This window comes from Oceanobacillus sp. B139/18 (assembly GCF_055524595.1).
In genome coordinates this window covers 576,713-631,691 of record NZ_JBVFXI010000002.1, presented here as the reverse complement: position 1 = coordinate 631,691, position 54,979 = coordinate 576,713, and the positions used below count along the sequence as shown (strand labels likewise).

Annotated in this window: 50 protein-coding genes and 2 tRNA genes (1 of these 52 only partly in view); 37 read left to right on the top strand and 15 right to left on the bottom strand. The window is 38.9% G+C overall.

Annotation, left to right across the window (positions count from 1 at the left end; all coding sequences use genetic code 11):
- Positions 1-181 precede the first annotated feature (181 nt).
- Positions 182-739, bottom strand: coding sequence for a DUF1697 domain-containing protein (locus tag ACZSMY_RS10440; RefSeq protein WP_368901714.1), 558 nt, complete (start codon positions 737-739; stop codon positions 182-184).
- A 195-nt stretch (positions 740-934) separates the two neighbouring features.
- Here ACZSMY_RS10440 and ACZSMY_RS10435 point away from each other — a divergent pair, with 195 nt between their 5' ends.
- Entirely contained in the window at positions 935-1,309 is a 375-nt protein-coding gene (locus tag ACZSMY_RS10435; protein ID WP_042532511.1) for a hypothetical protein, read from the top strand.
- Positions 1,255-2,037, top strand: coding sequence for a membrane protein insertase YidC (yidC, locus tag ACZSMY_RS10430; RefSeq protein ID WP_042532513.1), 783 nt, complete (start codon positions 1,255-1,257; stop codon positions 2,035-2,037). The genes ACZSMY_RS10435 and yidC overlap by 55 nt, the downstream gene beginning before the upstream one ends.
- 163 nt (positions 2,038-2,200) lie before the next feature.
- On the opposite strand, the gene ACZSMY_RS10425 is transcribed toward yidC, so the two are convergent.
- Positions 2,201-2,977: a hypothetical protein gene (locus ACZSMY_RS10425; RefSeq protein ID WP_465147762.1), complete on the bottom strand. Its 777-nt coding sequence runs from the start codon at positions 2,975-2,977 to the stop codon at positions 2,201-2,203.
- A gap of 315 nt (positions 2,978-3,292) precedes the next feature.
- Between ACZSMY_RS10425 and ACZSMY_RS10420 the strand changes: the two genes are divergently transcribed.
- The 8 genes from ACZSMY_RS10420 to ACZSMY_RS10385 all read left to right on the top strand — a co-directional run bounded on the left by ACZSMY_RS10420 (position 3,293) and on the right by ACZSMY_RS10385 (position 8,636).
- Positions 3,293-3,369, top strand: a tRNA-Met gene (locus ACZSMY_RS10420).
- A 53-nt stretch (positions 3,370-3,422) separates the two neighbouring features.
- Positions 3,423-3,499 (top strand) — tRNA-Asp (locus ACZSMY_RS10415).
- Positions 3,500-3,715: 216 nt separating this feature from the next.
- A complete protein-coding gene (thiL, locus tag ACZSMY_RS10410; protein ID WP_465147761.1) occupies positions 3,716-4,675 on the top strand; it encodes a thiamine-phosphate kinase in 960 nt (319 codons plus the stop codon).
- 12 nt (positions 4,676-4,687) lie between these two features.
- Positions 4,688-5,134 (top strand): tRNA (adenosine(37)-N6)-threonylcarbamoyltransferase complex ATPase subunit type 1 TsaE, encoded by a 447-nt coding sequence (gene tsaE / locus ACZSMY_RS10405; protein ID WP_465147760.1) that lies wholly within the window; start codon positions 4,688-4,690, stop codon positions 5,132-5,134.
- Between the two features lie 10 nt (positions 5,135-5,144).
- The gene (gene tsaB, locus ACZSMY_RS10400; RefSeq protein ID WP_042532520.1) at positions 5,145-5,849 is read left to right on the top strand and encodes a tRNA (adenosine(37)-N6)-threonylcarbamoyltransferase complex dimerization subunit type 1 TsaB; all 705 of its coding nucleotides are present in this window, start codon (positions 5,145-5,147) and stop codon (positions 5,847-5,849) included.
- Positions 5,813-6,295: a ribosomal protein S18-alanine N-acetyltransferase gene (gene rimI, locus ACZSMY_RS10395; protein WP_306432763.1), complete on the top strand. Its 483-nt coding sequence runs from the start codon at positions 5,813-5,815 to the stop codon at positions 6,293-6,295. The genes tsaB and rimI overlap by 37 nt, the downstream gene beginning before the upstream one ends.
- Positions 6,292-7,302 carry a tRNA (adenosine(37)-N6)-threonylcarbamoyltransferase complex transferase subunit TsaD gene (tsaD, locus tag ACZSMY_RS10390; RefSeq protein ID WP_465147759.1) on the top strand — a complete coding sequence of 337 codons (1,011 nt, stop codon included), beginning with the start codon at positions 6,292-6,294 and terminating at the stop codon, positions 7,300-7,302. Before rimI ends, tsaD begins: the two co-directional genes overlap by 4 nt.
- A 161-nt stretch (positions 7,303-7,463) precedes the next feature.
- Complete coding sequence (locus ACZSMY_RS10385; protein ID WP_042532526.1) at positions 7,464-8,636, top strand: FtsW/RodA/SpoVE family cell cycle protein; 1,173 nt, start codon at positions 7,464-7,466, stop codon at positions 8,634-8,636.
- Between the two features lie 97 nt (positions 8,637-8,733).
- On the opposite strand, the gene ACZSMY_RS10380 is transcribed toward ACZSMY_RS10385, so the two are convergent.
- The gene (locus ACZSMY_RS10380; protein WP_465147758.1) at positions 8,734-9,894 is read right to left on the bottom strand and encodes a CBS domain-containing protein; all 1,161 of its coding nucleotides are present in this window, start codon (positions 9,892-9,894) and stop codon (positions 8,734-8,736) included.
- A gap of 117 nt (positions 9,895-10,011) precedes the next feature.
- Positions 10,012-11,946 carry an ABC-F family ATP-binding cassette domain-containing protein gene (locus ACZSMY_RS10375; RefSeq protein WP_042532528.1) on the bottom strand — a complete coding sequence of 645 codons (1,935 nt, stop codon included), beginning with the start codon at positions 11,944-11,946 and terminating at the stop codon, positions 10,012-10,014.
- Between the two features lie 357 nt (positions 11,947-12,303).
- Between ACZSMY_RS10375 and ACZSMY_RS10370 the strand changes: the two genes are divergently transcribed.
- Positions 12,304-12,939: a redox-sensing transcriptional repressor Rex gene (locus ACZSMY_RS10370; protein ID WP_042532530.1), complete on the top strand. Its 636-nt coding sequence runs from the start codon at positions 12,304-12,306 to the stop codon at positions 12,937-12,939.
- Positions 12,940-13,057: 118 nt separating this feature from the next.
- Here ACZSMY_RS10370 and ACZSMY_RS10365 read toward each other — a convergent pair whose 3' ends face one another.
- Both ACZSMY_RS10365 and ACZSMY_RS10360 read right to left on the bottom strand, forming a co-directional pair.
- Complete coding sequence (locus ACZSMY_RS10365; RefSeq protein ID WP_042532532.1) at positions 13,058-13,252, bottom strand: DUF4305 domain-containing protein; 195 nt, start codon at positions 13,250-13,252, stop codon at positions 13,058-13,060.
- A 1-nt stretch (position 13,253) separates the two neighbouring features.
- Entirely contained in the window at positions 13,254-13,958 is a 705-nt protein-coding gene (locus ACZSMY_RS10360; RefSeq protein WP_042532533.1) for a CPBP family intramembrane glutamic endopeptidase, read from the bottom strand.
- Between the two features lie 382 nt (positions 13,959-14,340).
- Between ACZSMY_RS10360 and groES the strand changes: the two genes are divergently transcribed.
- The 20 genes from groES to ACZSMY_RS10260 all read left to right on the top strand — a co-directional run bounded on the left by groES (position 14,341) and on the right by ACZSMY_RS10260 (position 40,094).
- On the top strand, positions 14,341-14,622 hold the full coding sequence (gene groES, locus ACZSMY_RS10355) for a co-chaperone GroES (protein WP_042532535.1): 282 nt from the start codon (positions 14,341-14,343) through the stop codon (positions 14,620-14,622).
- Between the two features lie 61 nt (positions 14,623-14,683).
- Positions 14,684-16,315, top strand: coding sequence for a chaperonin GroEL (groL, locus tag ACZSMY_RS10350; RefSeq protein WP_042532537.1), 1,632 nt, complete (start codon positions 14,684-14,686; stop codon positions 16,313-16,315).
- An 802-nt stretch (positions 16,316-17,117) separates the two neighbouring features.
- Complete coding sequence (locus ACZSMY_RS10345) at positions 17,118-19,169, top strand: BglG family transcription antiterminator (RefSeq protein ID WP_042532539.1); 2,052 nt, start codon at positions 17,118-17,120, stop codon at positions 19,167-19,169.
- Entirely contained in the window at positions 19,166-19,447 is a 282-nt protein-coding gene (locus tag ACZSMY_RS10340) for a PTS sugar transporter subunit IIB (RefSeq protein WP_042532541.1), read from the top strand. The genes ACZSMY_RS10345 and ACZSMY_RS10340 overlap by 4 nt, the downstream gene beginning before the upstream one ends.
- Before the next feature lie 32 nt (positions 19,448-19,479).
- Positions 19,480-20,838 carry a PTS ascorbate transporter subunit IIC gene (locus ACZSMY_RS10335; protein ID WP_042532542.1) on the top strand — a complete coding sequence of 453 codons (1,359 nt, stop codon included), beginning with the start codon at positions 19,480-19,482 and terminating at the stop codon, positions 20,836-20,838.
- 104 nt (positions 20,839-20,942) lie between these two features.
- Positions 20,943-22,937 (top strand): transketolase, encoded by a 1,995-nt coding sequence (tkt, locus tag ACZSMY_RS10330; protein WP_042532544.1) that lies wholly within the window; start codon positions 20,943-20,945, stop codon positions 22,935-22,937.
- A 644-nt stretch (positions 22,938-23,581) separates the two neighbouring features.
- Complete coding sequence (locus ACZSMY_RS10325) at positions 23,582-24,490, top strand: DMT family transporter (protein WP_042532546.1); 909 nt, start codon at positions 23,582-23,584, stop codon at positions 24,488-24,490.
- A 124-nt stretch (positions 24,491-24,614) separates the two neighbouring features.
- Complete coding sequence (locus ACZSMY_RS10320) at positions 24,615-25,343, top strand: YqjF family protein (protein ID WP_052484990.1); 729 nt, start codon at positions 24,615-24,617, stop codon at positions 25,341-25,343.
- 97 nt (positions 25,344-25,440) lie between these two features.
- Positions 25,441-26,187, top strand: a complete 747-nt coding sequence (locus ACZSMY_RS10315; protein WP_465147757.1) for a hypothetical protein — start codon at positions 25,441-25,443, stop codon at positions 26,185-26,187.
- Positions 26,188-26,593: 406 nt separating this feature from the next.
- Positions 26,594-28,471 carry a family 20 glycosylhydrolase gene (locus ACZSMY_RS10310; protein ID WP_465147756.1) on the top strand — a complete coding sequence of 626 codons (1,878 nt, stop codon included), beginning with the start codon at positions 26,594-26,596 and terminating at the stop codon, positions 28,469-28,471.
- Between the two features lie 32 nt (positions 28,472-28,503).
- On the top strand, positions 28,504-30,093 hold the full coding sequence (nagZ, locus tag ACZSMY_RS10305; RefSeq protein WP_289585289.1) for a beta-N-acetylhexosaminidase: 1,590 nt from the start codon (positions 28,504-28,506) through the stop codon (positions 30,091-30,093).
- Between the two features lie 301 nt (positions 30,094-30,394).
- Positions 30,395-32,008, top strand: a complete 1,614-nt coding sequence (locus tag ACZSMY_RS10300) for an extracellular solute-binding protein (RefSeq protein ID WP_193063033.1) — start codon at positions 30,395-30,397, stop codon at positions 32,006-32,008.
- A 196-nt stretch (positions 32,009-32,204) separates the two neighbouring features.
- Positions 32,205-33,818: an extracellular solute-binding protein gene (locus ACZSMY_RS10295; protein ID WP_193063194.1), complete on the top strand. Its 1,614-nt coding sequence runs from the start codon at positions 32,205-32,207 to the stop codon at positions 33,816-33,818.
- A gap of 80 nt (positions 33,819-33,898) precedes the next feature.
- A complete protein-coding gene (locus ACZSMY_RS10290; RefSeq protein ID WP_042532558.1) occupies positions 33,899-34,846 on the top strand; it encodes an ABC transporter permease in 948 nt (315 codons plus the stop codon).
- 13 nt (positions 34,847-34,859) lie between these two features.
- Positions 34,860-35,747, top strand: a complete 888-nt coding sequence (locus ACZSMY_RS10285) for a carbohydrate ABC transporter permease (RefSeq protein WP_042532559.1) — start codon at positions 34,860-34,862, stop codon at positions 35,745-35,747.
- 20 nt (positions 35,748-35,767) lie between these two features.
- Positions 35,768-36,385 (top strand): YesL family protein, encoded by a 618-nt coding sequence (locus ACZSMY_RS10280; protein ID WP_193063035.1) that lies wholly within the window; start codon positions 35,768-35,770, stop codon positions 36,383-36,385.
- 22 nt (positions 36,386-36,407) lie between these two features.
- On the top strand, positions 36,408-37,559 hold the full coding sequence (locus ACZSMY_RS10275) for an exo-beta-N-acetylmuramidase NamZ family protein (protein WP_226894778.1): 1,152 nt from the start codon (positions 36,408-36,410) through the stop codon (positions 37,557-37,559).
- Between the two features lie 111 nt (positions 37,560-37,670).
- A complete protein-coding gene (locus ACZSMY_RS10270) occupies positions 37,671-38,546 on the top strand; it encodes a MurR/RpiR family transcriptional regulator (protein ID WP_084613031.1) in 876 nt (291 codons plus the stop codon).
- A gap of 97 nt (positions 38,547-38,643) precedes the next feature.
- Positions 38,644-39,597 (top strand): GNAT family N-acetyltransferase, encoded by a 954-nt coding sequence (locus tag ACZSMY_RS10265; RefSeq protein WP_465147755.1) that lies wholly within the window; start codon positions 38,644-38,646, stop codon positions 39,595-39,597.
- Between the two features lie 89 nt (positions 39,598-39,686).
- Positions 39,687-40,094 carry a cytidine deaminase gene (locus tag ACZSMY_RS10260; protein ID WP_465147754.1) on the top strand — a complete coding sequence of 136 codons (408 nt, stop codon included), beginning with the start codon at positions 39,687-39,689 and terminating at the stop codon, positions 40,092-40,094.
- 73 nt (positions 40,095-40,167) lie between these two features.
- On the opposite strand, the gene ACZSMY_RS10255 is transcribed toward ACZSMY_RS10260, so the two are convergent.
- Entirely contained in the window at positions 40,168-41,361 is a 1,194-nt protein-coding gene (locus ACZSMY_RS10255) for an MFS transporter (RefSeq protein WP_193063041.1), read from the bottom strand.
- Between the two features lie 247 nt (positions 41,362-41,608).
- Between ACZSMY_RS10255 and ACZSMY_RS10250 the strand changes: the two genes are divergently transcribed.
- Both ACZSMY_RS10250 and ACZSMY_RS10245 read left to right on the top strand, forming a co-directional pair.
- Positions 41,609-42,529, top strand: coding sequence for a VOC family protein (locus ACZSMY_RS10250; protein WP_465147753.1), 921 nt, complete (start codon positions 41,609-41,611; stop codon positions 42,527-42,529).
- Positions 42,530-42,952 carry a DUF1801 domain-containing protein gene (locus tag ACZSMY_RS10245; RefSeq protein WP_465147752.1) on the top strand — a complete coding sequence of 141 codons (423 nt, stop codon included), beginning with the start codon at positions 42,530-42,532 and terminating at the stop codon, positions 42,950-42,952.
- A gap of 108 nt (positions 42,953-43,060) precedes the next feature.
- Here ACZSMY_RS10245 and ACZSMY_RS10240 read toward each other — a convergent pair whose 3' ends face one another.
- On the bottom strand, positions 43,061-45,088 hold the full coding sequence (locus ACZSMY_RS10240) for a helix-turn-helix domain-containing protein (protein WP_193063047.1): 2,028 nt from the start codon (positions 45,086-45,088) through the stop codon (positions 43,061-43,063).
- Positions 45,089-45,222: 134 nt separating this feature from the next.
- On the opposite strand from ACZSMY_RS10240, the gene ACZSMY_RS10235 reads away from it, so the two are divergent.
- From ACZSMY_RS10235 to ACZSMY_RS10220, 4 genes are all read left to right on the top strand, one after another.
- On the top strand, positions 45,223-46,674 hold the full coding sequence (locus tag ACZSMY_RS10235) for a M20 family metallopeptidase (protein WP_465147751.1): 1,452 nt from the start codon (positions 45,223-45,225) through the stop codon (positions 46,672-46,674).
- Positions 46,675-46,702: 28 nt separating this feature from the next.
- Positions 46,703-47,524, top strand: coding sequence for a DUF3100 domain-containing protein (locus ACZSMY_RS10230; RefSeq protein WP_042532579.1), 822 nt, complete (start codon positions 46,703-46,705; stop codon positions 47,522-47,524).
- On the top strand, positions 47,521-47,976 hold the full coding sequence (locus tag ACZSMY_RS10225) for a hypothetical protein (protein WP_289585292.1): 456 nt from the start codon (positions 47,521-47,523) through the stop codon (positions 47,974-47,976). Before ACZSMY_RS10230 ends, ACZSMY_RS10225 begins: the two co-directional genes overlap by 4 nt.
- Before the next feature lie 110 nt (positions 47,977-48,086).
- A complete protein-coding gene (locus ACZSMY_RS10220; protein ID WP_465147750.1) occupies positions 48,087-49,529 on the top strand; it encodes a M20 family metallopeptidase in 1,443 nt (480 codons plus the stop codon).
- Positions 49,530-49,633: 104 nt separating this feature from the next.
- Here the strand turns inward: ACZSMY_RS10220 and ACZSMY_RS10215 are convergent, their stop codons facing one another.
- The 7 genes from ACZSMY_RS10215 to ACZSMY_RS10185 form a co-directional block, all read right to left on the bottom strand.
- Positions 49,634-50,182, bottom strand: coding sequence for a CBO0543 family protein (locus tag ACZSMY_RS10215; RefSeq protein ID WP_465147749.1), 549 nt, complete (start codon positions 50,180-50,182; stop codon positions 49,634-49,636).
- 55 nt (positions 50,183-50,237) lie between these two features.
- Entirely contained in the window at positions 50,238-50,696 is a 459-nt protein-coding gene (locus ACZSMY_RS10210) for a hypothetical protein (RefSeq protein ID WP_368901715.1), read from the bottom strand.
- A gap of 2 nt (positions 50,697-50,698) precedes the next feature.
- Complete coding sequence (locus tag ACZSMY_RS10205; protein WP_379542293.1) at positions 50,699-51,490, bottom strand: hypothetical protein; 792 nt, start codon at positions 51,488-51,490, stop codon at positions 50,699-50,701.
- A 187-nt stretch (positions 51,491-51,677) separates the two neighbouring features.
- Positions 51,678-52,223 (bottom strand): CBO0543 family protein, encoded by a 546-nt coding sequence (locus ACZSMY_RS10200; protein ID WP_379542294.1) that lies wholly within the window; start codon positions 52,221-52,223, stop codon positions 51,678-51,680.
- 352 nt (positions 52,224-52,575) lie between these two features.
- Positions 52,576-53,583: a DUF3231 family protein gene (locus ACZSMY_RS10195; protein WP_465147748.1), complete on the bottom strand. Its 1,008-nt coding sequence runs from the start codon at positions 53,581-53,583 to the stop codon at positions 52,576-52,578.
- 280 nt (positions 53,584-53,863) lie between these two features.
- Complete coding sequence (locus tag ACZSMY_RS10190) at positions 53,864-54,364, bottom strand: hypothetical protein (RefSeq protein ID WP_379542296.1); 501 nt, start codon at positions 54,362-54,364, stop codon at positions 53,864-53,866.
- A gap of 289 nt (positions 54,365-54,653) precedes the next feature.
- On the bottom strand, positions 54,654-54,979 hold the 3' end of the coding sequence (locus ACZSMY_RS10185) for a DUF3231 family protein (protein ID WP_465147747.1). It continues 694 nt past the right edge of the window; the window shows 326 of its 1,020 coding nt (coding positions 695-1,020); its start codon lies beyond the right edge, outside the window; its stop codon occupies positions 54,654-54,656.

Sequence of the window (54,979 nt, the reverse complement as noted above, 5' to 3'; positions counted from 1 at the left end):
TATTGAAAAAGAGTTAAGCATCATGCTTAGCTCTTTTTTGCATAAGTAAACATTAATTAATACACTAAAGACAAGCTCAGTATATATATGAGCTTGTCTGACTGGCTAAAAGTGTTGCAATTACTCGTATAATCAATATTTCGAAGTTTATCAAGTTTAAATGCTTTTACCTTAGCCTTTTTTATTCCGTTATTTTGGACATTGTTGCTAATTTATTAACTGTTTTCCAATTACGAGTTGTAGATTGGGTATCTAGTTTCTGAAGTTGATTTGCCAGTTTAGAGTTATGGATACTATCATAAAATAGAAGATAGATTTCTTTGTTTTGAATATGATATTTTTCTTTTTCATTTTGGAATTTCCGTAAACTTACTAAATTAGCTTTAGACGGATTGCTTGGAAAAAATGCTACATAGAGACTCTCTCCTGTAGAATCTGCTTCAGCTTTTGTAATCTCTTCTGCAGAGAAGGGGCAAGCTTTCATTATTTGTTCCCATTCTTCGGAGGTTCTCAAAATCACAGGAATGGAAAGTTGATAATCTTGCATTATTTTATATTCTATTTCCTCTTTAATAATTTTTTCCTGCTTATTGGATTGAAATAAGATATTTCCACTCTGTATATATGTTCGAACGTTTTTTAAACCTATTGCTGTAAGGGATTCTCGCAATTCCGCCATCTTAATCTTATTTTTTCCGCCTACATTAATACCTCGTAACAATGCAATATATCCTGTCATAGCCCGTCAACTCCTTTTGTATCAGTGTAGTCCAGTATTCTTTTTATTATTTTACTCTATTGACTGAAGCAATACAAAAAAGAAACCAATAATAAACTCTCTAGTTCTGAAAGCAGATGCAGATAGGAAATCGTTTGTTTTTTTGATATAATTATAATCAGCTTAAACATTAATATGTGAAGGAGGTGAGTAAGTATGTTATTGGAATTGTTTAATAATGCTTTCATAGATTCTTCCATCTTTTATATGTATTTTGGTGTTATTTTGATGACGATGGGAATTATGTATTTTGTTAATCTGCATCATAATACTCCGGTTATCTATGAATACTCTTTTGGCAGTAAACACCAAAATATTAAAATTAATATGAATCAAATGAGAAAGACCTTAATTATTAATGAACCCTTTCTGATTTGGCTCATCATCACATTTAAAAGAGTCGACCAAAAAGATGATAAAATGGACAATGTATCCTCTTATTTTAAAAATGAGTTTAAAATAAGAGGAGGAGAATTATGGGAAAACATGGCTTACTCACAGCCTTTAAAAAATACAGGTTTTTCTTTTTAGTAATATTGTTAGTCTTTGTACTTGCAGGGTGTGGAGGTAATAACACACCTATTGACAGTTCATCAACAGGGTTCTTTGATCATTATTTTGTATATACCTTTTCTCTGCTAATAAAAAAGATTGCTTCTTTATTTCAGGGTAACTATGGAATTGCTATTGTATTGATTACAATTATTATCCGATTTGTGTTAATGCCGTTCTTTATTCGCCAGTCAAAGAATAGTAAAGACTCGCAAAAGAAAATGGCAGTTATGAAGCCTGAGATGGATGAGATTCAAAAGAAATATAAAGGAAAGAGCAGTACAGAAGATCAGCTAAGCATGCAGAGAGAGCTTAGTGAAGTTTATAAAAAGCATGATTTTAATCCGGTAAAGATGGCTGTGGGGTGTTTGCCGCTAATCATTCAGATGCCTATTCTTCTGGGGTTTTATTATGCTATTATGCGGACTCCGGAAATAGCTGAGCACTCATTTCTATGGTTTAGTTTAGGAGAAACAGATATTTTATTTGTTGTTTTTGCTGTACTCATATACTATCTTCAAGCAAGAGTGAGTCTGATTGGTATGGATGAAACGCAGCGAAAGCAAATGGCTGTTATGAGCTTTATATCCCCGATTATGATTGGAGTGGTCTCTTTAAATGCACCTGCGGCTTTGCCTTTGTATTGGGCTGTCGGCGGAATGTTTATGATTGTACAGACACTGATTATAAAAAAATATGTGCATTAGTAAAAGAGACTGATAAAGGAATATAAAAAATATCAATTTCTTTTCCATACTGAAGTCAAGTTGATAACATGCTCTGAAAAACGCTTATTTTGTCTAATCTAATAGATGAAATAAGCGTTTTATTAATGTCTATTCATCTTTCAGGCATTATCAGATAAACGATTTATTTGCCTGATATCAACGCCTCAAAGGTTTCAACCTTTTGCTTTGTAGTAAAAGACTGCTCGTTCCACTCACTGGCCTGAAACGAATTTTTTCTTGTTTCGATAAGGAGCTGTTCAGAATTTGAACCAACGGTTACATCTTTAAACAATTTTACATCGGTAGTCTCATTATCTTCATTAAACAGTGTTAAGTAAATATTTCCGTTATATGGAGTGCTTCCGTTATTTCTTATGTGAAAATAATTATCATATGTTCTGCCGGTACGCGGCCGCGTTAATGGATCGTATGATGAGTCAATGAGTGCTACCATCATATTCTTATCTTCATCTGTCACTACACTTTTTTCATTTGGGTTTGCAAATAATTCCTCTTTTGTATCCAGCCTGTTCACATATAAATATTTATGTCCTAAAGGAATTATCCAAGTGAGAAAGAGTAATATGATGAGAAAGAAAACAGCGACCGCTTGAATAGATACTTTTTTTGTTTTTTTTAATCTGCTGGAGATACTGTTAAAAATATAGAGGATGATCGTTACGCCTAATAGGATAAAAATCATCGTATTTAAATTTTTAGTATTTGGTAAAACATTCAAATTATAAACGTAATAATAATACATATGACCAATCGTTGTGAGCAATAAAATAGTAATAGCTTCCATTAAGTAATAAGAAAGTAATCTAAGCTTTTTTTCTTTATAGACTGAGAAAAAAACATATGCAATAAGTGGAAGTATGATTAGCAAAATCAGGATAAAAAGGGTTAAAAAAGTCAATTCAATATTCTCCTTATTTCTTATTTAATAATTTTTGAAGCTAGAAATGTATATAAGATAAATGTCACTTATTAACAAATTGTATCAGATGCTGTTTTAAATGATAATAACTGTTTTAAAGAAAACATATAACTGCTTGTAAACAATCTTTCATCATTCTCCAAAACAGTTATAAATAACGCTTCTACTGGATAAACTTATAGATAAGCAAATAAAAATGAAAAAGTTTTAAAAAGGTATTGCATTATTCTCTAAAAAGAGATATAATAAATCTTGTCCTTAAATAAGGCATTGAAAAAAATTGATTATTCACATCGCGGGGTGGAGCAGTCTGGCAGCTCGTTGGGCTCATAACCCAAAGGTCGCAGGTTCAAATCCTGCCCCCGCAACCAAATAAGATCCAGATTCACCATCGAAGTACTGGATAAGAGAGAATACATACTTAGGTCCGGTAGTTCAGTTGGTTAGAATGCCTGCCTGTCACGCAGGAGGTCGCGGGTTCGAGTCCCGTCCGGACCGCCATGATTTTTAAAAATAATAGTAATCAGCGACACATGGTTTCCGATGAGAAACATGTGTTTTTTTAATGCAATAAATGAAGCAAGCATGCTTAGGTGTGTGAAAATAAGAAAAACAGGCCGTCGGAATAATTTATATTGATTTGCATGACATAAATTTTTATTTTTTGCCGTTGATTTGCTATGATAAATAGTAGAAAATAAAGGAATTGGTGATAGCATGGATGAATTTTCATTTATTAAAGCCATTAAACCCAATACATATAATCAACCTGCATTGATTAAAGGAATCGGGGACGATGCTGCTGTTTTCCGCAGCACATCTGATATTGTCACCACAGTAGATACGTTTGTGGAAGATATCCATTTTTCCTTAGAAACAATGGCTCCCTTTCATATTGGGTATCGTATACTGGCTGCCAATATTAGTGATTTAGCAGCTATGGGAGCAGAGCCCGCCTTTTATTTGGTGTCGATGTGTGTCCCAAAAAAATGGAAACAATCAGCGTTAGAGGAGATTTATCAAGGAATGCATGAATTGGCATCGATGTATCAAATGGACTTGATTGGCGGAGATACGGTATCGAGTGAACGGTTGATGATCTCGATTACAGCAATGGGTTACGTGCCAGAGAATAAAGCAAGATACAGAAGCCATGCAGAGCCAAATGATATTGTTTTTGCGACTGGAACCTTAGGAGATTCCAGAGCAGGATTAGAGATATTGCTGCAAGGACAGGAATGTAAAGATAAAGACTACTATATAGAACGTCATCGCCTGCCGAATCCGAGAGTGGCATTGGCATCAGGATTATGTGAGATAGACCGTGTGGCTTTAAATGACATCAGTGATGGTATCTCAAGTGAAGCAAATGAAATAGCAGAGGCTTCCAATGTGGAGCTTACAATTATAGAAGAAAAAATTCCTGTTTCTAACAGTTTTCAACAGTTTTCCAAAGAGCAGCAGTATGACTGGAAGCTGTCAGGAGGAGAAGACTTTGAGCTCCTGGGGACTGTGTCAGAGGTGCATTGGCCGCGAGTACAGGAAATTGCTGTCCAGACAGATACGCCTATCCAGCAGATTGGCTATGTCCGTGAAGCAGAAGAGCCATGTGTTCTCATTCAGACGCATGGAGAGACGAAAAAATTAATGAAAAGTGGATATACACATTTAAAGTAGGTGAATGCGTTGATGCAGAGGCTATTAAAAACAGAAAAAGATACACAGGATTTTGCCTGCCGGCTGGCTGAAAAATTACAGCCGAACGATGTTTTGACGCTTGAAGGTCAATTAGGTGTCGGGAAAACGACGTTTACAAAAGGTCTGGCACAGGGATTAGATATCAAGCGGAATATCAGCAGTCCGACTTTTACAATTGTAAAGGAATACCGTGGGCGTTTGCCGCTTTATCATATGGATGTGTATCGTTTGGAAAATTCGATGGAGGATATCGGCTTTGATGACTATTTCTTTGGAGATGGTGTCACTGTGATTGAATGGGCAAGCTTTATTGAAGATTTTCTTCCAAGGGAACGGCTGGATATCAAACTGCATTATACAGAAGATGCGGATCAGCGTAAAATAACACTTACTCCTTTCGGGGAGCATTTTGAACAAGTTGTCAAAGCATTAAGTTAGGAGTTTTTTTATGAAAATACTTGCGATGGATACTTCCAATCAGGTTTTAAGTGTGGCATTATTAGAAGATAAACAATTAATCGGTGAAATCACTACGAATATTGCTAAGAACCATTCCGTACGTTTAATGCCGGCGGTGGAAAAGCTGATGCAGGATGTACATATCACTCCATCTGAATTAGACCGTATTGTCGTTGCGAAAGGCCCCGGTTCTTTTACAGGTGTTCGAATTGGTCTGGCTACAGCCAAAACAATGGCCTGGGCGTTAAACATACCGGTTATCGGTGTATCGAGCTTGGAAGCATTCGCTTACCAGGGGATTTTATTTGATGGAATCATTTGTCCGTTTTTTGATGCCAGACGCGGTTTAGTTTATACAGGGGCGTATCGATGGAAAAATGGAGAGCTTGAAACGGTAATGGAAGAAGAAAATATTTTAATGACAGAATGGCTGGCAAAACTGAAAGAAACGGGAGAAAACGTTTTGTTCTTAAGCCAGGATATCGAGGCATTTAAAGAAGTTATTAAAGAGCATTTACAGGATAAGGCTGTGATTGCTGATTCATCATTCCAGCTCCCGAGAGCAGCCCACTTGGCTTTGCTGGGAAGAGAAAGAGAAGCTGATTCTGTGCATGCGCTCGTTCCGAACTATCTTCGTTTGGCAGAGGCAGAAGCAAATTGGCAAAAACAGCAGAAGGAACAAGCAGATTCATGAGTGAGCTTGTTATTCGTCAGATGAATCTGGAGGATGTTCCGGGAGTAATGGAAGTGGAAGAAGCTGCTTTTACAGGACCGTGGGATGCAGAGATTTTTCATAAAGAGCTATGTGAAAATGATCATGCTTATTATTTTGTAGCCTGCCTAAGGGACAGAATTGTCGGCTATATTGGTTCATGGGTTGTATTTGAAGATGGGCAGATTACAAATTTTGCTGTTCATCCCGATATGCGCGGGCGCAAAATCGGGGAAAAGCTGTTTGGATATGTTACGACATTTATGACCGGTAACGGGGTGGAGCGTCTCTCCTTGGAGGTTCGTGTTTCAAATACCGTTGCACAATCTCTATACAAAAAATTCGGGCTTGTACCTGGCGGGATTAGAAAGCATTATTACACGGATAATTTTGAAGATGCTATTGTAATGTGGGTGAATTTAAAATGAAAAAAGATACAATGATATTAGGTATAGAAACAAGCTGTGATGAGACGGCTGCATCGATTGTAAAGAACGGACGTGAAATACTTTCAAATGTGGTTGCCTCACAAATTGAAAGCCATAAGCGATTCGGCGGTGTGGTTCCTGAAATAGCTTCCAGACATCATGTCGAACAAATGACGATGGTTTTAGAGGAAGCAGTGAATCAGGCGGACGTAACCTGGGAGGATATCGATGCAATTGCAGTCACAGAAGGCCCGGGCTTAGTAGGCGCCCTTCTTGTCGGGGTCAATGCTGCGAAAGCTCTTGCCTTTGCAAAAAATAAACCGCTTATTGGTGTTCATCATATTGCCGGGCATATTTATGCAAACCGTTTAGAAAATGAATTTGCTTTTCCGTTATTGGCCCTGATTGTTTCTGGAGGGCATACAGAGCTGGTTATTATGAAAGATCATTATGATTATGAATTAATTGGTGAAACAAGAGATGATGCGGCTGGAGAAGCCTATGATAAAGTAGCAAGAATGCTGAAGCTTCCTTACCCGGGAGGGCCGCAAATTGACCGTTTAAGTGCAGAAGGGAAGGATACGATTGATTTCCCGCGTGCGTGGCTGGAAGAAGGAAGCTATGACTTTAGCTTCAGCGGCTTAAAGTCAGCAGTTATCAATACGCTCCATAACGCTGAACAGCGCAGGGAAACCCTGAATCCCGCAGATGTTGCTGCGAGCTTTCAACAAAGTGTAATTGACGTATTGACTGAAAAAACATACCGGGCAGCACAGGAGTATAAGGTGAAACAGGTCATTGTTGCGGGCGGTGTTGCAGCGAATAAAGGCTTGCGGCAAAGCTTGAAAAATCGTTTTAATCATACAGATACGGAATTGTACATTCCACCGATTCAATTATGTACAGATAACGCCGCTATGATTGCGGCGGCCGGAACGATTTTGTATGAAAAAGAAAAATTTAAAGCACTTGATTTAAACGCAAATCCTTCTTTAATGTTAGAATAGAAATAGTAAATAATGAAAGCTTGTGATTTGCAAGAATGCAGATTGATTTTTATGTAACATAATGGATTATGTTGAATTTATCATTAATGATAACAGCTTATCTTGTGAGGTTGGCTCATGAAAATCAAGGGTAGCGACAGGAGAAATTTGGTGGGAATCCGATGAATAAAAAACAAAATTATTATTTTCAAACCGATTTAATCTTATTATTGATTGCTTTCGCAATAATAAGCTTTCTGGCCGTGTACAATGCACAGCAGCTGGAACAATATAGTACAAACTTTCTGATACGGCAAATGCTCTTTTACGCAATTGGAGTCGGTATGATTGCTGCTATTCAGTTTTTAGACTTAGAGCAGTTATATAAAACAAGCCTCTACATTTATATAGGCGGGGTTGTGCTGCTGGCGCTTATCCCTATCAGTCCAGACTTTATTGCGAGAGAAATAAACGGTGCGAAAAGCTGGTATACCTTTATACCAGGATTGACGCTGCAGCCGGCAGAGTTCGTTAAGATATCAACTATATTATTTTTATCGGCAGTCATCAGCAGACATAAAGAAAAATTTGAAGTAAGTACGTTAAAGACTGATATACAGCTTCTTGGTAAGCTATTACTGTATACAGCTATTCCGGTATTTTTAATTATGCTGCAGCCGGATTTCGGTACGGCCATGGTATATTTATTTATTGCCGGCATGCTGATTATTTTATCCGGGATTAATTGGAGAATCATCTTTTCTCTAATTATTGTAGGAGTTGCTGTTATAGCCAGTGCTTTATTCGTTATCATTGAATTTCCGGAATTTGCGGAAGAGACAATTGGAGTAGCGCCCTATCAAATTGATCGTGTAATGACATGGTTTGACCCGTCACAGCAGTCACCAGATGCTAATTATCACTTTGAACGCTCACATATGGCGCTCGGGTCAGGGCAATTATTTGGTAAGGGAATAGGAAGCGTGGAAGTAAATTATCCGGAAGCCCAGACTGATTTTATCTTCTCTGTTATTGGAGAAAGTTTTGGTTTTGTCGGCAGCGCTTTTGTTGTTCTGCTTTATTTTATGCTTTTATATAAACTGGTAACGCTCGGCTTAAATATTTATAAGCACTCGCCATTTGGCGCTTATTTCTGTTTTGGGTTTTTGAGCATGATGCTTGTTCACGTCTTTCAAAACATTGGCATGACAGTAGGAATCATGCCAGTTACCGGGATTCCTTTGCTTCTGATAAGCTACGGAGGAAGTTCGGTGATGTCGACCATGCTGGGTATGGCGGTCGTTTATCGCGTTGCTGTGGAAGAAACGATACAGAATGACTATTTATTTAAATAAAAGGATCGCATCAGGAACAAAATTTGAACATGTAATTAAAATAGAAAGAAGTGCTTGGAATACCATATCCAAGCACTTCTTTCTATTTTATATAAAATCAGCCGGTAAATTGCTGTCCCATCAAATCCTCATCATATACTGTAACAACCACAGATTCAATAGGATTGTCCTTTGCAGAATGTACAGTAAATAATAAATGCTTATAGTGTATCGTGTTTGGATTGTCAGGCTGCTGTTTCATTAATTCCGATAAAAAGCTGTCCAACGTCTGATGCGGTGTATCGATTGGAAAAGTGATTCCAAGTGTTCCCTCTAATATAAACAGGCTGACCGACCCGTTAATCAGATAACGATTACCGGAAAGCGGCAGGATGTCCTTTGACTCTGTTGCCATTGACTTCTGTTCTCCTAACAAGTCTTTCGTTATGTCTCTGATAATATCTTCCAAAGTAATTAACCCAAATGTTCCTCCAAATTCATCGAGAACAATGGCGATGCTGTAATCTCTTTCCCTCATATCCTTAAAAACTTCATCCATTTCTTGATTCATTCTGATGTATACAGCAGGGCGAATAATATGATGAAGAGTAAAGAAAGCAGGAGATCCACCTGATTTCATACTTCGAAAGAAATCTTTTACATGTAATATCCCAGCGATTTCGTCAATATCTTCATCATAAACTGGTATTCTTGTAAATTCGGTTTCTTGCACAGCAGCAAATACTTCTTCCATGGTTGCATCTATTTGCAGAACGGTTAAATCCGTACGATGCGTTGCAATTTCACCTACATCCTTGCCGCTGAATTCGATAATATTTTGAGCTTCCTGATGATTATCTGACCATGTTGCTTCCTCACTCATTTTATTCGTAAAGGTATGGGGGATCAGCCGAGATAATCCTTGTGCAATAAACTGAGAATGATGATTTGCCAGCCATTTAGGCAAAAGATGTCCTAAGCTGACCCACAAGCCAAATAAAAGCAGACTGGAGCCAAAAAGAATCATAAACTCATTTAGATTTTGTGAAAAAGGTAAAACCGAGTGAAAGAAAGCCTGACCAAGCGGAAGAGTGACAGCCGCAGTAAGCCATACACTGCTGAAAAGGCCGATAAATATCACGGCAAAACGAAGGAAACGAAGAAAGGAATGGGAACGTACTTCTGCTGCGGTTGATTGAGACAGCATTGTTTCTTTGATAGCATAGTACATCAAACTGGCAAGAATAAAAACTAAAAAAGTAACGATGGGTATCGCCACGGGATAACAACCTCCGTTTATCGAATTGAATAGTTTACTATGTTGATTTAAGTAAAAAAACAGGCATTGGTTCTGCCTGTTTTCAGTATACAACAATCTGAAAATTATATCAATTGCTTAATTCTCTTCTAATTCTGCCCATTCCTCCATGAACTGATCCAACTCTTCTTTTAAAGCCGATAATTTATTGGTTAGTTCCATTGTCTTTTTATGGTCATCAAAGACGTCTGGCTTGGTCATCTCCAGTTCAATGGCTGCAATGGTTTCTTCCTGCTGTTCAATGCTTGTTTCCAGCTCTTCAATACGGCGCTTGCGTTTGCGTTCCTCCCGCTGACGCTGTTTTTCTTCCTGAAAGCTGCGTTTTTTTGCTGAAGCTGCCGGTTCTTCTGTTACCTTCTGCTGATTTTGCAGCTGTAACAGCCTTCGTTCCTCTTCCTCTGCTTTTTTCTCTAAATAATAATCATAGTCACCAAGATATATTTTTACACTGCTTGCCTGCATTTCTGCAACTTGATCGGCAATCCGGTTAATAAAATAACGGTCATGAGAAACAAAAAGAATAGTTCCTGGAAAATCAATTAAAGCACTTTCTAATACTTCTTTGCTGTCGATATCCAAATGGTTGGTCGGCTCATCAAGAATAAGCAAATTTGCTTTTTGCATTTTTAATTTTGCCAGAGCAAGCCTTGATTTCTCACCGCCGCTTAAGGCGGACACAGGTTTTAAGACATCCTCGCCAGAGAATAGAAAATTCCCGAGGATTGTACGAATGTCTTTCTCATTAATCAATGGATAATCATCCCACAGCTCCTGCAGAACAGTTTTATTTGAGTGAAGGTTTGCCTGCTCCTGATCGTAGTAGCCGATTTGAACATTGGTCCCGAGCTGGATCTCACCTTGATTTGCCAGATACTTGCCGACAATATTTTTTAATAAGGTGGTTTTGCCGACACCGTTTGGGCCTACCAATGCGATACGGTCGCCCCGGTTAGCATGCAGCGTGATGTTTTTGAAAATCGGCTGATCCGTATCAGGATATTGAAAGGTTAAATCTTTTATTTTTAATACATCATTTCCGCTCTGCCGGTTCACTTGGAAGGAAATTGATGCGGAGGATTCATCACCGGCTGGGTGATCAAGACGATCTATTTTTTCAAGCTTTTTCCGTCTGCTCTGGGCACGTTTCGTCGTAGAAGCGCGTGCTAAGTTACGCTGAATAAAATCTTCCATCCGTTTAATTTCTGTCTGCTGTTTTTCAAATTCTTTTTTCTCCTGCTCATAATCAAGCGCTTTTTGAGCTAAGTAGTTACTGTATGTTCCGTGGAACTTTTTAGAATGATGTCTGGAAATTTCATAAACAATTGATACAGTTTTGTCTAAAAAGTAGCGGTCATGGGAAACAATAATGATAGCACCTGGATAGCTTACTAAATAGCCTTCGAGCCATGTAAGTGTGTCAATATCTAAGTGGTTCGTCGGTTCATCGAGAATAAGCAGCTGCGGTTTTTGCAGTAGAAGCTTACCGAGGGCAAGTCTTGTTTTCTGTCCGCCGCTTAAATCGGTAATTAATGTATCGTAATCATAATCACCAAAGGACAACCCGGTGAGCACAGATTTTATTTCCGCTTGATACGTATATCCGCCATTTGATTGATATTCATTTTGAAGCGTATCATATCTTTCGAGCAGCTGTTGATAATCAGATGCTTCCATATTGGAGGCGTCTGCCATCTGTGCTTCCAGTTCACGTAATTTTTTCTCCATGGCAAGCAGAGGCGAAAATACATCCAGCATCTCTTGCCAGATGGTTTTTCCGGACTCTAACGTCATATGCTGTGAGAGATAGCCGAATGTCAGGTCTTTCGGCTGGAAGATCTCACCGCCGTCATAAGGCATTTCTCCTGCCATGATTTTGAGAAGTGTTGACTTTCCGGCTCCATTGCGGCCGACTATTGCAATCCGTTCATTATCTTTTATTTCCATTTTTATATTAGCTAGAATCTCTTCTGCTCCAAAGGATTTAGAGATTCCATTTAGTTGCATTAAAATCATCGTTGCCATCCTTTCTGACTCGTAAAAAAAGCTGTTCAAAAAGCACATGAAAATAAGGTGACGAGCATGTTATTGCTTATCCTGTCTTCTTGAACCATCCTGTAAAAGGAAAGTAATACCTTCTATCAGTGTAACGTATCCAAATAGAAGCTACAATAAAATTATAATAAAGTTCGCTATGTTGGCTGTATTTCTGTTAAAATTATATAATAGAGTGTGTACTATTGAATAAATGCGTTATTTACAACATAATGAAAGCGAACGTGTAAAATTATGGCAGTATCCATGTACAAAAAATGAAATAATTTAACATGTAAGTTTTCCTATACATTAGTAATTGAAGAGAGGCCGTTTCAAATGGAACAAAATAAAATCCCGCAGGCAACAGCAAAGCGTTTGCCTTTATATTACCGATTTTTAAATAATTTATATCAGCAAGGGAAGATGCGTGTATCTTCCAAAGAGTTAAGTGAGGCTGTTAAAGTAGATTCTGCAACGATCCGCAGAGACTTCTCCTATTTTGGTGCACTTGGGAAAAAAGGATACGGATATAATGTGGAGTATCTATTAGGGTTCTTTAAAAGTACACTGGACCAGCATGAGATAACAAATGTTGCTTTAATTGGTGTTGGAAACCTGGGAACTGCATTTTTGCATTATAACTTTTTAAAGAACAATAATATTCGTATCACGATGGCGTTTGATACGGATGATTCCAAGGTAGGCACGGAAGTTGGCGGTGTTCCCGTGTATCATGTGAATGAATTAGAGGATAAAATAAGCGGAATTGAAGTTGCTATTTTAACAATACCTGCAGAAGAAGCAGATGCCGCTGCGAACCGCCTTGTGGAGCTCGGTATTAAAGGTATTCTTAATTTCACGCCGGCACGTATTACCGTTCCAAACTATATTCGTGTCCATCACATTGATTTAACAGTAGAATTGCAATCACTTGTATACTTTTTGAAGCATTATTCCTTAGAAGAGGAGTAGGATATGCACAGAAGCTCCATAATGTTTTCTTAACCAATCTTCTGCTTTCTAATTGCAAAAAACTAGCTCTTTACAGAACTTCTAAATTTAAGAAGCTTCCTGCCTAAGAGCTAGTTTTTTATTTTTTATTCTTTACTTTAAAATAGAATCGCAGCATCCGGAAGCCGGCATAGAAGGTTAAAGCTGCAAATCCGGCGAATATAAGGGGAACTGTATCCCAGACGGATTCTCCCTTGCTGAGAACCCCGACATAAATAAATAAAACACCGAATAAAACATAAAGAATGGCTTTTATTAAATAAGGCTGATGCATGTTAACCTCCAAAGAATATGAGTTGTAATTGGTCAAGCCGTTTTTGAATTTCTTCTGGATCTAAGGAAAGCTGAGCCAGCACGACAAGGGTGTTCATCCCGGCATGTACGATGATAGGTACAAGAATTCGTTTTGTTTGTACATAAAGGAATGCAAAAACAAAGCCCATCGCAGCATATACTAGTATATGCAGAAAATCTGTATGAATCACGGCAAAAATAAGAGAAGAAATTAAAGCCGCAAAGAAAAAGTTCATTTTTTTATACAGCGAACCAAATATAATTTTCCGGAAAATGATTTCTTCTAAAATAGGCGCCAAAATTGCCGGAAGAACAATAAAAATTGGCACAGCCCGTGCCATGTTCATAATGCCTTGGGTATTCTCTGAACCGGGATCGATTCCAAATAGCTCCATTTCAATGGTGGCAGCCAGCCCTTGTGAAAGAAGGGCCATAATAATTCCCAGAACAGACCAGACAATAATACCGCCGATCCCGACAGCATCTGGATGAGCCCGGACCTGCATATCAGGCTTTAAGAGCCAGAGAACAATAACAAGGCCAAGAGTGAAACTAAAGACAGACCAATAAATACTGGCAAGCGCAAGGTTTACACCAAATATGGATGTAATCAGCGGGGCCATAAGTAAAACAGAAAATTGCATAATGATATATGTGAGAATGACATATGTATATCTTCGAGTCATAAAAACGCTCCTTCAACTATTATCGCCATAGGATATATTCTAACACAACTGTTACTGAAAATTATAATCAAAAGTACATCAAATCATGCATGAAACATTGAAAAAGAAAATAAACAAGGGTTAAAATAAGAAAGCAGAAAGTGAAAAGTAGAAGTTATCTTCAAAAAGTAAACGAATACAAGTTTTTCTAACACGATGGAGCAGTATAAAAAAACTGAGGATTCACTGAAAAGCAAGCGAATCTAAGTTTTTCTAAAAATTCATCATCATCGTGCTTGCATTTTTTCCAAGAATTAATTATTATAATAATTGGAGTTAGCACTCAAGTGTATAGAGTGCTAATAAAAAATAAAATGATTTGGGATTAAGGAGGCAATTCTACATGATTAAACCATTAGGAGATCGTGTTGTTATCAAACTTGTTGAACAAGAAGAAACAACAGCAAGCGGAATCGTACTTCCAGACTCTGCAAAGGAAAAACCGCAAGAAGGTGAAGTAGTTGCAGTAGGATCTGGACGTGTGGAAGATGGGAAAAAAGTGGCACTGGAAGTTTCTGAAGGAGACCGCATTATTTTCTCTAAATTTGCTGGTACCGAAGTGAAATATGAAGGTACAGAATACTTAATTCTTCGTGAGAATGATATTTTAGCGATTGTAGGCTAATCAAAAATATACGATGAATCTTTAATGAAACCGTGAATCAATTTGAAGGAGGAAGATTAACATGGCTAAAGACATTAAATTTAGTGAAGACGCACGACGCGCAATGCTGCGTGGTGTGGACACCTTAGCAGATGCAGTAAAAGTAACCTTAGGACCAAAAGGCCGCAACGTGGTTTTAGATAAAAAATTCGGTTCTCCATTAATTACAAATGATGGCGTAACCATTGCAAAAGAAATCGAATTAGAAGATGCATTTGAAAACATGGGTGCGCAGCTTGTATCCGAAGTAGCATCTAAAACAAATGACGTTGCAGGTGACGGTACAACTACAGCAACTGTACTTGCTCAAGCAATGATTCGTGAAGGACTTAAAAACGTAACTTCCGGTGCAAATCCAGTTGGAATCCGCCGCGGTATCGAAAAAGCAGTTGAGCTGGCAGTGCAAGAATTAAAAGGCATTTCTCAGCCAATCGAAAGCAAAGAAGCAATTTCCCAAATTGCAGCTGTTTCTTCAGGCGACGGCGAAGTAGGTCAATTGATTGCAGAAGCAATGGAACGTGTAGGCAATGACGGTGTTATCACCATTGAAGAATCAAAAGGCTTCAACACAGAGCTTGAAGTAGTAGAAGGGATGCAATTCGATCGCGGATACTCTTCTCCTTATATGGTTACTGACCAAGATAAAATGGAAGCTGTACTAGAAGATCCATATATCTTGATTACAGATAAGAAAATTGGAAATATCCAGGAAGTACTGCCAGTGTTAGAACAAGTTGTTCAACAAGGCAAACCGCTTCTTATGATTGCAGAAGATGTTGAAGGCGAAGCACTTGCTACCTTAGTAGTAAACAAATTACGCGGTACATTCAACGCGGTAGCTGTGAAAGCTCCAGGATTCGGTGACCGCCGTAAAGCAATGCTTGAGGATATCGCTGTACTGACTGGTGCAGAAGTAATTACAGAAGACCTTGGACTGGATCTTAAATCAACAAGCATTGAGCAATTAGGACGTGCTTCTAAAGTTGTCGTAACCAAAGATGATACAACAATCGTAGAAGGCTCAGGAGACCCAGAAACAATCTCCAGCCGTGTGGCACAAATCCGTGCACAAGCAGAAGAAACAACTTCTGATTTCGATAAAGAAAAATTACAAGAGCGCCTGGCAAAATTAGCTGGCGGTGTTGCTGTCGTTAAAGTTGGTGCAGCTACAGAAACAGAATTGAAAGAACGTAAACTTCGCATTGAGGATGCACTGAACTCTACGCGTGCAGGTGTAGAAGAAGGAATGGTTCCTGGTGGCGGTACTGCCCTTGTGAACATCCACGGAAAAGTAAGCGAACTTAGCTTAGAAGGCGACGAAGCAACTGGTGCGAGTATCGTACTTCGTGCACTAGAAGAGCCGGTTCGTCAAATCGTTCATAATGCTGGACTGGAAGGTTCTATCATTGTAGAGCGTCTAAAAGGCGAAAAAGTAGGCATCGGCTACAATGCAGCAACAGACGAATGGGTAAACATGGTTGAGGCTGGAATCGTAGACCCAACGAAAGTAACTCGTTACGCGCTTCAAAACGCAGCATCTGTTGCAGCAATGTTCTTAACTACAGAAGCTGTCGTAGCAGATAAGCCGGATGAAAATGAAGGCGGCGGAATGCCTGATATGGGCGGCATGGGCGGTATGCCTGGGATGATGTAATTATCCCGCCTTGAATATTGATATAGAAGGGTTTTGGAGCTTTATAGTGTTGATGAAACTCTAAAAATATCACAAAAAGGTAACATTTTATTTTAAAATAATATCTTGAAGGACGTTTTCGTATAAAGTTTTCACTTTTGCGGAAGCGTCTTTTTTTATTTTCTTTGTGACATGTGTATAAATTCTTATTGTAGTTGGCATATCATCATACCCTACTTTTTCCATGATAGTTGCTAAGTCACCCCCTTGCTCTGTTAACATACTTACATGAGAGTGGCGGAATATATATTGTGTTGCGTACTTTTAATATTTGTATAAGCTAAAAGTCGCGTCATTCGAGTGTTAACATTTTTTGTATAAATGGATAACCGTCAACATAGTAAAAACAAAATTTGCATCATGAAACTCCTCTAATCTATCTTTAAATACGGATTGAGTTTTTAGTTGTCTTTTTTATGACTACGCAATAAATTCATGATTTCTTTCCTGATTTCAAATGTTCGAATAGAACCGTCTGTTTTTGGGGAGATCAAAACATACTTTCTTATACTATTATCTTCATTATATAAAGTTTTGGTTATCTTTATTTCATTTTTATTGAAATTGATAACAGACCATTTCAAGGCTAACGGAATCAACATTATATTTAGACGTTGAAAGTGCTGAGAGTACCTTAGAATTAGAATCAATTCCAGAAAAGGAAAGCACAATCTATGTCAATATATTCATCATAAGTTGTGCCTAAACGTTGTTGTGACAATGTTGTAAGCGTTTTATAATTATATTGAGAGGTGATAGTAACATGTTAGATCAGCGCTCGATTCGACTAGTTGAAGAATTAATGAACCATGAACAGATTACAAAGCTGGAGTTGATGCAACAGTTAAAATTATCTGATCGACAGTTGATGTATGATTTTGAGAAGGTAAATGGAATTTTGGAAGATTTCAACATTCCGAAGTTAAAAATTAGCCACCAACGCTTTCAAATCTCGAAAGAAGCCAGAGAGATTTTAAGAGAAAAATTACATTCTGATAGGAGCATAGGACAATATAATTTTTCAGAGGATAACCGATTTTACATGATTTATCTCTATGTTTATATCCGAAAAGAGCCTGTATCTAATTTTCACTTGCAATCTCTGTTTAAAGTAAGTAAAAATACCGCATTAAGTGATGTACGCAGGTTGAAAAAGCATTGTCAGGAAAAAGGACTGACCTTCAGGTACAGCCGAAATGAAGGATATTGTATTGAAGGAAATGAGATGGAGAAGCGGAGAAGCGTCATTTCATGCATCCATCAATTATTAAGCCAATCTATGGGAGAAGAATTTATCATTTATATTCTTAGAGCATGGGATCAGGAAAATTTTTTAAACCGGACAAATGATGTCATGCAAAAATGGCTTGCAGAACACGGGGTGCAATTAGTAAAAACAAGAAAAATTGAATTGATTTATTATTTTACATTTTTTCAAGCAGGTGAAAAAGGAGTCCTATTCTTTTCAGAGAATGAGAAGAAGCTGTTAGAAAATCAATCATTATTTTGTTTGGTAAGTTCTCTTTTCAAACAGCTGTATGGAGAAGACAGCTCTGAAAACGAAATATATCTGATAACGATTTTATTATTAACAGCAATCGAACATATTCAACGAGTTGACAACCCAGGACTTTTAACATTATCTGAGAAGATTATTGAAGAATTTGAAAAAAATACGCTCCTTCCTGTGAAGAATAAACAGCTTTTAAAAGAGAGTTTGTTTAATCATTTAGTGCCTGCATATTTCCGAATTTTATTTGAAATTCCTTTTCATAATCCGTTGTCAACGACGATTCAATCAGAGTATGCTGAGCTATTCCAATTTGTAAAACGCTCCTTGTCGCCATTAGCAAGTTGGACAAAAAAAGAAATAAGTGATGATGAAATTGGATTCTTCACCATGCATTTTGGCAGTATTATTGATCGCCAAAATACAATGGAGATTGGGCGAATTACCGGATTAATTGTCTGTGCAAATGGAATCAGTTCATCCATGATGCTGGCTTCTCAGCTGAAAGAATTGTTTCCTGAAATTTATTTCTCTGAGGTGTTTAATGGGGATCAATTTACAGATATATCTGTACAAAACTATGATTTAGTATTTTCAACCATACCGGTAGAATCTCCAAAGCCGACATTTGTAGTGAAGCCTTTGATGACCCTGGTGGAGAAAAAACATTTACTACAATCGGTTTATAGACATTTTCCTAATTTATCGAGTCAATCAAAGCATTTGATGATTGATGAGATTATGAGTGTTATCAAAAAAAATGCAACAGTCACCAATGAAGAAAAACTGTACGGAAATCTCGTTCAATTATTTTACGCAACAAGTAATCAGAAAGAGGTGTATAAACCGATGTTATCCGAATTACTAACCGAAGATATGATTCAATTTACTGAAGAGAAACTTGACTGGGAAGAAGCAATTCGTAAAGCTTCTATTCCATTACTTGATCAGCATATTATTCAAGAATCATATGTAGAGGCGATGATAAAAAATGTGAAAGAATTAGGAACTTACATCCATGTTGGCAAGGGTGTAGGTATTCCACATGCAAGACCTGAAAATGGTGTGAATAAATTGGGGATGTCGCTGCTGAAGTTAAAACAGCCCATTGCATTATTAGGTAAAGAGGATCATCAAATTGATGTATTCATTTGCTTAGCTGCAGTGGACAATGAAGCGCACTTAAAAGCTTTGGCCCAGTTAACCAAAATATTAGGGAATAAAACTTTAATTACCCGTTTAAAAGAAACAAAATCTATAGATGAAATTATATCTATTATCCAAGAAGGAGAGAAGGTATTATGAAATTTTTAACAGTGTGTGGGTCAGGATTAGGTACAAGTTTTATGGTAGAAATGAATATTAATCAGATTCTACAAGAATTAGGTGTAGAAGGTATAGAGGTTGCTCATTCAGATTTGAGTTCTGCAACGCCTGGAGATGCGGATGTCTTTTTCCTTGCTAAGGATATTGCTGATGGCGGAGGTCATTTAGGTGAGGTTGTGGTTTTAGAAAGTATTATTGATATGGATGAGCTGCGTGAAAAAGTAGAGAAAGTGGTGCGTGAAAAAGGTTATCTATAAAAACTGCTTAACTGAAAAAGGAGGTTTTCCATATGAGTACAATGATTGATATTTTAAGTGAACCGGCAATACTCGTAGCTTTAATTGCTTTAATTGGATTAATTGCTCAGAAGAAAGGTCTTGCGGATACTGTAAAAGGAACGACAAAAACCTTTGTTGGTTTCCTCGTCATTGCAGCTGGTGCTGGTATTCTATCCGGGTCATTAACGCCGTTTGGTGCCATGTTTGAAGAAGCTTTTAATGTGTCTGGAGTAGTACCAAATAATGAAGCTGTTGTAGCTTTGGCGTTAACCGAGTATGGAACAACAACAGCCCTGATTATGTTTTTTGGGATGATCGTTAATATATTAATTGCCCGTTTCACCAGGTATAAATATATCTTCTTAACCGGACATCACACGCTTTATTTAGCTTGTATGCTGGCAGTTATTATGGCAGTTGCCGGTTTCGACACATTCGGGTTAATTGCAGCAGGATCGGTAGCTTTAGGGATAGTAATGACATTATCCCCAGCAATTTTACAGCCTTTCATGCGTCAATTAACGGGAAACGATAATGTTGCGTTAGGTCATTTCAGTGCTGTTGGATATGCTGCGAGCGGATTAGTTGGAAAACTATTTAAAGGAAGTAAAGAAAATTCTACAGAAAATATTAAATTTCCGAAAGGTTTAGGTTTTTTACGCGATAGTACAGTAAGTATTGCTTTAACGATGGTAGTAATGTACTTGATTGTTGCATTTTTTGCTGGACCAACATTTATTGAAGCAGAATTAAGCGGGGGCACAAACTTTCTTGTATTTTCATTAATTCAAGCAGGTACATTTGCTGCAGGGGTTTACGTTATTCTTTCAGGAGTACGTCTAGTTCTAGCAGAAATTGTACCAGCATTTAAAGGTATCTCTACAAAGCTTGTTCCAAATGCAAAACCTGCATTGGATGTACCGATTATTTTCACTTATGCACCTAATGCCGTGTTAATTGGTTTTTTTGCAAGTTTCATAGGCGGTATTGCAAGTATGGTAATCATGATTTTCTTAGGAGGAGTAATTATCCTTCCTGGTGTAGTTCCTCACTTTTTTACTGGAGCAGCAGCTGGAGTGTTTGGTAATGCTACTGGCGGGTTTAAAGGATCGGTAGCAGGTTCATTTGTAAACGGGATTATTATTTCCTTCTTGCCAGTATTCTTAATGCCGGTACTTGGAGATTTAGGTTTTGCAAATACAACTTTCTCTGATGCAGATTTTGGCGTATCAGGTATCTTCTTTGGAAGTCTGGCAAACTATGCAGGGCCGATTGCAATTACGGTTAGCTTGGCAGTAATTATTCTTCTGATGATTATTCCAGGAAAAAAGAAAAATAGTAATCGATCAGAAGAAACGAAAGTAGGTTAAGCCAAAAGTACGTTGTAGAACAAGTACATATAGTTGGAAAATATATGCACTTGTTCTATCACATCATAAAAGAGAGTTAATCTTATATTGGAGGTAGATTTTTAATGACAACGAAAGATTATACCATTTCTGAACTATCCATCAATACCATTCGAACATTAACAATTGACAGTGTAGAGAAAGCTCAGCATGGGCATGCAGGAATGCCAATGGGAGCGGCACCAATGGCATATGCATTATGGAAAAAACATTTAAGTATTAACCCGGAAAGCCCAAGCTGGTTTAATCGCGATCGATTTGTGCTTTCTGCTGGGCATGGGTCTAATCTTCTCTATAATTTATTACATCTATCTGGGTATCCTATTACTATCGAAGATTTAAAGCAGACCAGGCAGTGGGGAAGTAAAACACCTGGTCACCCGGAATATGGAATTACTCCTGGAGTAGAGGCAACCACAGGTCCACTGGGTCAAGGTATTCCAGTAAGTGTTGGAATGGCAATTGCAGAAAAGCATTTAGCTGAAATATATAACAAGCCTGACTATAAAATGATAGACCATTATACGTATACGATTTGTGGTGATGGCGATTTAATGGAAGGTGTTTCCTATGAAGCTATTTCCCTTGCAGGACACCTTCAATTAGATAAACTTATTGTTCTCTACGATTCTAATGATATCAGTTTAGATGGCGATTTAGATATTTCGTTTAGCGACCATATTCAAAAACGTTTTGAAGCAGCTTGTTGGCAGTATCTAAATGTTGAAGACGGTAATGATGTAGAAGCAATTACAAAAGCAATTGAAGAGGCGAAACAAGATAAGGAACGTCCAACTGTTATTGAAATAAAAACGACAATTGGATATGGCTCTCCGAACTTACAAGGAACACATCATGCACATAGTGACCCATTAGGTAAAGAGGAAATTGAACGTACGAAAGAAGTATACGGATGGGAATATGAACCGTTCCATGTACCAAAAGAAGTATATGAGGATTTTGCAACAATTAAAGAAAATGGAAAGACCGCTGAAGAGAAATGGCATAAAATGTTTGAAATCTATAAAACGGATTATCCTGAACTTGGAGAACAGTTAAACCGCATTGTAAAAGGAGAGTTAGCTGATGATTGGGATATAGATCTTCCTACGTATTCCTCAGAAGATACACTTGCAACACGTGTTGCATCAGGTAGTACATTGAATAAATTAGCAGAAAAGCTACCTGAATTAATAGGTGGATCTGCAGACTTAGACTCCTCTACGAAAACACGTTTAACAAATGAGGGAGATTTTAAAAGAGGTCAATATCAAGGAAGGAACTTGCGTTTTGGAGTTCGTGAGTTTGCAATGGGAGCGATTGCTAATGGTTTAGCACTTCATCACTTGCGCCCATTTATTAGTACTTTCTTTGTATTTTCTGATTATTTACGTCCGGCTATCCGTTTAGCATCATTAATGGAGCTCCCAGTCACTTATGTGTTCACACATGATTCTGTTGCGGTAGGACAGGATGGTCCAACACATCAACCAATCGAGCATTTAGCATCTTTCCGCGCAATGCCAGGATTGTCCGTTATCCGCCCGGCAGATGCAAATGAAACGAAAGAAGCTTGGAAACTTGCAGTAGAAAATACTTCTCAACCAACGATGCTTGTTCTTGGCAGACAAGGTTTACCTACACTGAAGAATTCCGCAGAACTTGCTAAAGATGGCGTGAGAAAAGGTGCTTATGTGGTTTCTAAATCGGTACAAGAACCAGAAGGAATTTTAATTGCTGCCGGTTCAGAAGTCAACCTAGCTATTGAAGCCCAAAAAGAATTAGAAAAGCAAGATATATTTGTTAATGTGGTAAGTATGCCAAGCTGGGATCGCTTTGAAATACAATCGGAAGCCTATAAAGAGAGTGTTCTTCCAAGAGGTATAAGAAAACGTGTTTCTATTGAGATGGGCTCTAAACTTGGATGGAGAGAATATGTTGGAGATAGCGGGATTGTAATGAGTATTGATTCATTTGGGGCCTCAGCTCCTGGTAACGAGGTTATTGAAAGGTATGGATACACTATAGAAAATGTAGTTAATACGTATAAGTGTCTTTGAAGGAAATAAGTCTGGCTCAAAAGTATTTTGAACTGGCAAATTTTGAACTTATGATTTGCAGGTAATGGTTTCAGAAGTTATTTCCATTGACGAATAAGTAAACCAATTTATAAAAGCAAAACTAAGGGGTTCACCAAAAACTTTGGGAATGCCTTAGTTTTTTATGCTGATATAATGTACGGTGTGTCTTCTACATTTTGTTGTTTCTTAAATAATTCTTGCCCTGTGTTCAAGTATTGTTCCTTTATTTAAATTGAAATTTTATGTCTAAATAATGGCATATTTTCTCAAGCACCTTGCTATATACGATAATGACTTTCAGAAATAGATTGCAATCTGATTTTATCATATAATTTAAGTATGGATTTATAAATGGTTGTCAAAGTGTATTATGAATTATATCAGTCTTTTCGTTGTATGTTTCTCCTTTAAACTATCAAAAACGTAAATTTATTAAAACAGTCAGGATGAAATTTGATTGGATGTTAATGAACTATAAATTAGTCTGTTAAAGGGAAAATTATACTGAAAGCAGAAAAACCAAAAAAACCCCCTTTTGAAATTCCCCACCCAATATGATAGTTTAATAGAAGACATATTTATTTTAAAATTTTCTGTATATTAAATAGAAATCAGGTGTTGAATTGAAAAAAATACATATCCTCTTATTTATTGTAATGCTGTTTTGGGGATTCAACCTTTCCGCTATTAAGGTTTTGGTTACTGATATTGATCCGATTTTAGTAACAGCGCTCCGTATTTTTGTTGCGGGGGCTGCGGTGCTTTTAATTTGTTTATTTATGGGTCATTTTCGATGGCCGAATAAAAAAGAATGGAAGGTTATCCTTTATGTCGGGATATTTAATGTTGTCCTCCATCATACGCTGCTGAGTGTCGGGTTAAAATATACCTCTGGTGTAAACAGCAGCTTGATTTTAGGGACGGGACCATTATTGACTGTTTTATTAGCGATTTTATTATTAAAACAGCGTGTTCCGAAATTGCGTTTATTTGGATTTGTTTTAGGGTTTGCTGGTATTTTTCTGACGACGAGTTCAGGTGGAGGTTTTCACAGTATAGCAATAGGTGATGTGATTGTCTTTTTTGCTGTTTTAGTGCAGGCCTTCAGCTTTATTTTAATAGGAAAATACCATGATGATTTCGATTCGATATTGAGTACAGGTTTTATGCTTTTCATCGGATCGGGTTTTATCTTTCTGACGAGTCAGCTTTTTGATAATCAAGTTTCCGATTTAACCCAGCTGTTCTCATGGAAGCTGGGGCTGGTTTTTCTCTTTAGTTCCCTGTTGTGTACGGCCTTTGGTCATATTATTTATAATTTGGCGATTAAGCAGGTAGGTCCTGCGGAAACAACGCTGTTTATGAATCTGAATACTCTTTTTGCAATAGTTGGTTCTGTACTGTTCTTAAATGAAAGCCTGACATTATTTCATATCATTGGATTTGTTTTCATCCTGTGCGGGATATTTGTCGGGACAGGAACATTGGAGTATATATTATTAAAACGAAGAGGAAAGTTTGTTGCTAAGTAAGTGGATAGATGTGCTTCCTGATTGATGTGCTTTTTTTGAAGCAGAGCGAATAACGGAGTATAAAGCTGTTTAGACTAATGGATGTATAAACATACTCAAAAAACATGAACAGGAAAAAATCCATATGATTATTAAAAAAACAATCCAAAAAGCAGGCATGCATCATCCTTCTTCATGGGTTCTTCTCCAAAAATGGGAGCATCTGTTATTTATCCATCTGCCAGTATCACGGGATGCTTTAGCAGCCCAGTTACCCAAAGGAGTAGAACTGGATACTTATGATGGACAGGCGTGGATTAGTATTGTTGCTTTCAAAGTAAGCAAGAACCGTTTTCGCTATCTGCCTGGAACCCCTTTTCTGCGCCCAATGCTGCAGCTGAATGTAAGAACGTATGTAAAAAGAAATGGAGAAAGAGGCGTTTATTTCTTTACGATGGATACGAATAAATTCGTTGTCGTTTTAGGAGCAAAAATAGTACATGCTCCTTTTCTTCATGCAGATATGAAAATGGAGACATCAGCTGATGCCTATTATCTGGAGAGCTCACGTAGAGGAGAGGTGGCGGCTAAATTTCAAGCAAGCTATACGCCGGTGGAAGCAGCTTTTTATCCGGAAAAAGAAAGCCTTGATTATTGGCTGTTGGAGCGGTACATCTTCTGGTCATATAAAAAGGATTCTTTATATCGCGGGGATATTCAGCATAAGCAGTGGCAAGTCCAAAATGCAGAAGTCACTATAGAAAAGCAGACGATGGTTTCCTTTTTATCGAAAGAACTTTTAGGTGGAAATCCAGTTATCCATTATTCCCGTTCTAAGGTTGCGTTCAATGGGATGATAAAAAGAGTAGAATAAGGTGTTGGTTGAGTGATAAAGTTGGTTTTTAACGAGATGATTAGGGGTATAGGTTATTGAATGAAGGAAAGATTTTTTGAACGTAGGAGTGTAAATATTGACAATTGGAGCGTTCGTGGTTGGGGTTATATTGATAACCATTCATTTATTAACTAATCAGATACTGCCCTCTGATCGTATTAAAAGAGATCGTTGGCTGTCTTTTTCCGGAGGGATTGCAGCTGCGTATATCTTTGTCTATGTATTACCTGCTTTTCATGAAGAACAGGCAAGCTTGCAGGATACAGATGATTTGGCAATGGAATCGGAATTATATTTTGTTGGATTAATTGGTATGCTGCTTTTTTTCGGTATTCAAAATATAGTAAATCGGTCTTTGAACAGATCAGAGAAGGAGTCAGACACTGCTCAGGAAAAGGCCATTGAAAACCGCGTTTTTTGGGTGCAAATTATCTTTTTTAGCATTTATAATATGTTAATTTCATTTGTTGTTATTCAATCACAGGTACAAGGGATACAAGTCGCTTTTTATTCTTCAGCTATCGGCCTGCACTTTTTTGCAGTAGCTCATGATATGTGGAGAGAAAATTCAGAAATGTATAATAAATATGGCAGGTACGTGCTGGCAGCAGGAATCGTTATCGGCTGGCTGGTTGGTTCTTTTATAACCTTTAATACGCTTGTCCTCGCTGTTATTTTCTCTTTTATTTCCGGTGCGATGATTCTCAACGTTATCAAATATGAGATGCCGGAAGAAAGAGAGGCCCACTTTAAATGGTTTTTAACAGGGGCTGTAGGATATGCAGTTATTGTTTTAATGTTAAAATTTTTCTTTGACTGGTAACAAGGCCAATATTCTCTTTGATATAAAAAAATCATTTGATACGCTCCCTTTATAGCAGCTGGAGATTTCTCTCCTGCTATGAAGGGAGTTTTTCGTATGTCTTCTAAATACCGGAAAGATTGTACAATAAGCACTTGCTAATGATTCCTATCATCAAACTGCGAAAAAGTGTTGAAACCCAAGCTAAATCTAAAAGACGAGGAAAAATGACAAGGAGCGTTTTCTAGAATTTTGGCCCAGATAAAACAGAATAACAATATTTCGAATGAAAATCTGATATTCTATTTCAATTTTTAGAAGCATATTCTAATACAAACCAAAAGTACAGCTTGGAATATTCAGATACGTACGATAACGTTCAAAACGGATAAATACTATATGAAAGAAAAGCGAGGTCGGAGCGGATATGAAACTTCATTTAACAGGTGATGTATCACAGGTGAAAAAAGGACTGAAGCAGCTTTTAAAGGATTTGGGTATTGAATTATCCAAGGATGGGCATCCCATTCATGTGAGTCAAAGAGAAGGGGCCCTTTCTGTAAAAAATGAAAATAAGGAAGGTGAAATCTTATTTCAGGAAAAGATTCATTTTTTTAGAGGAATTGGATTATGGCTGGAGCATTTTTATACGGAAAAAGATTTTACCCTTGTGGAGTACCCTCAATTTACGATGAAGGGTGCGATGCTGGATTCCTCACGAAATGCAGTTATGACAGTAGACGGAATAAAGGATTTATTGCGAAAAATGGCCATGATGGGGTTAAATACGCTGATGATTTATACAGAAGATACATATGAAGTGAAGGAATATCCCTATTTTGGCTATATGCGTGGAAGATATACAGAAGGGGAACTCAGGGAATGTGATCAGTATGCAGCGGATTTAGGGATTGAAATGATTCCTTGTATTCAAACATTAGCTCATTTAACCGAGGCTTTAAAATGGAACTATGCCATCCCTCTCCGCGATACAGCTGACATTTTATTGGCCGGTTCAAAGGAGACGTATACATTTTTAGAACATCTTATTGAAGCTGCAAGCCGTCCCTTCCAATCCAAACGGATTCACATTGGAATGGATGAAGCACATCAGCTGGGATTAGGGAAATATTTGGATAAACATGGCTATGAAAAAAGATTCGATATTATGAATAAACATTTGCAAGAGGTAACAGCTATTACAGAGAGAAAAAAGCTGAAGCCGATGATTTGGAGTGATATGTATTTCCGCCTTGGGTCCAAGCATGGAGGATATTATGATCTGGAAGCGGATATTCCTGAATCGGTCATTGCATCGATTCCAGATACGCAGCTTGTTTACTGGGATTATTACCATGATGATGAAGCATTTTATCGTACATTTATTCAGAAGCACAAAGCATTAAAGTATAATCCCGTATTCGCGGGCGGAGTGTGGACGTGGAATGGAATCTCCCCGAATTATGGAAAAGCTTTTGCCACCACGGAAGCGGCTTTACGTGCTTGTAAAAAAGAGAATATCAAGGAAGTATTCGTCACGATGTGGGGGGACAATGGAGCGGAGACACCAATGATGACGGCTTTGCCGGTCCTGCAGTTATTTGCCGAACATGCTTATCAGGAATCCTTTTCCGATGTCCATTTGCAGAAACGGTTTCGTTTTTGTACGGGTGCTTATTTTGATGATTTTATGCTGTTCAATCAATTGGATGAAACGCCTGGGGTCAGTAAGCATAATTTACAAACCTCCAATCCCTCCAAGCTGTTATTATGGCAGGATATTTTAATTGGTTTGTATGATGAGAATATCAAAAATCTGCCTTTAAACAAACACTATAAGCTTTTAACGGTTAAATTAGAGCGTGCAGCAAAAAGAAATAAGGATTGGAGCCTGTTGTTCCATTTTTACCGGCAATTATCCCATGTGCTCAGTATCAAAGCGGAAATAGGCAGAAACTTAAAAGTAATATATGATAACCAAAATCGGGGAATGCTTCAAGATATGCTCCCTATCTTAGAAGAGATCAAAGAGCGTGTGGATACATTGCGAAAAACACATCGCGCCCTATGGTTTTCTCTCCATAAGCCCTTTGGCTGGGAAATTATTGAGATTCGGTATGGCGGCGTGCTTACACGAATCGATACGGTAATGTACCGCCTCAATCAATACATTGGAGGAGAAATCAATAAAATAGAGGAGCTGGAGGAAGATCGGCTTTATTTTGAAGGTCCGTATCCGATGCAGGAAGGTTCATTAGGCAGAAATTTATACCATCGTATTGTCACAGCAGGAAATCTATCCTGATTTCTATGCGATTAAATAAAGGAGGATATTTTGTGAGTAATAAGAAGTTAGCAAGAAAAATTGGGCAGCTGCTCGTTGTCGGGTTTAACGGAAAAGCAATCACGCCCGAAATAAAAGAATTGATTCATGATTATCATGTTGGCTCCATCATTTTGTTTAGCCGGAATATCGGTGAGCCGGAAGAGGTTCTTCAATTGACTTCCATTTTACAAAAGGAAGCAAAAGCCGCCGGATATGAAAAGCCCCTATTTATTTGTCTGGATCAGGAAAACGGGGTCGTCAGCAGAATGCATCAAGGGATGACAACCTTTCCAGGAGCGATGGCGCTTGGTGCAACAGATGAACCGCAGCATGCATATAAGATCGGTTTAGCAACGGGAAGAGAATTAAAAGCACTGGGAATCAATTGGAATCTGGCGCCGGTCTTAGACGTGAATAATAATCCTGAGAATCCAGTTATCGGTGTGCGCTCTTTTAGTGAAAACCCCCAAAAGGTTGCAGCATTTGGAAAAGCAATGATGAAAGGACTGCAGGCTGCAGGTGTGATGACATCGTTAAAGCATTTTCCCGGTCATGGGGACACCAGTGTAGATTCTCATTTAGACTTACCGGTGATATCGCATGAGATGGAACGGCTGGAAAACGTGGAATTAGTTCCATTTCAAGCATGTATTCAAGCTGGAGCAGACACTGTCATGGCTGCTCATGTGTATTTTCCGGCAATTGAGCCGAAAGCAAATACGCCTGCAACCTTATCGAAGCAGGTGTATGTGAAACTGTTACGAAAGAAGCTTGGATTTCAAGGAGCGATTACAACGGATTGCATGGAGATGAAAGCGATATCAAACTCCGTTGGAACAGAGAAAGGTGCAGTGAAAGCACTGCAGGCGGGTACGGATTTTGTCATGGTTTCCCATACGCATCCTGTTCAAAAAGGAACGATACAGGCAATTACCGATGCTGTAGAAAACGGGGAATTACATGCATCCCGTATCGAAGCATCATTTCAGCGCATCCAGCTGTTAAAAGAAAAGTATACCTCCTGGAAGGATACCTTAGTACCGGATAAAGAAAAAGCTTTACAAATCGTCGGTTCAAAGGAGCATCATCAGCTCGCCCGGAAAGTGTATAGAGAAAGCGTCACAATGGTGCATAATCATCAGCTGCTGCCGTTAAAAGTAGATAAACAGCTGCAAATCCTTGTATTAGAACCATCCCACAGCTTCATGACGCAGGTGGAAGATAAAACATCGCAGCAGAAGTCACTTGGCTCAGCAGTAAAGGAGTATATTCCGCACGCAGCTGTGGAGGTGTATGACGAAAATAAACTGGAGCATGAGCTGGAAAAGCTTGTTCACGCTGCTAAAAAAGTTGATTATCTCATTTTAGGAACAATGACTGTGACGGAAAAGAGCCCTGTTATTGCGTTTGTTAATCAATTAGTAAAAGATAATAGCAATATTATTGGCGTTGGCATGCGGAATCCATATGATTTTCATTATCTAAACAAACTGCGAGCCTTTATCAATACCTATGAACCTGGTTATCCTGCATTACAGGCAGCCGCTGGAGTAATTTTTGGCAGGGAAAAAGCGAGAGGCACACTCCCGGTCAATATTTGATAGCAGCATGATCATTAAAGCTGTTAATTAGCTGAGAGAGAAAAATACGAAAGGGGGAGGGGAAGGTGAGCTAAATAATAGGGGGGACAAAAGCTGCTGCTCACAGTATCTGAATAGAAGAAATGCAATATCTTGCATTTTATTTAATTAAAATCTATATAAGTTGAAATATTTAAACTAATCTTTCCACCTAATAAAATTAAGCACTATAACTAGCGTAGTGTATTTCCGGAGCGGTTGCTAGAAGGTAAAATTTTTATTTCAACTTATATAGAAAAATAAAATAGGGGGAGGTTTTTGAGTGAAAAAGAATAAGAAAATCTTATTTCTATTATGCATCTCCTTTTTTTCCGTGCTGGTTGCGTGCAGTAAGGATGAAAAAGAAGCTGTCGGGGGAAGTGAGGATGCACTCGAAAATCTGAATCAAGAAGGGATGCCAATCGTGGAGGAGGAAATCACGATTGATGTATTTGCAGGTAAAGCTGCTTCAGCGGCAGATGATTGGAATGATGTTCCTGTTTTAAACGAATATGAAAAAATGACGAATATCGATATGAACTGGAATCAGGTTCCGGTTGACGGGTTAGAAGAAAAAAGAAATTTAGCGTTAGCAAGCGGCGATTTGCCGGATCTTTTCTATGGTTCTTATATGCCTAATTCTGATTTATATAAATACGGCGAGCAGGGCATTTTCATTCCGCTTAATGATTTGATTGATGAATATGCTCCCAATATCAAGGCATACCTGGAGAAATATCCTGAAATCAAACAAGGAATCGCATTTCCAGATGGAAATATCTACGCCATTCCCCGGTTAAGAGATCCAGAATCGCCGACATCCTTGATGGATGATAAGCCATGGATAAACCAAGAAATCCTGGATGAGACCGGAATGGATAATCCGGAAACGACGGACGAATTTTATGAATATTTAAAAGCAGCCAAAGAATTATCCGTTGATGGAAATGAAGTGATTCCATTTAGCAGTGTGTCGATGGATCGTTTATTCCATTGGTTGACCGGTGCATTCGGAGTATCGAATAAAGGAATTTTGCATCCTTCCATTGATGAAGATCCGGAAACGGGAGAACTGCGTTTTTACCGTACAGCGGATGAGTATAAACAATTGCTTGAATATATGAACAAACTATATACAGAAGGCTTGATTGAACAAAATATCTACTCGATTGAAGTCGATCATTTTCTGGCGAATGGAGCAGAAGGAAAATATGCAGCCATGAACTTCTTTAATCCTAAGGATTATTTTGGAGAAGAAGTCGGGGGACGTTATATTCCAGGTAATGCACTGGAAGGTCCGAATGGAGATAAGCTGTTTACCTCTGTCATTTCACCAGTAAATAGTCTGGGGCATTTTTCCATTACCAATGTCAATGAAAACCCGGAAGCAACGATTCGCTGGATTGACTATTTCTGGAGTGACGAAGGGGCGAAGATGTTCTTTATGGGATTAGAGGGAGAAACTTATGAAGAAACGTCGGATGGGCCGGAATTAACGGAAGAAATTACAAATAACCCAAATGGGTTAACGGTTCAAGAAGCATTGGCGCAGTATATCATTAACCCGGGCGGAGGACATCCAGTAATTGAAAATCCGGAATATTCGACAGCACCTGAATTTCAGCCGGAAGATCTCGAAAACGCAGAAAACATGGCCCCCTATCTGATTGAAGAGCCTTGGCCGTTTTTCTTCTATGAAGAAGAGGAACAGGCGGCGCTGGATTCTTTAGGGGCGGATATTCAGAAGTATGTTGGAGAGATGGAAGCACAATTTGTTACGGGAGAAACGTCCTTTGATGAGTGGGATAATTATGTGAAGACATTGGAAGAAATGGGTCTGGATGAGTATATGGAAATTCAAAACGAAGCACTGAAACGCTATGAAGAAGGACAGTAAGTAATAGCCTCATTAGAAAACTTGGCATTCGGATGAATGCCTTAGTTGGGACTGCGATTACTCGTCCCATCGAAGAGCTTTTGCACTTATGCAAATAGGGAAGTTTATATTTGCCAAGTGGAAAAAAGGGAGAAGCCCCTTCCTTTTTTCCGCCTTATATTAAAATAAAAAAAGCTTGGAGGTACTTCCTGTGAAAATGAAAAAGAAATTCATGATGCTGGCAGCTGTGCTGCTGATTGCTTTATCGGCGTGTAATAACGACGATAAGGCTGATGTCGGCGGCAGTGAAGAGGCGTTAAATAACTTAAATACAGAAGGCATGCCAATTGTAGAGGATACGATTGAATTAGAGGTTTTTGCCGGGAAAGCAGCAACGACGGCGGATGATTGGAATGATGTGCTGCTTTTGAATGAATATGAAGAAATCACAAATATGGATATCACATGGAATATGGTGCCGGCAGATGGATTGGAGGAAAGAAGAAATCTGGCTCTGGCCAGCGGCGATTTGCCGGATGTATTTTACTCTGCTAACCTGCCTGTTTCCGATGTTCAAAAATATGGAAGTCAGGGCACATTTATCCCTTTAAATGATTTGATTGAGGAATATGCGCCAAATATCAAAAAGGTCCTTGATGAAAACCCGGATATTCGGAAAGGGATTACGTTCCCGGACGGAAATATCTATTCCATCCCGACCGTCTATTCCCCTGATTTTTCGTCCTTATTGATTGGAGCAAAAGGGTGGATAAATGGAGATTGGCTGGAGCAATTAGAGATGGATAATCCAGAAACAACCGAAGAATTCTATGAATATTTGAAAGCGGTGAAAGAAACAGATTTAAATGGGAACGGAAAAAATGATGAAATTCCATTAAGCAGTGTAGCGGAAATGTCCCGTATCATTCATTGGATTTCAGGAGCATTTGGGGTTCAAAACCGCGGGCAGCTTCATACCTTGATCGACAGTGACCCAGATTCAGAGGATATCCGTTTTTATCCGATTGCGGATCAATACAAGGAAATGTTGGAATATTTAAATAAGCTTTACGAGGAAGGGCTGATTGAGCAAAATATTTATTCCTTGGAAGTCGATCAGCATTTAGCAAGTGCGGCAGATGATCTTTATGGCGCTGTGCAATTCTATAACCCAATGGAATTATACGGAAAAGAAGTAGGCGAGCAGTTTATCCCGGGCAATGCTTTAGAAGGTCCGGATGGAACAAAAATGTATACGGGGATCACCTCACCGGTTCTTTCGTTAGGGAACTTTCTGATTACCAGTGAAAATGAAAACCCTGAAGCGGCATTAAGATGGATTGATTATTTCTGGAGTGAAGAAGGACAGAAAATGTTCTTTATGGGCATCGAAGGAGAAACCTATGAAGAAACAGAGGAAGGTCCGAAGCTGACAGAAGAAATCACGGATAATCCAGACGGCTTAACGCTGACACAGGCACTTGCCAAGTATATTATCAATCCCGGCGGCAATCACCCGGTTATCGTTACAGATGAATACTTTACCGGTTCAGAGAATGCGCCGGCAGATGTAGAAGCTGCGGAACAGCTGGAGCCGTATTTGATTGATGAAATTTGGCCGGCATTTACGTATACAGCTGAAGAAAATGACCGTATCGCTGTATTGGAAACAGATTTACAAAAATATGTAGAAGAAATGCAGGCTGGTTTTATTACGGGAGAAAATGATTTCTCTGAATGGGATGCCTATGTGGAAACGATTCAAGAGATGGGCTATGACGAATATATGGAAATCCAGCAGGCAGCCTATGAACGCTATCAAGAAAATTAACGGCTTGTCATCCTGAACAGAAGTTGAATTTATCGGTGTCTGGAGGGGAATCCAGACACCGATAAATAGGGGGGTAAAGAATGAAGGGAGTTAAAAATGACGTTTCTGTCCCAGCCCAAAGTAAATTTTATCAAGTGAAAAAGAATTTTGCCCGTAATTGGCAAATATATGTCTTTTTGCTTCCGGCGGTTGCGTATTTTATCATATTGCATTATATCCCGATGTACGGTGTCCAGATTGCCTTCAAGAACTTTTTTGCCAACCTTGGAATCTGGGGGAGCCCTTGGATAGGATTTGATCACTTTGAGCGTTTTTTTAATTCGTATTATTTTTGGAGGCTGCTTAAAAATACACTGGTTTTAAGTGCGTATCAATTAATCTTATTTCCATTGCCTATTATTCTCGCACTCTCTCTGCATGAAGTGAGAAATAGAATGTTTAAAAAGTGGGCTCAGACATTAACCTATGCGCCGCATTTTATTTCTGTCGTTGTTGTGGTAGGGATGATTGTTATCTTCTTAGACCCGACAACAGGCTTAGTCAATCGTCTGATTGTTGTTTTTGGCGGAAGTCCGATTGATTTTCTGACAAGCCCAGGCTGGTTCCGGCACATTTTTACATGGTCTGGTGTCTGGCAAACGCTCGGATGGGGATCGATTATTTATCTGGCGGCATTATCCGGTGTTAATCCGGAATTACATGAAGCGGCAAAGGTGGATGGTGCATCCCGGCTGCAGCGTATTTTCCATATTAATATCCCAAGTATTTTGCCGACAATCGTTGTGTTATTTATTTTAAATATCGGCAGCTTTATGACCGTCGGCTTTGAAAAAGTGCTGCTGATGCAAAATAATTTAAATGCCAAAACATCGGATGTAATCCAGACATTTGTGTATCAAACAGGTCTGCTGGAAGGGCAATACAGCTTTGCGGCGGCAATCGGGCTGTTCGATTCAGCAATCAATATTGCATTGTTGGTCGTGTTTAATTATACAGCCAGAAAGGTAAGCGGCAACAGTCTATGGTAAGGAGGTTTAGAAGATGAAGAGGTTTACGCTCTCAGATAGAGGATTTGACTGGATCAATACCATATTTCTTCTCATTATTTTAGTATTGATTGTCTATCCATTGATCTTTGTTCTAAGTGCCTCTATCAGTGATCCGCAAGCAGTCAGCTCAGGCAGGATGTGGCTCTGGCCGGTCGATATTACGTTTAAAGGATATGAGCGTGTATTTGCCAATGATGCTATTTGGCTCGGCTATAAAAACACCATTATTTACACATTTGTAGGAACGGCCATTCACTTATTTGTTTTATTGCCTTGTGCATACGCCTTGTCACGTAAAGAATTAATGGCTAAAAAATTTATCCTCTGGTTTATTTTATTTACCATGCTGTTTAACGGAGGTTTAATACCTACGTACCTTGTTGTCCAATCCCTGGGAATGCTCGATACAATGTGGGCAATTATTATTCCGAACGTGGTAGGAGCCTGGTCCATTCTGGTTGCAAGAGCCTTTTTCCAGCAAAGTATTCCGGATCAATTAGTAGAAGCATCTAAAATTGACGGAGCTTCTGATTTCTATATATTTATACGGGTTGTATTGCCGTTGTCTTTGCCGATTATTGCGGTGATGGCACTGTTTCATGCAGTGAATTTATGGAACCAGTATTTTAACGCTTTGATTTATTTATCCGATCGTGATAAGTACCCATTGCAATTGATTTTAAGAGAGATTCTCGTGGTGAACCAGATGCAATTGAATGATCCAGGCGGGTCAGCCGAATCGCTGGTGGATCAGGTAAAAACAGCCGGTCTGATCAAATATGCAGTGATTATTGTATCGTCACTGCCATTATTATTAGTTTATCCATTTGTCCAGCGATTTTTTGTACAGGGTGTATTAATCGGATCGATTAAAGAATGAAATAGACGGGAGGGATGGCGATGAACGGATTTATAGATGGATATTATCGTTTTGCTGTATGGATTACGAGATTTGCTTATCTCAATTTACTATGGATTGCTTTCTCGCTGGTCGGACTTGGTGTAGTTGGATTTTTCCCGGCTACGGCAGCGATGTTTGCAGTGGCGCGGAAGTGGGTCCATGGAGAGAAGGATATTCCTGTCTTCCAGGTTTTTTGGAAAAACTATAAAAAAGAATTTCTGAAAATCAATGTTTTAGGATATCTACTGGCTGGAACAGGATATCTCATGATAATGGAATTTCGAATTTTACGGACACAGGAGCATATCGCCTATACGATGGCAAGCTTTGCTGTTGTCGGATTGTTTTTGTTATTCACTGTGATTGTGCTCTATCTTTTCCCTATTTATGCCCATTTTCAATTACGGGCAGTGGACTATATCAAATGGGCACTGCTTATTGGAATCGGTCATCCTTTATTAACCATCTTTCTTCTGGGCATCGTCATGGCGCTTATCTACCTTTTGTTTATTACCATTCCCGCTGTCCTCTTTTTCTTTGGCGGAAGTGTGATCGCATATATTTTGATGTGGGGAACGCATTTAACCTTTACCAAAATGGAGGAAAGCCTTGCATAAATGATGTACGGAGGTGGAACGATTGGTACGGTTAGGTTTGGATATATTTTTAGAGAAAGGATATAAACGAGTGGAAGGGCAGCGGATTGGCCTGGTTACGAATATGACAGGAGTAAACGAAAAACTGCAGCCATCCATCGATTTGTTTACGGAGCATCCGGCAATTCATCTGACGGCCTTATATGCTCCGGAACACGGCATCCGCGGAGATGCGAAAGAAGGGCAGGAGGTATCCTCTTCCATAGATGCTAAAACAGGGCTGCCGGTATACAGTTTGTACGGAGAGACAAGAAAGCCAAGTCAAGAGATGCTTGCAGATGTGGATGTGCTGGTCTTTGATTTACAGGATATCGGTTCAAGATACTATACGTACATTTATACCATGGCTTATGTGATGGAGGCGTGTATGGAATATGGAAAGAAGCTGATTGTCCTTGACCGGCCCAACCCGGTGTCCGGTCTTAACATGGAGGGGAATCTGGTCGAACCGGATGTGCGTTCCTTTGTCGGTTTGCTGCCAATCCCGAATCGGCACGGCATGACTATAGGGGAATTGGCATGGTTATTTAAAAAGGAATTTGCTTACGCATGCGACCTTTCTATTGTGCCGATGGAGGGCTGGAAACGCCGTATGTATTTTGATGATACGAATTTATTCTGGATTCCGCCATCGCCGAATGTGCCTGTGGTTGATACGGCTATTTTATATCCTGGCACCTGTCTTTTGGAAGGAACCAATGTATCCGAGGGAAGAGGGACAGCGAAACCGTTTGAGTGGATTGGCGCTCCTTTTATAGAAGGGCAGAAGCTGGCGAAAGTATATAATGATAAAAAAATTCCTGGCGTGCTCGCCCGCCCTGTATCTTTTGTTCCGACTTATCAAAAACATGAAGGTGAAATCTGTGGCGGTGTACAGCTTCATATCGAAAACCGCCATACACTTCATGCCTTACGAGCAGGGGTCACTTTAGTGGAAACCATCGCAGCACTCTATCCGAATCAATTTCAATTTATCGAAAATGAAAATGGGAAGTATTTTTTTGATTTACTGGCAGGAACCAAGCGTTTAAGGAAATACATCTTAGCTGGAGAAGCAGAAAAGTATATAGAGGAAGGCCAACAGGAGCTGGGGAAATTTAAAAAAACGCGAAAAAAATATCTTTTATATCGTTAGAATCATTACGGCAGTTATGCATCCCTCTACAATTACTGAACCGAGGAGTTATTGGATTTAATCAAAAACAGGTTCTTCTGTGAAGAGAGAAAAAGAAATGAGTTGATCCTATTGCCTTTTATAAACGGTGGAATAACGAGAATCAATGAAATGCTTTTGAGTCTCCCGCCATCTGAAAAGAAGATTGCTGATTATATTTTAAAAAACCCGGAAAAAGTCATTTCATTAACTGCCAAGGAGCTCGGGAAACGCAGTGAAACAAGCGGCGCAGCAGTTATCCGATTATGCAAGTCTTTGAATTTGAAGGGTTTTCACGATTTGAAAATCCGTATTGCGGGTGATTTGCAAAGAAAAGAAGAGTACGGATTCCGCGATATTGATCCGGATGAAACGTCCTTATCGATTATTGATAAAATGACAAATAACAGTATTCAAACGATAAGAGAAACAGCACAATTAATTGATATTGATCAACTGCAGACAGGAGTCCAATGGATGAATGATGCCTCAAAAATCTTATTTATCGGTGTCGGTGCATCGGGGATGATTGCACAGGATGCAGTTCAAAAATTTATCCGGATTAATAAAAACGCCTATGCCTTTGAAGACATGCATATTGCGGCGACAGTCATTGCCAATATGAGCGAAAACGATGTTGTTTTTGGTATTTCTTTTTCAGGAGAAACCGTTGAAATTGCAAATATGCTTCATCTTGCCAAAAAAAGAGGTGTGAAAACAATCAGTCTGACTAAATACGGAAAATGGCCGGTTACCGAGCATGCAGATATAAAGCTGTATACATCTACAACGAGAGAGCCTATTTTCCGGAGCGGCGCCACATCATCCCGAATCGTACAGCTGCAGGTCATGGATATTTTGTTTATGAGTGTAGCTGCCTTACAATATCCTGTTACCGTAAAGCATCTGGATGAGACAAGAGACGCGGTGGATTTCTTTAAAAAAGGGAATGAAAAGATAAAAAAATAAAGAAGATAAAAAGTGTTGCAAGGCTTCTTATTGCGGCATCAGAACAAGAATAAAAGCTTACTATACACATCCTCAAAAAAGAAAGGAGATGTGAAGCATGAAGCTGGAATCCTGGAATGACAGAAGAATAGATGCACTGGTTCAATTATGGAATCAGGAAATAGGAAAACATTTTCCAATGCGGAAGGAGTTGTTTAAACAAAATAGCTTTGAGGATGAGAATATATGTGAAAAAGCCTCCGCAATTGCTATCGATGAGGAAAATCATGTGGTCGGATTTGTTGTTGCAAAGAGATATCAGGAAAAACAGGAAGCGGGTATGAGTAAGGAAATCGGATGGATTCAAGTGCTTCTTGTGGCGGAGAACCGGAGAGATCAAGGAATTGGCTCTTTATTGTTAGCAAATGCTGAAACGCATTTAAAGGCTGCCGGTGTAAAACAAATTCTGCTGGGACGTGATCCATGGCATTATTTTCCCGGTATCCCCATGGAATTGGCAGAAGCAAAATCCTGGTTTGAACAGAAAGGATATCAAAACAGCGGGATAGAGCATGACATGATACGAAAATATCATAACGACGATGTAGCGGCAGTCCCCAAAATAACAGGGATAGAATGCCAGGTGTTAAAGCTGGAAGATAAGGACTTATTTCTTGATTTTTTACATCGGTGTTTCCCGGGAAGATGGGAATATGAAGCGATTCATTATTTTCAAAAGGGCGGTACAGGAAGAGAATTTGCGATTTTAAAAAAAGGACAGCAAATCATTGGGTTTTGTCGAATGAATGATGAAAAATCACCTTTCATCGCTCAAAATGTATACTGGGCTCCTTTGTTTCAGGAGGAATTAGGTGGGATTGGGCCTTTAGGAGTGGATGCGAACGAACGCGGGAAAGGATATGGATTAGCTGTTGTGGAAGCAGGAATCGGTTTTTTAAGAGAACGGGGCGTCTCCCGCATTGTCATTGATTGGACAGGGCTGACAGCTTTTTATAATAAATTGGGATACACTGTTTGGAAGAGCTATGCTGGGTATAGTAAGGATTTGTAAATACGTATTTGTTTTAAATGTATAGAAACAAACAGAAGTTAATTGCTGTTATACTAACAATAACAAAACAAAAAATTGGAGAAATGAATATGAATATAGAACAACAACTTTATAAAGTAGCAGCAGACTTAGTAAAAAAGAGATATCCTTCTGGCTGGGGCGGTGCAGCGGCGATGTATATCGAATCTGGCCATATATTGACAAGCGTTGCCCCGGAGGTGATTAATGCTTCTACAGAATTATGTATGGAAACAGGAGCGATTTTAGAAGCACATAAACTAAATACCAAAATAACGCACTCAATTTGTATTGCCAGAGAGGATGAAAATGCATCATTCGTTATCTTAACGCCATGCGGTGTTTGTCAAGAGCGTCTTTTTTACTGGGGAGAAGGCGTAAAAGCAGCAATAACAAATTCGAATAATGAAATTGAATTTAAAGCGTTAAAAGAGCTACAGTCGTATCATTGGTATAAGGCTTATGAAAATGAGGGGTGAAATACAATTTTAACAAGAGCGAGAAGAGGAGGGCTAAATATATTTGGCCCTCCTCTTCCTATATTCCCATATGCTATTCATAAGCCTCTCCAGAAACTCTAAACAAAGACTTATCCTCAATTTTATGCGTAACAAACATCAGAACAACGCCAAAGAAAATCATTCCACCGGCGACAAAGGTGATTTCTCTATAGGAAAATTGATTCGTTAATAAGAGACTGCCTAATGTTGCCCCAATCGAATTTGCTAAATTAAATACAGATGCAGCTATCGTTCCCGATAAGGCTGGCGCTTCTGTTGCTGCCAAGATGATCTTTGCATTTAATATTGGTGTGGTTCCAAAGGTTCCGGCACCGAATAAGAAGCAGGCAACATACGTCAAGATTGGGTTCATAAATAAGAACGTAATGGCAATCAGCACAGTGCCTAAAATAGTCATCGCTACAATTAACCGTTCCGTCAGTACTTCAGGCTGAATACTTCCAGAAACAAAATTACCAATAACTGCGCCTAATCCAAATAAGAATAAAGCAATTGTAATACTGGTTACATCAAAGCCTGCAATATCTCGAAGCATAGGCTCTGTAAACGTATAAGCGGTAAATACCCCGGAAAAGCCAAAGACAATAACGGCAATCAGCATCCAGACATTTTTATTCTTCAATACTGCCATCTCATTTTTCAACTTAGGAGTTTCATTTTGTTTTATATTTGGTGTAACAATCATAAGGCCAATTAAATTAATAACGCCCATTGCTGCAATAAACCAGAAAACGAGTCTCCAATCAAGCACGCCGCCGATATAGGAACCAAAAGGAACGCCAAGCATAATGGCAATCGTCAGTCCGCCCTGCACAGTAGCAATGGAGCTGGTACGTTTATGAGGCTGGGAAATTTCAACTGCCATGCTCATACATAGTCCAAAGAATGGGGCATGCATGATTGCAGAGAAAAGTCTGGAAAGAAGCAGTACCTCAAAGGTTGGAGCGGTAGCCGCAATGATATTACTTATAATAAAGATGGATATAAGTGCGATAAGCAGCGGCTTCGGTGAAAATTTAACCGTTAATATCCGAAGCAGCGGACCGCAGACAGCAACACTGATCGCGTAAACGCTGAGCAATAAACCAGTTGTTGAAACGGGCACATCTAAATCCGCCGCAAACTGTGTTAATAAACCAGTAACGGCATACTCTGTCATGCCAATCGCAAATGTACCAATCATAAATACAAATAGAATCGTATTACGGGAGAATTTCATCGTCATTTTAACACTTCCTTTCTGTCCGTCTAAAAAAACAATAGCACTATCATAGTGGAACAGAGACCTATTGTCTAGGTATCTGTTTGAAAAAAATAAAGAAGTAATTTTCAGATTAATGGAAGCGCAGTGCATTTATTTTCTGTAAAAAAATAATGTTTTTAAGAACAAGAAAAAGAGCAAATGAAAAGAAGTAGAAAAAATAAAAAATGGTATAATAAAAGAACCTTGATAGCATGAAGGAGGAAAAATAATGACAGCAGATTCAAACAACATTGTGCCCCACCTTTGGTTTGATAAAGAAGCAAAAGAGGCAGCAGCATTTTATACGTCCATTTTTCCGGATTCGAAGATAATCAGTGAAACGATTATTCCTGACACCCCATCAGGAGATTGCGATTTGGTTTCTTTTGATTTATGGGGGCAGCGATTTATGGCAATCAGTGCAGGACCGTATTTTTCATTTAATCCATCCATTTCGTTTATGGTAAATTTTGATCCGGCAAGAGATGAGAACGCTGCAGAACAGCTTGAAGCAGCTTGGGAAAAGCTGTCTGATGGCGGTGTTCCGCTGATGCCGCTTGACTCGTATCCTTTCAGTAAGAAATATGGCTGGATACAAGACAAATATGGATTGTCGTGGCAGCTTATTCTGACGAACCCGGAAGGCGAAGAACGCCCGCCAATTCTGCCATCCATGATGTTTACCGGAGAAAATGCAGGAAGGGCGGAAGAAGCCGTTCAATTTTATTTATCCATTTTTAACAACAGCAAAAAAGGGAATATGGCTTATTATCCCGCAGGAATGGAACCAAACAAGGAAGGCGCGGTTATGTTTTCAGATTTTGCACTTGAAAATGTCTGGATAACGGCAATGGATAGCGGACTGGAGCATGGTTTTCAATTTAACGAAGCTGTTTCTTTGCTGGTTAACTGTGATACACAGGAAGAGATTGATCATTATTTTGAACAGTTGTCAGCTGTACCTGAAGCAGAGCAGTGCGGCTGGTTAAAGGATAAGTTTGGTGTGTCCTGGCAGATTTCTCCCAGTGACCTGGATGAAATGATGGGGCAGGGAGCAACCCCGGAACAAATTGCCAGAGTGAACCAGACAATGATGCCAATGAAAAAATTGAATATAGAAATATTGCGAAAGGCATATGAGGGGAAATAAATGTATCAATTAAAAACGAAAGAAACAGATAGCAATGTCATGGAATTTATTGAGCAGGTAGAAAATCTGAAAAAGCGGGAGGATGCATACCGTCTGTTGGATTTATTTACAGAAGCAACGGGTTTTGAGGCGAAAATGTGGGGGCCGAGCATTATCGGTTTTGGCAGGTATCATTATAAATATGATTCTGGTCATGAAGGAGATGCCCCTTTAGTCGGCTTCTCTCCGCGTAAAGCAAAAATCAGTCTTTATTTTGCGACAGGTGATACAGAGCGGGAGCATTTGCTTGCGAGGTTTGGCAAGCATACAACTGGCAAGGCCTGTGTGTATATTAATAAAGTAGCAGATATTGATGAAGAAATATTAAAGGAATTAATCAAACAGTCGGTGACGTTTTTACAGGAGAAGTATCCGGAAAAGTAGGTGGATTCTTAAGTTTGCCATCCGAAGACTCAAGCAAGGCCAGAAGGATAATAAGCCGTATGAAATCAAACATTCATACGGCTTATTTATTTTATCATTCCTTCTGAATCAAGCATCAATTACCCAGTGTTCTTTTAAGTAGCAGGCTAGCTGAGCATTTAACACATCCTCTGAATCTTTTAAAGAAATCTGAAGAGCGGATTCGATTTTATGAATGCGCTGATATAATGTATTAACGTGAATATGAAGAGCTTTTGCCGTTTCCTGCATACTCTGGTTATGCTGCATATAAATTTGCAGTGTTTCAACGAGATGTGAGTCATTTCCGTTAGGAGCCATGATTGGTTCAAAAAAATCATCAACAAAAGAACGTATTTCTTCTTCTGAATGAGATAGGAAGAGCTGATTGATTCCGATATCTTTGAAATTTAAGTGCTTGTTCCATATCCTTTTTTCCTGCAGCTGATTTAGCGCTTTATAAGCTTCTTTATAACTTTTGCTAATTTGAACAAACTGAACTGCTCTTCCTCCAATTCCCGCGCGTGCTCTCACGGAAGTATTAGAAAGTACTTTAGAAACAAGCATTTCTGCTTCTTGTGCAGTGGAAGCCTTCAGCAAGGTAATGATGGATGAATCCTGCGTATATAGAACATGTAGGTGCTTTTCCAGCTGGTTTTTAAGAAAATGTAAAAAACGTTGCATATATAAGTTTATAAATGTAGGATTCATATCCAATGCCACTTCGAATATAAGTGCAAATACAGGCTGTGTTTTCTCCAGTTTAAGTTTTTTGGCCGCTTCTAACAACTCTGCATTTGTCTCGGCAAGAAGTAAATGCTGAAAGGCTTCTTCGGAGACTTTAAACTGATTGTTTGTTTCTGTTTGCCGATGTGTAAATTCAAGTGCCAGAATAGGAATGCCTTGTTCCAGCACCATTCGCTGTGTGGAAGACAGGGTCATTTTTGCCTCAAAAACAACGTATCCCAAACAGGTACTCGAACCCACGATGGGATACACCTGATGTAAATAATTCTTGGGAGACCGGACATAGAATGATGTACTTAAGGACTTGCTGTCATTCCATTTTTCGAGGTGTTTATCAATAAGATAGAAAGCCTCATTTTCATCCTCGTCAATAGAAAAATGGAAAGCATCGATCAATGAAAAAGAAAAACCAATAATTTTTTCTAAAGCATGTTTGATGTGGTAAATTCCTTTATTTTCTAAGGAAAGCTTTACGAGTCGTTCGTGAATTTCTGTCCGTTTTTGTAACAGGTGATTTTGTTTCTGCATCGCTTCAAAAATATTCGAATTATGTAACGCAATACTGATTTGATCAGCGAAATTTTTGAGCAATTCCAATTCAGATTTATCAAATGTTGCTTGTTTAAATTGATAAAGAATCAAAACACATTTAGTTTTTTTCTGTACTTTGACTGGAGCACATATAACAGATTTTACATCTTTAAAAGAATAGGCCCTCCCCAAATAACGAAGGTTCATATTAGACATATTCGCACTTGCTTGGAATACCTCACTGCTTGTCTGATATACTTTAGCCTCCCCCTCCTGAAATACGGAACCAATCATTCCTTCCCCGGGCTTCATTCTCATATGCTTCATTGTCTCGTTATCAACCAAGGCGGATGCTTTTCTGACTTTTAGGCATTTTTCCTGTTCATCATAAACCCATAACACGCCAACATCGGCTTCAGGGATAACTTCCATTGTCGTGTCAATCATTTTAGAAAGTAATTCATCCAGATTGGTTAAAGCTGTAATGGCATTGATACAATCGTAAATCTTCAGCAGCAGCCTTTTTTGAGTCTGTTCCATGATTCTTTGAGCATAAAAAGGAAGCTCACTGGAAAGCAATGCTTCCATATCATCCGAAAGCTTATAAGAGGAAGGGAGACGAAGGACATAACGTACATCATATGCGTATTGAAAATGGATGTCTTGACTTGTTTTTAACCCTCCGTCGGTATAGGCGATATCATTTGTAAGTAAGGGAAAATGAGTTGGCGGTTCAAAAATAGGCAATTCGTGATTATCTATTTGTTTAAATCGGTTCGAGTTATTTTTTTGCCATAACTGATAAGGAACATCAAGTATGAATGTAAGGTTATCTGACATAATTAGCTCCTTTCAGAGTAAGAAGATAGATGAATATACATATATTTTAATTAATTATAGATGTTTATACACTATTATTGCAATTATTTTTACTATAAGATAATTATTAATATTATATATGGAGGCGAAAATGCATGAAGACAGATGAAAACAAAGTTACGAGTCAAATTGAAGCAATTATCGAAGAAAAACGAGAAGCATTTTTTAACGTAAGCGATCAGATTTGGCAGACACCGGAGATACGATTTGAAGAAGAAAAGTCTGCTGCTTATTCCTCTGATTTTATGGAACAGCAGGGATTTCAGGTGGAACGCGGTGTGGCTGGAATTCCGACAGCATTTGTGGCAAACTTTGGAAATTCGGGACCGGTAATTGCCATATTAGGAGAATATGATGCCTTACCGGGACTCAGCCAAAAAGCAGGTGTGACAGAATATATCCCCGTTGAAACAAGTGGAGCAGGACACGGATGTGGACATAATTTACTTGGTGTAGGTGCAATGGCAGCAGCTGTTGCTGTAAAAGAATACTTAGTGAAAAATAATCTGGAAGGGACGATTCGTTATTATGGATGTCCTGCCGAGGAAAGCGGCTATGCAAAGACATATATGGTTAAAGCTGGACTGTTTGATGATGTAGCAGCATCCTTCTCATGGCACCCTCATTATTCCAATTCTTTATTCCATGGACCATCCTTAGCGGTGATTCATGCTACGTTCACTTTTAAGGGGAAGAGCTCTCACGCCTCTGCTTCACCGGAACTTGGAAGAAGTGCATTGGATGCTGTCGAACTGATGAATGTAGGTGCGAACTACATGCGCGAACATATGATTGATGAAGCCCGTGTACATTATGCGATTACGAATACTGGCGGAAAGTCTCCGAATGTGGTCCAGCAGGAGGCGGAGGTTTCTTATTTTGTTCGTGCGCCGCACGGAGAACAAGCCCGTGCGCTATTTAAACGACTGAATAAAATTGCAGAAGGGGCAGCGTTGATGACAGAAACAAAAATGACCTATCGAATTGAAGGAGCATGTTCTAATCTTGTTCAGAATTCGGTATTGGACAAACTGCTTCATAAAAATATGCAGGAGCTGCAGCAAGATGGATTTACTGAGGAAGAAATAGAATTAAGCAAAAAATATTACGCAACATTGAATGAAGATGATAAAGCTTTTGCTGCACAGCTAGTTGGGAAGAAAAGATCGGAAGAATTGGCGGAAAGACCGCTCATCCATGAAATCACACCGTATATAGAAGCACCGGAGTATCGAAAAGGGGCAGGGTCGACCGATGTAGGTGCAGTGAGCTGGGTGACACCAACTGCACAGCTCACTGCAGCAACCTGGACCTATGGAACACCATTTCATACATGGCAGGTCGTATCTCAAGGAAAGACAACCTATGCAAAAAAAGGCATGCTCTTTGCGGGTAAAGCAATTGCCAGTACGGTTATTGATGTACTCCGCAAGCCGGAAGTATTAGAAGATGCTGTTAAAGAATTATATGAACGTGAGGCCGGTTCAGAAAATTATCAATCACTTTTGCCGGAAGAACAAGAATTGCCGTCACTAATTAAAAATTAAGATATCGTCACTAGAGGGGGAAGACAACATGTTGAAACAAATTCCAGGATACTTAAAAGATTGGCGGCTGCATGCTGCAGCTCTTTTAATTGTATTGCTTGCAGAATCGATCGGCACCATTTCATTCGAACTTGGAGCTGGAATGATTCTTATCCTGCCAATGATTTATGCTTTTATATTGGGAATTGCAATGGTATTTACTCCGGTTATCAAGGAGAAGCAATTTAAGCATTCAGAAATAATGACAACAGCTTTAATAGGGTTGCTTGTTGCAAAAGTAAGTCTGAATATTGGCCCGGCAATTAGCATGATTGTTCAGGTAGGCCCAGCTATTTTACTGCAGGAAATTGGAAACCTCGGTACTGTTTTACTGGGTCTCCCCCTTGCGATTTTATTAGGAGTAAAACGAGAAGCGATTGGAATGACATTTTCCATTGCAAGAGAAGGAAGTTTGGCTATTATAAGTGATAAATTTGGTTTTAATTCTCCAGAAACGAGAGGTGTTTTTTCGATATATTTATTCGGATCGATCTTTGGAGCTGTATTCTTCGGATTAATGGCAAGTTTATTGGCTAGTTTTACTCCATTAAACCCGCTGGCACTTGCGATGGCATCAGGGGTCGGAAGCGCCAGTATGATGGCTGCATCAAGCAGTTCTCTATCAGCTGTATACCCGGAGATGGCAGCAGAGATTCAATCATTAGCCTCGGCCAGTATGATTTTATCCGTTGCGACAGGCTTTTTTGTATCTATTTTTATTGCACTTCCGCTGGCAGAAAAGATGTATCATCTGTTAACGAAAAGAAAGTCTGATAAGGAAGCGGAAGAAAAGAGGGAGGTAGGATCATGAGCAAACAGTTATTTCACACGGTATTGGCTTTGATTTTATCAGCAATTATTGTGTTGATAGGAAATTGGATTGGTTATGAAGTTGTCCCGACAGAGGCCTTAATGGGAATGTTGGTTATTATTTTAATTGCTGGAGCCGGCTTTGCTTTAAAAATGATTATTCCGTGGAAGACGATACCGGGCATTCTTTATGTTGCAGGGATATCCATTATTGTCTCCTTGCCTATAACGCCTGGTTCTGAGCAAGTTATTGAATGGGCAAGTGCTATAGATATTCAAGCATTTACTACTCCGCTGTTAGCGTATGCCGCTATCGGAATTGGTAATTCATTGGCTGATTTCACGAAATTGGGTTGGAAGAGTATTGTAATTGGTTCTATGGTATTCTTAGGTACATTTTTGGGATCAGCGATCATTGCAGAAATTGTTTTAAGAATTCAAGGTATAGTTTAATAGCTGAACATCCTCTTAAAAATAGAAAAAGAACCAAACATTATACAACGCAGTCTGCTTTGCTATAAAATATATAGTGAAGTCATTGTAGAAAGGGATGTATAGAAACAATGAGGGAAGATGTTGTAAAACAAATCGAAGAAATTATCGAACAGAAGCGGGAGGCTTTCTTTAAAGTAAGCGACCAAATTTGGGAAACACCTGAAATTCGTTATGAAGAAGAAAAGTCTTTCCAATACTCATCGGATTTTATGGAAGAGCAGGGATTTCAGGTAGAACGCGGGGTAGCGAATATTCCAACTGCATTTACTGCAAGCTTTGGGAATAGTGATCCAGTTATTGCGATTTTAGGGGAATATGATGCTTTACCCGGGTTAAGCCAAAAAGCTGGTGTGACAGAATTTGATCCAGAAGTACCTTATGGACCAGGGCATGGCTGTGGTCATAATCTGCTTGGTGTCGGGTCGATGTCTGCGGCTGTTGCGGTAAAAGAATACTTAGAGAAAAATCATTTGGAAGGAACCATCCGTTATTATGGGTGTCCGGCAGAGGAAAGCGGTTATGCAAAAACATATATGGTTAAAGCGGGATTATTTGATGATGTGGCTGCATCTTTTTCCTGGCATCCGCATTACACAAACGGTTTATTCCATGGGCCATCTCTGGCAGTTATCCACTCTACCTTTACTTTTAAAGGGATAAGCTCTCACGCAGCAGCTTCACCAGAACTGGGAAGAAGTGCGCTTGATGCGGTGGAATTAATGAATGTCGGCGCTAACTACATGCGTGAGCATATGATTGATGAAGCACGTGTTCATTATGCGATTACGAACTCTGGAGGGATGTCTCCAAATGTTGTCCAGAAAGAAGCAGAGGTTTCTTATTTTGTACGTGCTCCGCATGCAGACCAGGCGCGTGCTTTGTTTAAACGGCTCATAAAAATTGCGGAAGGTGCTGCGTTAATGACAGAAACGTCCATGGAACACCGCATTGAGGGCGTATGCTCCAATCTTGTTCAAAATGCAACGTTAGATAAAATGCTCCATAAAAATATGAAGGACTTAGAGCGTCCGCATTTTACAGAAGAAGAGCTGGAATTAAGCAGGAAGTACTATCAAACATTAAATGAAGATGATATTGCATTTGCTGCATCCTTGGTCGGCAAGGAAAAAGCGAAGGAACTCGCAGCGCGCCCGCTTATTCATGAAGTGGATGCCTATCGCGAGGCGCAGGAATATGTCAAAGGCTCAGGATCTACTGATGTAGGAGCGGTCAGCTGGGTGACGCCTACTGCACAGCTGATGGCAGCAACCTGGACTTTTGGGACGCCATTCCATACATGGCAGGTTGTATCGCAAGGAAAGACTTCCTATGCTAAAAAAGGAATGCTTTATGCAGGGAAAGCTATAGCGAGCACTATCATTGACGTCCTGCAAAATCCAGAGGTTCTCGAGGATGCTGCAAAAGAGCTTCGTGCCCGTGAAGCAGGTCCGGAAAACTATGTGTCCTTGTTGCCGGAAGATCAGGATTTACCTTCTATGCTTCGTAAATAGGCTGGAAAAAGCCAATTCTTGTTGAAATAAGAAACAAAATCTATGCTCCCTTTATCATTGGCAGAGAAAGAAGAAGGCTGCTTTTACACGATAAAGGGGGCAATTTAAGATGCATAATACCGGTCCAGTTTCTTAAATTTATTCACCACGAATTTGAATACAATCCCTATCAGTATATAAGGAAAAAAGGAATAGATATGTTTCCAGCCATGCAGTTCATATATCTGTAACCAGACCAGAAGCGGTTCCAGGATAAATGCGAAAACAAAAGCATTTATGGTAGAGGCAACTATAAAAGATTTCCATGTACGAAAATATTGGTAGACAAGCATATAAATAAAAGGCATCTGTATAGTATGTATTTCAGCAATCTGAGAAACCGGCAATAGTGTATTTGTATAATGCCATAGAAATAAAGAAACTCCTATTGCGTCCCCGATTACTCCCACAGCAGTAACAAAAAAACCATATGTGACGATCTCGAATATTCTTTTTTTATCTAAAAAAATTATCCATACAATAAAAATACCAACAGTAGTAACAAAAAGAATCCACCAGCTGATGGTAAATAAGTTTTCATGTAACCAGTACGCCGTTCTTGTATCCCTATACTGCTGGAATGTTTCAATAACACTCCTCCAAGTAGATTGCATACACGTTCTCTCCTTCAGTTAAAGCAAAAGTAAATTGACAAATACAGGTGAATAATCATTTTACTTTTGCTACGCCTACTGCAAAATGTTTCCATAGAATATTTTCTACTAATTCAGTCATTGTTTTTTCACATTCAATAATAAGAATAACCTCTGGGTGTTTCCCTTTCAGAAGTCTTTTCCGCTTTTTAAGTACTTTTTCTGTGAACAGTCTGATGGCGACCCCTAAAACAAATCCAATAAACGAAGCAATCAATCCCCAATAAATCGGGCCCCAAGCCAATTCAAAACCGATACTGGTTCCGATAACAGAAAAAGCCGTAGCAAGTGCTACCCCTATGTCAATCAATGATGTGCCATCAGATCGATGCAAACCATCAAACAGCTTGCGATCTTCCCCCCGATTATCAAGAGGGACCGCATAAATACTAGCTTTGGGAATGCCGTTTTTTTCAAGCGTGGCGATAGCCATTTCGATATAAATATTATTTTCGAGTATCGCGTAAATTTGCATCATTATTCATTCACTTTCTCTCCCTTTAGAATTTGAAAATTAGAATCCTGGTAATTATCCTTTAAAAATCTCCGCTGTTCTTTTTCGAAGAGTTTATTATTTTCCACTGTATTGACATACGCATCATAAATAGCAAATCCATATATAGAAGGTAGCATGAGTAAGAATTCCTCTCTTAGAACAGCAGTGGACTGACTGAGGTCTCCTGAAATCAAAAGTGTGACAGCTTCAAGCAGGTGTGATAAATACAAAAAAATAACCGTCCAGCTGATAACGAAGAGGGCCGTAACAAGTCTATGGATATAAAGCTGTCCCAAACCTGGCACAAAAGCTGACCAAATGGCAGCCATCATAGGGTTTCTCTTATCTAAGTAGTTGATTTCCATCGATCCAATACTGAATAGATTGAAATGATGGTCTTCACGCTCTGCCAGCATATAAACTTTGTTCATATCTACCGTTGTCCGGTGACTATCCCAGATAGCAAAAAAATAGACGGGTAAATAGGCTAAAAGCCATCGAGAGTCAAGCACATTTGTAGCCATTTCAAACTTGCCCTGAAAAGAATAAAGAATGGCTAAATTAATGTTCGCATTCAAATTAATAAAAACTTCCCAAATAAATAAAACAAATCCGCGAAGATATTTCGATAAAAGCAAATGGCCAAATCCTGGATAAGCAGCGCTCCACCACGCAATAATTGAAGGACTTCTTAGATGAAGCTGTGTGGTACCAAGAATGCTGACATGGGCTTTATAACGTCTGCCGGTATTATCGGTTACATGATTATCCATGAACGGTCTCCTTCTTTTCCTATTTTTTAACATCTTTTCCTTTTAACGAATGTTTTATACAGAATGTCCTATCAATTGGGATTTTATAGGGGTTTCATTTTGCTAAATGTACCATCCATGTCAAATGAATTTTCCACCCAGTTAACTTTCTGAAAAGGCAGTGATATACATGTATTTATCCAAAAAGTTATTTATAATTTTGATCCATTTGCTTCAGTTTATTTACTGTGAGCTTGAACCCGGCTGCTATCATAATATAAGGTAAGAATGAATAGATATGTTTCCAGTGATAAGGTTCATATACGTTTAACCACACTAATGCAGGTTCAAGAATAAAAGCGAAAATGAATGCATTAATGGTAACAGCAATCAAAAAGGGTTTCCATGCTGGGAAATACTGATAGATCAGCATATAAATAATAGGCATCTGTACCCTGTGTACTTCAACAATCAAAGGTGCAGGTAATAATGTATTTGGATAATGCCATAACAATAATGCGACACCAATGGCGTCTGCTATTACAGCAATGTATGTAACTAAAAACCCGTATATCAGCATCTCCATGATTCGTTTTTTATCTAAAAGAACCAGCCAGATAATAAAGGCGCCAATTGTTGTCACAAAAAGAATCCACCAGCTGGGGGTGAATAGATTTTCATTTAACCAGTATTCCAATTTCATGTCTCTAGACTGTTTTGCCAAGTCAAAAATGTCTTGCCAAGTAGGCTGCATATACGCACGCTCCTAATCCTGGATTAACGCATATTGGTGAATGAATGCTTAAGATAGGTGTATTAGTACCTATACTGGGAGGGTTCTTTCTCGAAAAATAAGAATGATGCCCGTATTATAATGAAGATTTTTGCTTTAACTAGTGCTATATAGACCTCTTTTTTATAAATTTTAATGTGTTTTCATTATGACCTGTAGAATAGTCACGTAAGAAAGGGGATCAAGCAGTACGATTTTCATTTGGGCAGGCTCCTTTTCTTCCATATATTTTCCTGTTTTTTAGGATAAATAAAATGTACGCTGCAAGAGAGAAGCGTACATTTTTGATTTTTATAACCTAATTTTCAACCTTCTACCCCTTTTTTGCTAACTTATCTCTATTCTTTGCTTGAGGAGGTTCTTCCATCCAACCGTTATCAATCATAAGTTTGGCACCCTCGGCAGAGTATTTCATGATTTCAACGGTTAAACGCGAATAGTCAGTGACGAGATCTTTACGGGCATCCATGCTTATACTGCTTCCGTAATAACCAATGCTGGCGGCAATGAGACTGCTTGTAAAAAACATCATGAGCTTGTCTGAAAAAGGAGAAACGGTCGAATCGGTAATTCCTGCATCTGATGTAGCAGAAGCTGGAAGATCATCTTGATTGAGCTTTGAATTAAAAGCCTCGACATGCTTCTCCGCAACTTCCTTTCCCTTCACCATGTATTTACGGACGGCCGGATTATTGGCCACCTGACTAAAACCAATCAGTAATGATTTTCCTAATAAATTCCGTTGGCTGTTAGCGAAAAGATTCGAGATTTCCAAAGCAGTGAGAGGACGATTTTCTCCCATCCATTTACCTAGGAAATTGCTATCGGTCACAAACGCAATACGATCGGGCGGAGTGATCTCAGGTGCCCGCACAAATAACCCCTTGTCTAATAACAGGCTGTTGGCCCTTTTATGAAGATCAACGGTTTCAGCCATACATTCCGAATAATAATTATGGATATCTGAGCGGACTGCTGTGCCAATAGCTATGCTGTAAGCGTTCATTCCTAGAATCCCCATCATTTGCAAGTAATATAGCATAAATCCATCTGTATATAGTCTTGGAGCACTTAAACTAATGTCTGCTTCTGTAAACCCAAGAGGTACAGGCCAGCTTTCACCTGTGAAAAAATTTGTCAGCTTAGGAATATGTGATTCAGATAATTCCAAGGCATGCTGAAGTAATGCAGAGATTTCCGGATCCTCCACTGTCTTCACAAAAGATTTCAGCATACAAATTGAAGCAGTATCTTCTTGATATGTCGTCCAAATCTGTGAAATTTCTGCAGATGATAAAGGAGCATTATATGTCGATGTCATGTGATTTTTCCTCCAAAAATGTATTTCCGTATATTTTTTTCCGCTCCCCCAACGAATATTATTATCCGGTATTCGAAGGAAGCGGCGGAATAGGGTTAGAACGAAAGAAGTAATGCAATGTGTTTCCAACATAAATTTTTTATATTTATTGGAATAAATATTGATAACATCCAAGTGAAAGTAAAGCATGAAGAAACAGGATATGGTTAGGTGCGAATGCGGACTGCAATCCGTAATAAATAAACTTTTTATCAGGCGAAGCAATCGCCTGAAAGCATGGTTAGAGAACCTCTTCAGTTTCTCTGTCCATATATATTTTTAATAAAATCCATCTGATCAGTCCGCCGACTGCCAAACCGACTGGTGTAGACAGAATCGGCAGCCATAGTGGACCAATCAAATGACCTGCAATGGTGAAGCTGGGCGAAAAAACGACGCCAACAGTAACAAAATAGGCAGAAAAAACAAGCGGCAGATATGAGAAGGCTTTTTCCCCGCCGCCCGCATCTCTATAAGCATCCCATATCGCATAGAAATATAAACACGGATAAAACATTAACCATAAATAGTTAGTCTGTGCGATGGCTTCCTCGATTTTAAGGTTGAAGCTCAATACAATAATTGTATTCAAATTTCCCATCACGTTAACTAAGAATTCCAATCCAATAAACATAATCCCCTTTATATAATGACGATTTAGTAACTGAGCAAATCCAGGCAGAGCAATGCTCCAAAGTACTGCTTCAAGCTTCTTGCTTTTTCTTGATAACGTCGTCTCCATTGGTTCACCCGCTTTGTTAATTTTCTTATCATCCATTCAGGGAGGGCTGTTTCGCTAGTTTCATTTTGGTATAAAAGCCATATTCAGAGTAAGGAAAGGTTCAACAACTAAACGGAGATAATTTGTGAAGATGTATTTTTTATTGACCAAATTGGCTTAATAATAAACGGCTGCCTTGTTTAATGATGCTTGCTATTAGATACATCATTGATTTTTCAAGAAAAAATTCGGCCTTGCAATTCAGCAAAAGCCGATGTTTTTTCCGTAAGATTCAAAATGATAAATGGTATCAATTCTTCTCCTTATTCTTTGCCAGTTTTTCTCGATTTCTCGTACCTGGAGGCTGCTCCAGCCAATTGTTATCAATCATGATATCGGCACCGCTTTTTGCAAGCTTAGCAACTTCCATAGAGAGCCGTTCATAATTTGCCGCCAGGTCCAATCGCTGACTGGCTGCTGCCGCAGTAGCATAATTTCCGATTCCTGCAGACATGAGCAAGGACATATGGAACATCATTAATTTATCGGAAAAGGTTTGTGTTGTAGAGTCACTTACTGCTGTATCAGGTACTTGCGGTGCTCCAATATCATTCGCCATCAAGTTATCCACGAATA

Excerpts from the sequence above, each read along its gene's own strand:
- thiL (WP_465147761.1), top strand. The coding sequence starts at position 3,716 with ATGGATGAATTTTCATTTATTAAAGCCATTAAACCCAATACATATAAT.
- ACZSMY_RS10290 (WP_042532558.1), top strand. The coding sequence starts at position 33,899 with ATGAAGGGAGTTAAAAATGACGTTTCTGTCCCAGCCCAAAGTAAATTT.
- ACZSMY_RS10215 (WP_465147749.1), bottom strand. The coding sequence starts at position 50,182 with ATGCAATCTACTTGGAGGAGTGTTATTGAAACATTCCAGCAGTATAGG.
- ACZSMY_RS10255 (WP_193063041.1), bottom strand. The coding sequence starts at position 41,361 with ATGACGATGAAATTCTCCCGTAATACGATTCTATTTGTATTTATGATT.
- ACZSMY_RS10225 (WP_289585292.1), top strand. The coding sequence starts at position 47,521 with ATGAGCAAACAGTTATTTCACACGGTATTGGCTTTGATTTTATCAGCA.
- ACZSMY_RS10260 (WP_465147754.1), top strand. The coding sequence starts at position 39,687 with ATGAATATAGAACAACAACTTTATAAAGTAGCAGCAGACTTAGTAAAA.
- ACZSMY_RS10340 (WP_042532541.1), top strand. The coding sequence starts at position 19,166 with ATGAAATTTTTAACAGTGTGTGGGTCAGGATTAGGTACAAGTTTTATG.
- ACZSMY_RS10210 (WP_368901715.1), bottom strand. The coding sequence starts at position 50,696 with ATGCAAATTTACGCGATACTCGAAAATAATATTTATATCGAAATGGCT.
- ACZSMY_RS10345 (WP_042532539.1), top strand. The coding sequence starts at position 17,118 with ATGTTAGATCAGCGCTCGATTCGACTAGTTGAAGAATTAATGAACCAT.
- tkt (WP_042532544.1), top strand. The coding sequence starts at position 20,943 with ATGACAACGAAAGATTATACCATTTCTGAACTATCCATCAATACCATT.
- tsaE (WP_465147760.1), top strand. The coding sequence starts at position 4,688 with ATGCAGAGGCTATTAAAAACAGAAAAAGATACACAGGATTTTGCCTGC.
- ACZSMY_RS10230 (WP_042532579.1), top strand. The coding sequence starts at position 46,703 with ATGTTGAAACAAATTCCAGGATACTTAAAAGATTGGCGGCTGCATGCT.
- ACZSMY_RS10190 (WP_379542296.1), bottom strand. The coding sequence starts at position 54,364 with ATGGAGACGACGTTATCAAGAAAAAGCAAGAAGCTTGAAGCAGTACTT.
- ACZSMY_RS10285 (WP_042532559.1), top strand. The coding sequence starts at position 34,860 with ATGAAGAGGTTTACGCTCTCAGATAGAGGATTTGACTGGATCAATACC.
- ACZSMY_RS10245 (WP_465147752.1), top strand. The coding sequence starts at position 42,530 with ATGTATCAATTAAAAACGAAAGAAACAGATAGCAATGTCATGGAATTT.
- ACZSMY_RS10360 (WP_042532533.1), bottom strand. The coding sequence starts at position 13,958 with ATGACTCGAAGATATACATATGTCATTCTCACATATATCATTATGCAA.
- ACZSMY_RS10440 (WP_368901714.1), bottom strand. The coding sequence starts at position 739 with ATGACAGGATATATTGCATTGTTACGAGGTATTAATGTAGGCGGAAAA.
- ACZSMY_RS10370 (WP_042532530.1), top strand. The coding sequence starts at position 12,304 with ATGGAACAAAATAAAATCCCGCAGGCAACAGCAAAGCGTTTGCCTTTA.
- ACZSMY_RS10250 (WP_465147753.1), top strand. The coding sequence starts at position 41,609 with ATGACAGCAGATTCAAACAACATTGTGCCCCACCTTTGGTTTGATAAA.
- groL (WP_042532537.1), top strand. The coding sequence starts at position 14,684 with ATGGCTAAAGACATTAAATTTAGTGAAGACGCACGACGCGCAATGCTG.
- ACZSMY_RS10385 (WP_042532526.1), top strand. The coding sequence starts at position 7,464 with ATGAATAAAAAACAAAATTATTATTTTCAAACCGATTTAATCTTATTA.
- ACZSMY_RS10205 (WP_379542293.1), bottom strand. The coding sequence starts at position 51,490 with ATGGATAATCATGTAACCGATAATACCGGCAGACGTTATAAAGCCCAT.
- ACZSMY_RS10280 (WP_193063035.1), top strand. The coding sequence starts at position 35,768 with ATGAACGGATTTATAGATGGATATTATCGTTTTGCTGTATGGATTACG.
- tsaB (WP_042532520.1), top strand. The coding sequence starts at position 5,145 with ATGAAAATACTTGCGATGGATACTTCCAATCAGGTTTTAAGTGTGGCA.
- ACZSMY_RS10200 (WP_379542294.1), bottom strand. The coding sequence starts at position 52,223 with ATGCAGCCTACTTGGCAAGACATTTTTGACTTGGCAAAACAGTCTAGA.
- ACZSMY_RS10220 (WP_465147750.1), top strand. The coding sequence starts at position 48,087 with ATGAGGGAAGATGTTGTAAAACAAATCGAAGAAATTATCGAACAGAAG.
- ACZSMY_RS10435 (WP_042532511.1), top strand. The coding sequence starts at position 935 with ATGTTATTGGAATTGTTTAATAATGCTTTCATAGATTCTTCCATCTTT.
- tsaD (WP_465147759.1), top strand. The coding sequence starts at position 6,292 with ATGAAAAAAGATACAATGATATTAGGTATAGAAACAAGCTGTGATGAG.
- ACZSMY_RS10335 (WP_042532542.1), top strand. The coding sequence starts at position 19,480 with ATGAGTACAATGATTGATATTTTAAGTGAACCGGCAATACTCGTAGCT.
- ACZSMY_RS10365 (WP_042532532.1), bottom strand. The coding sequence starts at position 13,252 with ATGCATCAGCCTTATTTAATAAAAGCCATTCTTTATGTTTTATTCGGT.
- yidC (WP_042532513.1), top strand. The coding sequence starts at position 1,255 with ATGGGAAAACATGGCTTACTCACAGCCTTTAAAAAATACAGGTTTTTC.
- ACZSMY_RS10265 (WP_465147755.1), top strand. The coding sequence starts at position 38,644 with ATGAAGCTGGAATCCTGGAATGACAGAAGAATAGATGCACTGGTTCAA.
- ACZSMY_RS10195 (WP_465147748.1), bottom strand. The coding sequence starts at position 53,583 with ATGACATCGACATATAATGCTCCTTTATCATCTGCAGAAATTTCACAG.
- ACZSMY_RS10375 (WP_042532528.1), bottom strand. The coding sequence starts at position 11,946 with ATGATTTTAATGCAACTAAATGGAATCTCTAAATCCTTTGGAGCAGAA.
- ACZSMY_RS10320 (WP_052484990.1), top strand. The coding sequence starts at position 24,615 with ATGATTATTAAAAAAACAATCCAAAAAGCAGGCATGCATCATCCTTCT.
- ACZSMY_RS10235 (WP_465147751.1), top strand. The coding sequence starts at position 45,223 with ATGAAGACAGATGAAAACAAAGTTACGAGTCAAATTGAAGCAATTATC.
- groES (WP_042532535.1), top strand. The coding sequence starts at position 14,341 with ATGATTAAACCATTAGGAGATCGTGTTGTTATCAAACTTGTTGAACAA.
- ACZSMY_RS10310 (WP_465147756.1), top strand. The coding sequence starts at position 26,594 with ATGAAACTTCATTTAACAGGTGATGTATCACAGGTGAAAAAAGGACTG.
- ACZSMY_RS10295 (WP_193063194.1), top strand. The coding sequence starts at position 32,205 with ATGAAAAAGAAATTCATGATGCTGGCAGCTGTGCTGCTGATTGCTTTA.
- ACZSMY_RS10240 (WP_193063047.1), bottom strand. The coding sequence starts at position 45,088 with ATGTCAGATAACCTTACATTCATACTTGATGTTCCTTATCAGTTATGG.